Consider the following 57,671-nt stretch of genomic DNA (forward strand, 5'->3'; position numbering starts at 1 on the left):
GCTCCGGCCCCCGGAAGCCCAGCAACCAGGCGCCTAGCGTCGCCACCAGCGGCAAGCCGAGCATTTTTACCAGGCTGGCGCTGAGCGCCATGTTGCCACTCTTGCGCAGCGCTGCCAGCGACAAGGTGCCACCGATGCAGATCAACGCCAGCGGCAGGGTCATGTCCGCCAAATACCGGGCGCAAGACTCCAGCCAACCCGGCAGGCCGATCTTGAACATCGCAAACGGCGCGGCCGCAATCACGCTGATGATCAACGGGTTGGCCAGCACACTTTTGCAGATACTCCACGGGTCGGACTTGATCACCGGGCTATACACCGCCAGCACGATGGTCGACAGCGTGTTGTAGAACAGGATCACCAACGCCGCGAGGATAGCGCCCAGGGAAATGCCGTAGTCACCGTACATGCTGGCTGCCAGCGCCAGGCCGATGACCCCGTTATTGCCGCGAAACGCACCCTGGGTATAAATGCCCCGGTCTTCACGCGGGCAACGAACAATCGCCCAACCCCAGGCCAATGCAAAGCTGAGCAAGGTGGCAACGGCAAAGTAGATCAGCAAACCCGGCTTGAGCGCCGAATGCAGATCGGCATGCAGGATGCCCAGGAACAGCAGCGCCGGCATGGTGACGTTGAACACCAGGGACGAGGCAGTGTGGATAAAGTTGTCGTTGATCCAGTTGATGCGCTTGAGCAGCACACCAAGGAACAGCATGGCAAACACCGGCGCCGTGATGGTGAGGGTGGTGAAGAAAATAGCCAGCATGCCGGGGAGAACCTTGGTCGACGTCGTCAGGTAGCCAATGATAAGCCACCACAGGCCACCCCGTCCGGTTGTAGTGAGCGGGCTCGCCCCGCGCTGGGTGGCGCAGCCGCCCCAACGAGCCCTCCCAAGACGCTTCAGAAAGACCGAGGCGCCTGGGTTGAGGGCGAGGCACGCCCTAATACCAGCCAGTCAAGGCTTAACGCTGTCACTGTGGGAGGGGGCTTGCTCCCGATGGGCTGCGAAGCGGCCCTAATCCCAAGCGCTTCGGTCTTTCTGAAACACCGCGGCGATTGGGGCGGCTTTGCCGCCCAGCGCGGGGCAAGCCCGCTCACTACAAGGCAAGTTCAGGTGATAGGCGCAGGATTGAACAGGGTGATGTCGTTATGCAGCTTATGCCGTTCGGCCCACGTCTGCTTCTTGCCGCTGGCCACGTCCAGGTAGAAGTGAAACAACTCCCAGCCCAATTCCTCGATACTCGCGCGCCCTGTGGCAATGCGCCCGGCGTCGATATCGATGAGATCCGGCCAGCGCTGCGCCAACTCCGTGCGCGTCGACACTTTCACCACGGGCGCCATCGCCAGCCCATACGGCGTGCCACGCCCGGTGGTGAACACATGCAGGTTCATTCCCGCCGCCAGTTGCAAGGTGCCACACACAAAATCACTAGCCGGCGTGGCGCAAAAAATCAGACCCTTGCCCTTGAATCGCTCGCCGGGGCCAAGCACGCCGTTGATCGCACTGCTGCCGGATTTGACGATAGACCCCAAAGACTTCTCGACAATGTTCGACAACCCGCCCTTCTTATTGCCTGGCGTGGTATTGGCGCTGCGATCCGCCTCGCCCTTGGCCAGGTAACGGTCGTACCAGTCCATTTCCCTGACCAGCTCCCGAGCAACGTCCTCGCTCTGTGCGCGAGAAGTCAGCAGGTAGATGGCGTCTCGGACTTCAGTCACTTCGGAAAACATCACCGTCGCCCCGGCCCGCAACAGCAAGTCCGAGGCGTACCCCAGCGCCGGGTTGGCGGTGATGCCGGAAAACGCATCACTGCCCCCGCATTGCATCCCCAGGATCAGCTCAGAGGCCGGCACGGTTTCACGACGACGCTGGTCGAGCTTCTTCAAGCGGGTTTCGGCCAGCGCCATGATCTGCTCGATCATTTCAGTGAAGCCGTGGCTGGCGTCCTGCAGGCGGTACAACCACGGCTCGCTCAGGTCGACGGAACTGTCGTGCTCATGCATCACTTGCCCGGCCTGCAATTTCTCGCAACCCAGGCTGATCACCAGCGCTTCGCCCCCCAGGTTGGGGTTGCGTGCCAGGTTGCGCACCGTGCGGATCGGGATATAAGCATCCGTCGCGGTGATCGCCACGCCGCAGCCGTAGCTGTGGGTGAGCGCCACCACGTCGTCAACGTGCGGATACTTGGGCAGCAATTCGTCCTTGATGCGCTTGACCGCATGATCCAGCACGCCCGTGACGCACTGCACCGTGGTGGTGATACCGAGGATATTGCGCGTCCCCACGGTACCGTCGGCGTTGCGATACCCCTCGAACGTAAAGCCCTCCAACGGCGCCTGGGTTTGCGGGACCTCGGTGGACAGCGGCAAGCTGTCCAGCGGTGGCGCGGTGGGCATGCGCAGTTGATCTTCCTGCACCCAACTGCCACGTGGAATCGGCGCCAAGGCATACCCGATGGTCTGGCCATAACGAATGATCCGACCGCCTTCGGGAATATCTTCCAGGGTCACCTTGTGGCTCTGGGGAATAAACTCCACCGTCACCAGGCCGTCCGCAAACTCGGTCCCGGCCGGTACCCCCTGATCGTTGACCACGATCACCACGTTGTCGCGCTCGTGCAAACGAATCGAGCGCGGCGAATCGGCATGTTCAATCAATTGCATCACACGGCCCCTCAGGAATGCGCTTCGGACAGATGGGTCAGCTCAGGCCCCTTGCTTGGAGGCTCTTTGAGTACTACACGCTTGATCGGGCCAACGATGACCAGGTAGCTGAACACCGCCACCAGCGCGTTGGCGCCGACAAACACCAGGGCCCACTTGAACGAGCCGGTGGTGCTGATGATGTAACCGATGACGATCGGCGTGGTGATCGACGCGAGGTTACCGAAGGTATTGAACAAGCCGCCACTGAGGCCGGCGATCTGTTTCGGCGAGGTGTCGGACACCACCGCCCACCCCAGTGCGCCAACGCCCTTGCCGAAGAACGCCAGGGCCATGAAGCCCACCACCACCCATTCGATATCCACGTAGTTGCAGGCCACGATACTGCTGGAAATCAACAGCCCGCCAATGATCGGCGCCTTGCGCGCGAAGGTCAGCGAATGGCCCCTGCGCAGCAGGTAATCGGAAATCACCCCACCGAGCACGCCGCCGATAAACCCGCAGATCGCCGGCAACGACGCAATGAAGCCGGCCTTGAGGATGGTCATGCCACGGTCCTGCACCAGGTACACCGGGAACCAGGTGAGGAAGAAGTACGTGATGCCGTTTATGCAATATTGGCCCAGGTACACGCCGAGCATCATGCGGTTGGTCAGTAACTGGCGGATGTAATTCCACTTCGGGCCGTCGGTTTTCTTGCCTTTGCCTTTATCCTGATCCATATCGACCATCGCACCATTGGCCGCGATGTGATTGAACTCGGCTTCGTTGATCATCGGGTGCTGGCGCGGGCTGTGGATCACTTTGAGCCAGATCAGCGAAAACAGAATGCCGATCACGCCCATCACGATAAACACGTGCTGCCAGCCGAAGGTGAAGACGATCCAGCCCATCAGCGGCGCAAACAGCACGGTGGCGAAGTACTGCGCCGAGTTGAAGATCGCCGACGCCGTACCGCGCTCCGCCGTAGGAAACCACGCTGCGACAATACGCGCATTTCCGGGAAACGACGGTGCCTCAGCCAGGCCCACCAGAAAGCGCAGCATGAACAACGCGACCACTGCGGTGGAAACCCCGAACTCACCGACATAGCCTTGCAGCACGGTGAACAAAGACCAGGTGAAGATGCTCAAGGCATAGATTTTTTTTGAGCCGAACCGGTCCAGCAACCAGCCACCGGGAATTTGCCCAGCCACGTAGGCCCAACCGAATGCGGAGAAGATGTAACCGAGGGTGACCGCGTCGATACCGAGGTCTTTTTGCAGGCTGGAGCCTGCGATGGCGATAGTGGCCCGGTCGGCATAGTTGATCGTCGTCACCAGAAACAGCATGAGCAGGATCAAATAGCGGACGTGGGTCGGCTTGGTCGCTTGCATGAAGAAGTACTCCCACTAATTATTTTTTTTGCGGGTAATCATTTCTGTGTTGAAGGTAGGAGCCGGCAGGCAACCGGCTCCTACGACGGGCGCGTCCTACGACCCGATGTAGCTGGTTTTCACCACGGTGTAGAACTCTTGTGCATAACGACCTTGCTCACGCGAACCATAGGACGAGCCCTTACGGCCACCGAACGGCACGTGGTAATCCACACCCGCGGTCGGCAGGTTGACCATGACCATCCCGGCCAGGGAGTGGCGCTTGAAGTGGTTGGCGTATTTCAGCGACGTGGTGGCAATACCGGCCGACAGACCGAACTCGGTGTCATTGGCCATCGCCAATGCCGCCTCGTAGTCCGCCACGCGGACCACGTTGGCTACCGGACCGAAGATCTCCTCACGACTGATACGCATGGCGGCTTCGCTGTCGGCAAACAGCGTCGGCGCCAGGTAGTAGCCTTCGGTGTCACAGGTCACCAGGCCGCCGCCACTGACCAGCCGAGCGCCTTCGCTTTGGCCGATGTCGATGTATTTCAGATCCTGGTCCAACTGGGCCTGGGACACGACCGGGCCAATATCGGTGCCGCTTTTCAGCGCGTGACCGACAGTGATAGAGCGCATGCGCTCGGCCATGGCCGCGACGAACCGGTCGTGGATGCCGGCCGTGACAATCAAGCGACTGGATGCGGTGCAACGCTGGCCGGTGGAGTAGAAAGCACTTTGTACCGACAGCTCGACAGCCTGCTTGAGGTCGGCATCATCGAGGATGATCTGCGGGTTCTTGCCGCCCATTTCCAACTGCACTTTGGCCTGGCGCGACACACAGCTCACGGCGATCTGACGACCCACGCCCACCGAGCCGGTGAAGCTGATGCCATCGACTTTCGGGCTGTTGACCAACATATCGCCGACCACACGACCGCTGCCCATCACCAGATTGAACACACCGGCCGGGAAACCGGCGCGAGAAATGATTTCCGCCAGGGCCCAGGCACAGCCCGGCACCAGCTCGGCGGGCTTGATCACCACGCAGTTACCGTAGGCCAGGGCCGGGGCGATTTTCCAGGCGGGGATGGCAATCGGGAAGTTCCACGGTGTGATCAAGCCGACCACACCCAGGGCTTCGCGGGTCACTTCAACGTGGACGCCTGGGCGCACCGACGGCACATAGTCGCCGGACAGGCGCAGGCATTCACCGGCGAAAAACTTGAAGATATTACCTGCACGCGTCACTTCGCCAATGGCTTCGGGCAGGGTCTTGCCCTCTTCCCGGGCCAGCAGGGTGCCGAGCTCTTCACGGCGGGCGAGGATTTCGCTGCCGACTTTATCCAGCGCATCGTGGCGAGCCTGGATACCGGATGTCGACCAGGCCGGAAACGCAGCCCGGGCGGCATCGATAGCGGCATTGACCTGGGCGACGTCAGCCTTGGCATATTCGCCGATGACATCGGACAACTCCGACGGGTTGAGATTGACGCAGTAGTCGGTACCGGCCACCCACTCGCCGTTGATGTAGTTTTCAAAACGCTTGGCTTGGGACACAAATCTTCTCCTGACGCAAAAGGCCGCTGATTGCTCAGCGGCCTTGTTGATAAGTTACTGCGGACCTTGCTGGTCGATCAGTGCCGCCAGGGCTTCGTATTCTTCCGGCAGCAAGTCGGTCAGCGGGGTACGGACCGAGCCTGCGTCATAGCCGGCGATCTTGGCGCCGGCCTTGACGATGCTCACGGCATAACCCGCCTTGCGGTTACGGATGTCGAGGTAAGGCAGGAAGAAGTTGTCGATGATTTTGGCGACCGTGGCGTGATCGTCCTTGGCAATCGCGTGATAGAAGTCCATCGCGGTTTTCGGGATGAAGTTGAACACCGCCGAGGAGTACACCGGAACGCCCAGGGCCTTGTAGGCAGCGGCGTAAACCTCTGCAGTCGGCAGGCCGCCGAGGTAGCTGAATCGGTCACCTAGACGACGGCGGATCGACACCATCAACTCGATGTCACCCAAGCCGTCCTTGTAGCCGATCAGGTTCGGGCAACGTTCGGCCAAGCGCTCCAGCAATGGCGCAGTCAGGCGGCAGACGTTGCGGTTGTAGACCACCACGCCGATCTTGACCGATTTACACACCGCTTCAACGTGGGCGGCAACCCCGTCCTGGCTGGCTTCGGTGAGGTAGTGCGGCAGCAGCAACAAGCCTTTGGCGCCGAGGCGTTCGGCTTCCTGGGCGTACTCGATCGCCTGGCGGGTCGAACCGCCCACACCGGCGAGGATTGGCACGCTGCTGGCGCAGGTATCAACAGCGGTTTTCACCACTTGGGAATATTCGCTGGCGGCCAGGGAGAAAAACTCACCGGTACCGCCGGCGGCGAACAACGCCGTCGCACCGTAGGGGGCCAGCCATTCGAGGCGCTTGATGTAGCCCGCCTGGTGGAAGTCACCCTGGGCATTGAAATCGGTCACCGGAAAAGACAGCAGACCGTGGGAAAGGATGGACTTCAGTTCTTGTGGATTCATTATTCGAACACCCTGGGCAAAGACTTCATGTGAAAGGTATTGTTGGTTTTCGCGATGTCGTACGTCATCGTACAACTATAAATAAATTCGTCAACCGCAATTCATCAGGCTGCAGTGCGCGGGATGTCTGGAAGTGCCTTCTTGACGTAGGAAAAATTTCCTCTATCCTCAAATTAACTGTATATGCATACAGTTATCAAGGAAGATTCCTACGACATAGCAAGGAGCTAACATGTCAGATCTTGAACTCGCAGCACCCGAAAAAAGCCCGCCGACATTGCGCTTCGAAGGGGGTGAACACACCGCCATCGGCGACGACACCCTGTTGCGCTTCGTCAAAGGCGCTCCGGCAATTCCTGCCCACCAGGTCGAGTTGCACCTGCCCAACGGCCTCGCACTGACGTATGGCCAAGTGATCGCCCTGGGCGGCGACTTCTATGGCATCCCCGGCCAACCCATCAGCGATGGCGCGTCCCCTGCCGACCGTGTGCAACGCTTCACGGCAGCGTTTAACTCGCTGGCCGTGCTGCCGGCCTCGCGGGAAGAAGCCAAAAAAATTCTCGCGGTGATGCAAAAGGAGATCAACGCGGTCAACCAGGCCATCAAGGACGGCAAGCAACCCCATGAAGCCTATGACGCCCTGGGTGATACGTTGTCTGAAGAATGGAACCGGATCACCGGCGGCGGCAGTGCCGTTTCGGCGCTGATCCCACTGGGGCGCTACCTGAAACTGGCGGCAGACAATGCCGATCACTTCGGCGAATGGGCGCTTTCGGCCTATCTGGCGGGGCACACGGCGGCACTTCAACAAGCCGTCGTCGCCCATCAGACCGGTACCGACCAGGCATTGGAGCTGGCGTATGCCATGAACAGTTTCGCCGATCACTTTTTGACCGACCTGTTCTCCGCCGGCCATTTGCGCGTACCGCGCAAACAATTGGCGGCCGTGGTGACGCCGGGCGATCTAGGTTCACTGATCAGTCGTTTCATGCACGACGAAGACAGCAAATTCGGACTCAACGTACGCAATGCCATGGGCGATCAGTGGCACGCCTATGGGGACAAACGCTACTTCGATGCGATTGACGCGGCCAATCGCGTACAGGTCAAACGTGCGGTACAGGCTTCAGCGGATGAGATCTTCGACACGTTTATCAGCGGGGTCGCGCCCTCTCCGGCCAACTTCAAGGCACCGCTGTATGTGCCGGACCTGAATGCCGCGCAGAACCCGACGAATAACTTCTCGCCGCTGTTCAAGATGGAGGGAGACAAGGTGCTGCGCCGAAAGGACGTGAATGACCTGAACGACAAGCACTGGACGAATGATTGGTGGGGGTGGAGCACCTACCTGTTGCTCAAGGACTATAAGCCCAACCAGCCCGCCTGACCCTTAACCGCGCTGCGCCTGCGCCTCTTCATGGGCATGGCGCAGCCGTTCCCGGCTGTTGGTCAGATGCAGCCGCATGGCCGCCCGCGCCGCATCCGAATCCTGCCGCGCAATCGCTTCATAGATTTCTTCGTGCTCACGACTCAAGCGGCTCATGTAGTGCTGCTGGTCATCATGGGCCAGGCGCGCCGAATTCAACCGCGTGCGCGGAATGATGCTGGTGCCCAGGTGGGTCATGATGTCGGTGAAGTAACGGTTGCCGGTAGACAGCGCAATTTCCAGGTGGAATGCAAAGTCGGACGCCACCGCATCACCGGCATGAGCCGCGCTTTCATTCAAGGCGTCGAGGGCGGCGCGCATGGCTGCCAACTGCTCATCACTGCGACGTAGCGCCGCCAGGCCGGCAGACTCCACCTCCAGGCTGATGCGCAGCTCCAGGATCGCCAGCACATCACGCAAGGTCACGACCGTGGCCGGGTCAATCCGAAAGCCGCTGGGGCTTGGCGTGTCCAACACGAAAGTGCCGATACCGTGACGGGTTTCCACCTGCCCTGCGGCCTGCAATCGCGAGATCGCTTCGCGCACGACCGTGCGACTGACCCCGTGGGCATCCATGATCGCCGACTCGGTGGGCAATTTATCACCGCGCTTGAGCTGGCCGTCGCGGATCTGTTCGGACAACACCGTGACCAGTTCCTGGGCAAGGCTGCGGCGCTTGCGGGGAAGACGAGGGGCGGTGTGGGCGTTATCCATGATGAATCATCTTTTTCGGCGAACTTGAGCACGCATCATAGCCCATGGTGGTTGTACGATCACCGTCCTGTCGCGACTTTCATCTTTATCATCCGCGCAAAAAAATGCCCCGACCCAGGTCGAGGCATTTTCCAGGCAGACCTCAAGGGTCAACCCATTACTTCACCACTTTCAGACTCGGCCGGCCGCTAGGGCGCGGTGGCTCGGTATCCGGTGGTGGCACATCATCGCCATCTTCGCCTTCGATCGATTCGTCATCTGCGAGAGACGACTCCAGATCAAACACCATGCCTTGGCCATTTTCCCGGGCGTAAATCCCGAGGATGGCGCCAATAGGCACGTACAGCGTATGTGGCACGCCGCCGAAACGCCCTTCGAAGCTGACTGCCTCGTTGTCCATGTGCAGGTGGCGCACGGCGCTGGGTGATACGTTCAGGACGATCTGCCCGTCACTGGCAAAACCCTGCGGTACCTGAACCGCAGGAAATTCGGAATTGACCAGCATGTGCGGGGTGCAATCGTTGTCCACAATCCACTCATAGAGCGCGCGGACCAGGTAGGGTCGACTGGAGTTCATCAGCGGCTCCTTAAGCCTTAGCGCATATCGCGTTCGGTACCAGACAGACTCGCCTGGAAAGCCTCACGCGCAAACTGGCGCTCCATGTAATCAAGCAACGGCTTGGCCGGCCGCGGCAGTTCGATACCGAGAATCGGCAAGCGCCAGAGTATCGGTAATAGGCAGCAATCCACCAAGCTTTGTTCCTCACTGAGGAAAAAAGGTTTATCGGCGAACAACGGAGAAACACCGGTCAGGCTCTCGCGCAATTCCTTACGCGCCTGCACCCGAGCGGCTTCTTTGGTACGCGAATCCAGAATCAGATCCACCAACCCGCACCAGTCACGCTGGATCCGATGGATCAGCAGGCGGCTGTTGGCACGCGCCACCGGGTACACCGGCAGCAAAGGGGGATGCGGGTAACGCTCATCCAGGTATTCCATCACCACAGTCGACTCCCACAACGCCAAGTCACGATCGACCAGAGTGGGCAAGCTGCCGTAGGGGTTCACTTCGATCAGCTTCGGCGGCTGACGGCCCGCCTCCACACTGATGATCTCTGCGCTGACACCCTTCTCGGCGAGCACGATACGTACTCGGTGGGAATAGTGGTCGGCGGGGTCGGAGTAACAGGCCAACCGATTGGTCACGCCCATGGCGGTCCTCCTCGCTTGTTGAAATTATCGAAAGCTCAAAAACGAGCGCGCCCAGTGAGCATCTCCGTAACGTCCGGTTCAACCAGACTGCTACATGTTCAGAGATGCCGCTGGGCGCGCAAGATTAACAGCAATTGCTTACGGTTGGATCAATGCACATCCTTCCAGTATTCGCGCTTGAGCAGATAAGCGAATACAAAGAAGAAAGCCAGGTACAGCAATACATAGGTGCCGATACGTTGGTGCTGCAGTTTGACCGGGTTGGCCGAGTAGGCCAGGAAGGTCACCAGGTTCTTGACCTTCTCGTCGAACTGCTCTTCATTCAGCGTACCGGTCTTGGGCACAATGGTCAGTTGATCGCACGCTTCGTGGGTCAACGGCGTACCGGTCAACGGATCATATTGCTTCTTGCCATCTTCAACGACCTGAACCTGCTTGCATCCTACCACTTGCCGGCCCTGCAGGCTTACCAGAACGTTAGGCATGCCGACGTTCGGGAACACCTTGTTGTTCACCCCCCAAGGGCGCGCCGGATCTTCGTAGAAAGATCTCAGGTAGCCATACAGCCAGTCAGTCCCACGCACGCGGGCCACCAGGGTCAGATCGGGCGGTGCCGCACCGAACCAGGCCTTGGCGTCCGCCGGCTGCATGCCGATGTTCATATGGTCGCCAATCTTGGCGCCAGTGAATACCAGCTTGTCGAGCATCACCTCGTGAGGAATGCCCAGGTCGTCGGCGACGCGCTCGTACCGCTGGAACTTGGCGCTGTGGCAACCCATGCAGTAGTTGGCGAACGTGCGTGCACCGTCTTGCATGGCAGCCTTGTCGGACACGTCGATATCGACTTTTTCCAGCTCAGGACCATGTTCGGCCGCGAAGGACAGGAGCGGCAGCGCCGCAAGCATCAAAGCAACGAATAACTTTTTCATCAGCCAGTCACCCTTTCCGGAACCGGTTTGGTCTTCTCGAGCCGGGTGTAGAACGGCATCAGAATGAAGTAGGCGAAGTACAGGAAGGTGCAGATCTGCGACAGCAGCGTACGCTCGGGGGTTGGCGCCAATACGCCGAGTACGCCCAGGATCACGAACGCGATGCAGAATATCCACAGCCAGATTTTGCTCAGCCAGCCTTTGTAGCGCATGGACTTGACCGGGCTTCGGTCCAGCCAGGGCAGCACGAACAGCAGCGCGATCGAAGCCCCCATCGCCATGACGCCCATCAGTTTGTCGGGGATCGCCCGCAAGATGGCGTAGAACGGCGTGAAGTACCAGACCGGGGCAATATGCTCAGGCGTCTTGAAGGCGTTGGCCTGTTCGAAGTTGGGTTTCTCCAGGAAATAACCGCCCATCTCCGGGAAAAAGAACACGATCGAGCAGAAGATAAACAGGAAGACGACCACACCGACAATATCTTTTACCGTGTAGTACGGATGGAATGGAATGCCGTCCAGCGGTACGCCATTTTCGTCTTTGTGCTTCTTGATATCCACGCCATCGGGGTTGTTGGAGCCCACTTCGTGCAGCGCCAGGATGTGCAGTACTACCAGGCCGAGAATCACAATCGGCAAGGCTACGACGTGCAGAGCAAAGAAGCGGTTCAGGGTGATGCCGGAGATCAGGTAGTCACCACGAATCCACTGGGTCAGGTCGTTACCGATCACCGGGATCGCGCCGAACAACGAGATGATCACCTGGGCTCCCCAGTACGACATCTGGCCCCAAGGCAGCAAGTAACCCATGAAGGCTTCGGCCATCAGCGCCAGATAGATCAGCATGCCGAAGACCCAGACCAGTTCGCGGGGTTTCTGGTACGAACCGTAGAGCAGGCCACGGAACATGTGCAGGTAGACAACGATGAAGAACGCCGATGCGCCGGTGGAGTGCAGCAGGCGCAGGATCGAGCCGTACTCGACGTCGCGCATGATGTACTCGACGGAGGCGAACGCCTCTTCCGCCGACGGGGTGTAGCTCATCGTCAGCCAGACGCCGGTGACGATCTGGTTGACCAGCACCAGCAGCGCCAGGGAACCGAAGAAGTAGAAGAAGTTGAAGTTTTTTGGTGCGTAATATTTGCTGAGATGGTCTTCCCACATTTTAGTCGCGGGGAAGCGTGCATCCACCCAATCCATGAACTTGCTCATCAGGCTTTCTCCCCTTGGTCGACACCAATGACAATGACACTGTCAGTCTCGTAGTGATGGGGCGGAACCGGCAGGTTCAAGGGTGCGGGTTGTGCCTTGTAGACGCGACCGGCCAGGTCGTAGTGAGAGCCGTGGCAAGGGCAGAAGTAGCCACCTACCCAGTCTTTGCCAAGGTCGGCGGGAGCAACTTCAGGACGGAAAGTAGGCGAGCAGCCCAGGTGGGTGCAGATACCGATCAGCAGCAGGATTTCTGGCTTGATCGAACGGATTTCCTTATCGACGTAAGCGGGTTGGTCGGAATTCTTCGAGTCGGGGTCAGACAGTTGACCTTCGATTTTCTTCAGATTCCCCAGGATTTCCTCGGTACGACGAACGATGAATACTGGCTGACCGCGCCACTCAGCAATCATTTGCTGGCCTGGGTCGATCTTGCTGACATTCACCTTCACCGGTGCACCTGCGGCTTTCGCCTTGGCACTGGGAAACCATGACCCCACGAACGGGACCGCAGCCCCCACCGCTCCTGCAGCACCCACCACGGATGTGGCTGCTACCAAGAAGCGACGCCGGCCTGCATTCACGCCGTCATTGCTCATTCAGTCATCTCCCATCAGCTTTTTGGCCTGTTAAATCAGGCGTCTACTAAGTGTTGAATCTTTACTTATAAAAATTTTGACGGATGGTAATGAAAAGCCCCACGTATGACAAGGGAATTGCCCGGGGCTCCCTCTCCAAGCCTTGTAGTATAGGGGGTCTACGGATGTGGCAAGTTGTCACGGTAAAATTTCTGCATAAATCGCAGGCAATAAAAAACGCCCAGCTCCGTGAGGAGACTGGGCGTTTTTGTGGAACGTAAAGCGAATTAACGCTTCGAGTACTGCGGACGCTTACGCGCTTTACGCAGACCGACTTTCTTACGTTCAACTTCACGGGCATCGCGAGTAACGAAGCCAGCTTTGCGCAGAGCGCTACGCAGGGTTTCGTCGTAGCTCATCAGAGCGCGAGTGATGCCGTGGCGGATTGCGCCAGCTTGACCACTTACACCGCCACCGATAACGGTGACGTAGATGTCGAACTTTTCAACGGTCTCGGTCAGTTCCAGCGGCTGACGAACTACCATGCGGGCAGTTTCGCGGCCGAAGAAGTTGTCCAGGGAGCGGTTGTTGATCGAGATGTTACCAGTGCCCGGACGCAGGAAAACGCGTGCGGTTGCGGTTTTGCGACGGCCAGTGCCGTAATTTTGAGTCGCCGACATAATGAACTATTCCGTTAAAACTTCAGTTCTTGGGGCTGCTGAGCAGCATGAGGGTGAGCTGCGCCCGCATAGACTTTCAGCTTGCGAAACATATCGCGACCCAGTGGGCCCTTCGGCAGCATGCCTTTGACCGCGATTTCGATCGGGGCTTCAGGCTTCTTGGAAATCAGGCCTTCGAAGTTGGAAGACTTGATACCGCCTGGGAAACCGGAGTGACGGTAGTACATTTTGTCGCTTGCTTTGTTGCCGGTTACACGAACCTGCTCAGCGTTGATGATCACGATGTAGTCACCGGTATCAACGTGCGGGGTGTACTCAGGCTTGTGCTTGCCACGCAGACGGCTGGCGACTTCAGTGGCCAGACGACCCAGGGTCTGACCAGCGGCGTCGACGACAAACCAGTCGCGCTGAACTGTTTCCGGTTTTGCAGTAAAAGTTGTCATTCTTTAATAGCCTCAGGGGCCGCCTGTAAATTAGACGGCGGATCTTACTGAATAGTGCGTACTTTGACAAGGTCAAAGGCAGCCGGATACAGACGCTATCGGGGGCTCGGGTCGGCGCGTCCGTTCAACGGCAAGATTCTTCGGCAGGCGGCGCATCACTTCCACTGCAGAAAGAGGTGGGCAATTATGCAGATTGCGAAAAAAAATTCAACCTGCTTTTATGATTGTTTTCCCTGAAGGAGTACCCGATGGATTATCGACAGCTGGGCCGTACGGATCTGAACGTGAGCGCGATAGCCTTGGGCACCATGACCTGGGGCGAGCAGAACAGCGAGGCAGAGGCCTTTGCGCAGATCGAACGAGCCAAGGCCGCGGGGATCAACTTCCTCGATACGGCCGAGATGTACCCGGTGCCACCCAAGGCCGACACCTACGCCACCACCGAGCGTTACATCGGCAACTACTTCAAGAGTCGCGGCGACCGGGCTGACTGGATCCTGGCCAGCAAGATCGCCGGCCCCGGCAACACCATCGACTACATCCGCGACGGCTACCTGCGCCACAACCGCAAGCACATCGCCCTGGCGCTGGATGCCAGCCTCAAGCGCCTGCAGACCGACTGGATCGACCTCTACCAGTTGCACTGGCCGGAACGCAGCACCAATTTCTTCGGCCAACTTAGCTACAAGCACAAGGACGAAGACGACCTCACCCCACTTGAGGAAACCCTCGAGGCACTGGATGAACAGGTGAAGGCCGGCAAGATCCGCCACATCGGCCTGTCCAACGAAACCCCGTGGGGCACCATGAAGTTCCTGGCCCTGGCCGAAGCGCGCGGCTGGAGCCGTGCGGTGTCGATCCAGAACCCCTACAACCTGCTCAACCGCAGCTTCGAAGTGGGCTTGGCCGAAGTCGCCATTCGCGAACAGTGCGGCCTGCTGGCCTACTCGCCCCTGGCCTTCGGCATGCTCAGCGGCAAGTACGAAGGCGGGGCACGCCCGGCAAAGGCACGCCTGACCGAGTACAGCCGTTTCAGCCGCTACTTCAACCCGCAGTCGGAGGCGGCATGCAGCCGTTATGTGGCGCTGGCGCGCGAGCATGGCCTGGACCCGGCGCAGATGGCGCTGGCGTTCGTGACACAGCAGCCGTTCGTGACCAGCAACATCATCGGGGCTACGTCGCTGGAGCAACTGGACAGCAACATCGCCAGTGCTGACCTGAAGCTGTCCAAAGAGGTGCTGGAAGGGATTGAGGCGATTCAGAAGGATCATCCGAATCCTGCGCCTTGATTGACCTTTAGACTGCTATCGGGAGCAAGCCCCCTCCCCCATTTTGGTCTGTGAATACATTCAAATGTGGGAGGGGGCTTGCTCCCGATGGGGCCCTCAACGACGCCCCCCTCAAAGCGCCCGCGCAATGATTTCCTTCATGATCTCGTTGGTCCCCGCATAGATCCGCTGCACCCGCGCATCCGCCCAGGCCCGTGCAATCGGGTATTCCCACATGAAACCGTAACCGCCATGTAGCTGCACGCAGTCGTCGAGCACCTTGCATTGCAGGTCGGTCGCCCAGTACTTGGCCATCGCCGCCGTAGGCACATCAAGCTTGCCCTCCAGATGCAACGCCATGCACTTGTCGACGAATACACGGCCGATCTGAATCTCAGTCGCCATCTCTGCCAGTTTGAAGCGGGTGTTCTGGAAATCCGCAATGGCCTTGCCGAAGGCCTTGCGCTCACGGGTGTATTCCAAGGTCCATTCCAACGCGGCCTCGGCGGACGCCAGGGCGCCAATCGCCACGGTCAATCGCTCCTGGGGCAGCTCCTGCATCAAGTAAGCGAACCCCATGCCCGCCTGGCCCAGCAGGTTTTCCCTGGGCACGCGCACGTCCTGGAAAAACAGCTCCGACGTATCCTGGGCCTTCATGCCCACCTTCTCCAAACGCTTGCCCTTGTCAAAGCCAGGCGTATCGGCCTCCACCAGAAACAGGCTGGTGCCCTTGGCGCCGGCCTTGGGGTCGGTCTTGGCTACGACGATCACCAGCTCGGCCAGGAAGCCGTTGGTGATGAAGGTCTTGGAGCCATTGATCACGTACTCATCGCCGTCCAGAACCGCTGTGGTCTTGACCCCCTGCAGGTCGGAACCGGCACCCGGCTCGGTCATCGCAATGGCCGTGACCATCTCGCCCGAGATCAATTGGGGCAGGTATTTGTGCTTCAGCGCCTCGCTGCCGTAATGCAGGATGTAGGGCGCGACGATGTCCGAATGCAGAGAGAAACCGATGCCAGTCAACCCCAGGCGACTGATCTCCTCGATCACCACCGCACTGTAGAGAAAGTCCGCGCCCAGCCCGCCATACGTCTCCGGCAGATGGGAACACAGCATCCCCGCCTCCCCTGCCTTGCGCCACAAGCTGCGGTCGATATAGCCCTGCTTCTCCCATTGACTGTGGAATGGCGCCGCCTCTTTTTCGAGGAAGGTGCGCACGCTTTCGCGAAAGAGTTCGTGCTCGGGACTGAACAAGGTTCTGGGAATCATGGGTCACCTGCAAGAATTGTCGGACAAGGACGAGACCCCAGAGACTATGCCCCGATGGCGTCACGGGACACTGGACACATGCGACAAAAAATAAGACGATCCAGCCGTCTGGTGACCACTTTCCCCTATAAGAATAAATGAAATTATGTCTAACCAAATCTCCACGCCCTTGCGGCGCGTCAGCATTTTGGCCATTGATCGGGTATTTGCTTCTACCCTCATGCAAGCCAAGGATTTCTTCCACCTTGCCAGCCTGCGCTATGGCAAACAGCAGGGCCTGGGCCTGACCCCAGCGTTCGAAACGCGCCTGGTCAGCCCCGATGGGCAACCGGTGCGCAGCTTCAGCGATGTGATCATGCCGGTGGATGGCGGCCTGGAAAACGCCGACATCATTGTGCTGCCGGCTTTCTGGGATGATTTCGACGCCCTGTGCACCCGCTATCCGCAAGTGCTGCCCTGGCTACGCGAGCAACATGCCCGCGGCGCCGTGCTCTGCGGCGAAGCCACCGGGGTGTTCTGGCTCGCTGAGGCCGGCCTGCTCGATGGCAAGGAGGCGACCACCTACTGGCGTTTCTTCAACGCTTTCAGCGAGCGCTTCCCCAAGGTCCAACTCAATCAGGACAAACACCTCACCGACGCCGACAACCTCTATTGCGCCGGCGGCACCACCTCGGCGTGCGACCTCTACATCTACCTGATCGAACGCTTCTGCGGCGCCAACATCGCCCAAGCCGTGGCCCGCGATATCCTCTACGAAGTGCAGCGCAGCTACGCGCCGGGGCGCATCGGTTTTGGTGGGCAGAAGCTGCATCAGGACGTGATCATCCTGCAGATCCAGCATTGGCTCGAAGAGCACTTCGCCGACAAGTTCCGCTTTGAAGACGTCGCAAGGGAGCACGGCATGAGCATTCGCAACTTCATGCGCCGCTTCCAGACCGCCACCGGTGACAAGCCGCTGCATTACCTGCAACGCCTGCGAATCGAGACGGCCAAAGGCCTGCTCTCGGGCAGCCGCAAGAGCATCAAGACCATCAGTTACGAGGTGGGTTACGACGATGCGAGTTTCTTTGCGCGGTTGTTCAGGCAGCACACGGAGCTGTCGCCGAACCAATATCGCCAGCAGTTCCAGCAAGCGGCCTGAATCAAGGATACGCACAAGGCAAATGTGGGAGGGGGCTTGCTCCCGATAGCTGGGTGCCAGTCACTGTATAGGTTGACTGATACACCGCTATCGGGAGCAAGCCCCCTCCCACAGTTTGTGTGTGTATAGCGTTCTTAAGGTTTGTGTCCGCGCGACAGGAATTCGTGGGACTGCATTTCCAGCAGGCGGCTCAAGGTACGCTGGAATTCGAAGTTCAAGCGGCCACCGGTATACAGGTCCTTGAGCTCGACCTCAGCCGAGATGATCAGCTTGACGTTACGGTCGTAGAACTCGTCGACCATGTTGATAAAGCGCCGCGCGATGTCGTCGGTGGTGACGCTCATCTGCTCCACGCCACTCAAGATCACCGCATGGAAAATCTTGCCCAGCTCGATGTAGTCGTTCTGGCTGCGCGGGCCATCGCAGAGTGCGCGGAAGTCGAACCAGGCCACGTCATCGCACGTGCGCAGCGCGATGATTTCGCGGTTCTCGATCATCAGCTTGTCGTTTTCCACCGCCTGGGTGCATTCCGGCGTCAGCGCACGGAAGCTCTTTTTCAGGCTCTCGTGGGCCGCTTCGTTCAGCGGGAAGTGGTACAGCTCAGCTTGCTCAAGGTGACGCAGGCGGTAGTCGACGCCACTGTCAACGTTGACGATCTCGGTGTTCTGCTTGATCAGCGCGATGGCCGGCAGGAAGCGCGCACGTTGCAGGCCGTCCTTGTACAGGCCGTCGGGCACGATGTTCGAAGTGGCGACCAGGGTCACGCCGTTCTTGAACAACTCTTCCATCAGGGTGCCGAGGATCATGGCGTCGGTGATGTCGGAGACGAAGAACTCATCGAAGCAGATCACCCGCGCTTCTTCGGAGAAGCGCTTGGCGATGATGGTCAGCGGGTTCTTCTCGCCCGGCAGGGTCTTCATCTCTTCGTGCACGCGCTTCATGAAGCGGTGGAAGTGGGTACGGACCTTTTCCTTGAACGGCAGCGCTTCGAAGAAGGTGTCGACCAGGTAGGTCTTGCCCCGGCCGACGCCGCCCCAGAAGTACAGGCCCTTGACCGGCGTGCGGTCTTTTTTGCCAAACAGCTTGCTGAGCATCCCTGGCTTGCTTTGCGAGGCCGCGAGCAGGTCGTCGTACAGGCGCTGCAAATGACGCACCGCGGTTTCCTGGGCTGCGTCATGGAAGAATTCAGGGCGCTTCAGATCAGCTTGATATCGTTCTAGGGGCGTCATAATTTCGTTAGCAAGGCAACAAAAACGGGCCGTCACTGTAGCGACGGCCCCGGATAATGGCAATCAACCCTTGGTCGGGTTAATCCTCGAGAGGGGTCAGCGCGACGCGCAAGGCTGCGATGGCCGCATCGCGCGACTGTTCGTCGGCGAACTCGGCGCTGTCGGCCACCGCAGCGCCGTCCAGCCATACGCTGAAGCCCAGGGCTTCGGTGCGCACGTCCAGGGCGTCGCCACTTTGCAGTTGCTTGGTCACCGCGCCAGCGGCTTTACCGTCGGCAAAGTTGCGCGACAGCAGCAGTTGCTCGCCATCGGCGGCCAGCAGGCGGAAGCGGAAGTTACCATCATCTTCACGGAAGCTCACGAAGCGCGCGGCTTTCGCAGCCTTCTTCTTGGCCGCCACCGGCGCTGCCGCTTGATTGACGAACGAACGCAGGCCCACCGCTTCACGCAACTCAGCCAGGAATGGCGCCGCCACGGCACGGGCTTTCTTGGCGCCGATCAGCAGCAGGTCTTCCATGTCGGACGGGCGCGACATCAGTTGATGGTAACGCTCGCGGGCTTCGCCCAGTTGGCCGTCGAGCAGTTGGAACAGACGGTTCTTCGCCTCGCCCCAGCCCAGCCCTTGCAGCAATTCAGCGCGGAACTCTTCTTCCTGCGCCTTGCTGGCGAACGCCTGGTACAGGGTGAACAGGTGCGAGTTGTCCGGGTCTTTGGCTTCGCCGGGGGCACGGGAGTCGGTGACGATGCGCGAGATCGCATCCTTCATGTCCTTGGCGCTGGTGAACAACGGGATGGTGTTGTCGTAGCTCTTGGACATCTTGCGGCCATCCAGGCCCGGCAAGGTGGCGACGCTTTCTTCGATCAGCGCCTCGGGCATGGTGAAGAATTCTTTGCCGTTGCCGAACAGGTGGTTGAAGCGCTGGCCGATATCGCGGGCCATTTCCACGTGCTGGATCTGGTCGCGGCCGACCGGCACTTTGTGCGCGTTGAACATCAGGATGTCCGCCGCCATCAGTACCGGGTAGCTATACAGGCCCATGCTGATGCCCGCATCCGGGTCTTCGCCGGCTTCCACGTTCTTGTCCACCGAGGCCTTGTAGGCGTGGGCACGGTTGAGCAGGCCCTTGGCCGCGACGCAGGTGAGCAGCCAGGTCAGTTCGGGGATTTCAGGGATATCGGACTGGCGGTAGAACGTTACCCGGTTCACATCCAGGCCGCCGGCCAACCAGGTCGCGGCGATTTCCATACGCGAGCGCTGGATGCGTTGCGGGTCATCACATTTGATCAGGGCGTGGTAGTCGGCCAGGAAGTAGAAGGAATCGGCATTGGCGTCCTGGCTGGCGAGGATCGCCGGACGGATCGCGCCGGCGTAGTTGCCCAGGTGCGGCGTGCCGGTGGTGGTGATGCCGGTGAGGATACGGGTACGAGTCGTCATGGGTAATCGCTTATCAGACTGCTATCAATTCGAGAGGCGCGGCAGCACCAGATCCTTGAGATCGGTCAGCTTGCCATGAAAAAAGTGTCCGCATTCTGCCACTTTCAGCAGCTCATGGGGGCGTTTGAGGGCAGCGGACCAGTCATAGACGACCTGCGGGTCGACCACTTCGTCGGTTTCCGGCTGGATCAGGGTCAGCGGACAGCCCAGCGGCAGCAGGTCGGTATCGCGCAGGCGCATCACCGCAGCCGCCACCATGAACAAGTGCGCCAGCTTTTCGCCCTTGGCTTCCAGGCGCCCACCGAGGCTGGCGGCCACATAGCCGCCGAAGGAAAAACCGAGCAGCGTGATCGGCAAGTCCGGGTGTTTTTCCCGCAGCCAGGCAGCGGCCGCTTCGGCATCATCCACTTCACCGGTGCTCATGTCGTGGGTGCCCGCACTGGCACCGACACCCCGGTAGTTGAAACGCAAAGTAATCAAACCGGCATCGCGGGCAGTGCGTTGCAGGGTCGACACGACTTTATTGAGCATGGTCCCACCCTGCACCGGGTTGGGGTGACAGATCAGCGCCAGGCCACGTGGCTCGGGGTGATCCAGGTACAAGGCTTCCAATTGACCCACCGGGCCATCGATCAAAACGGGGGTTTCACGCATGAGCAAGGATGAACTCCGTGACCTCTCAAAGGGTCGACTCGTCTAGCTAAAAGTCTGTGCATGGCATCATTGCGAGCTTAATCGCGGTATACAGCGCAGGTCCGAGCCGTTAACGTAAAGCAAAGCCGTTTATAGAGGAAGGACTCGTGGAACACTCGCTCTTAGTTTGGTTGTTGCCGACTCTCGCCCTGGTTGCCGGTGTCGCCATTGGATTCCTGGTTGCTCGCCTGCTGCCGAATGCCGCGCCTAACCGCACGCAGCGTCAGTTGGATGACATTCAGGAACGTTTTGACAGTTATCAGAACGAGGTTGTTACCCACTTCAACAGCACCGCGACCCTGGTCAAGAAGCTCACCCAGAGCTACCAGGAAGTACAGGATCACCTCGCCGATGGCGCCAACCGCCTGGCCCTCGACGACATCACCCGTCAGCGTCTGCTGGCCGCGCTGCATTCCGATGCGCCGCAAGCCCCACGCGAGCGCCTGACCCCGCCACGGGAAAACCAGGAGCCGCCACGGGACTACGCGCCAAAATCGCCGAACGCTCCCGGCATGCTGGATGAGCATTATGGCTTGAAGAAGTAAGTCATTTTTCAAGCACACAAAAAGCCCGGCTGATCGCTGATCAGCCGGGCTTTTTGTTGGGTGCTCACTCTCAAGCACACCAGAGATCCACTGTGGGAGGGGGCTTGCCCCCGATAGAGGTCTATCAGTTACAGATGCTGTGACTGACCCACAGCCATCGGGGGCAAGCCCCCTCCCACACTGACCGAGTACGACCTTAAGCCGGTTGTTGTTCCCGCAGTTGCCCACCCTCAATCCGCACATGCCGCCCATGGAATCGCTTGAGGCTGCTGCGGTGGCCGACGCTGACGATGCTCAGGCCCGGCAGTTCATCGATCAGCGCTTGATAAAGTGTCGCTTCATCCTCTTCATCCATGGCCGAGGTCGCCTCGTCCATGTACAGCCATTGCGGTGCGAACAACAAGGCGCGGGCAAAGGCCAGGCGTTGCTGCTCACCGGGTGAAAGCATGCGCTGCCAGTGGTTGGCTTCATCAAGGCGGTCGACCAGATGCGGCAAGCGGCAGGTTTGCAGCACCTGTGCATAACGTTCTGGTGGGTAGACGCTGTCGTCCTGTGGGTAACTCAGTACGGCCTTGAGCGTGCCAATCGGCAGATAAGGCTTTTGCGGCAAGAACAAGTAACGCGCGGCCGGCAGGAGAATGCTGCCGTGGCCCGCCGGCCACAGGTGGCCCATGGCCCGCAACAACGTACTTTTGCCGCTGCCGGAACGCCCGCTGAGCATGACGCGCTGCCCGGGCTCCACGGTCATATCCGCATCAGTGAGCAGGTGACGGCCATCGGCCAGGTCCATGCCCAGGTTCTTCACCACCAAGCGTTCGCCTTCGGGGCGTACATCGATGGCGGGCGTACGTTGCTCGTTATCACTCATCGCCTGGTGGAAGCTCAGCAGACGGTCGCTGGTGGCGCGCCACGACGCCAGTTCCGAATACGCGCTGATAAACCAACTGAAGTTCTCTTGCACATTGCCGAACGCCGAGTTGATTTGCATCAGCTCGCCCAGCTCGATCTTGCCGGCGAAGTAGCGCGGTGCAGCGACAATAAACGGGAAGATGATTGCGATCTGGCTGTAACCGGCGGTGAAGAAGGTCAGGCGCTTGGACACTTTCATGATGTCCCAGAAGTTATGCCAGACTTTGCCGAAGCGCGCGCTCAAGCGTTGGTTTTCATTCGGCTCGCCGTTGTACAAAGCGATGCTCTCGGCATTCTCGCGCACGCGCACCATGGAGAAACGCAGGTCCGCTTCGAAGCGTTGTTGTTGGTTGCTCAAGCCGATCAGGCGACGGCCGATCAGATGCGTCAACCAGCTGCCGACGGCGGCGTACAGCAGCGCACACCAGAACATGTAGCCGGGGATGGTGACGCCGAACACTTCGATACTACCCGACACCCCCCACAGGATGATCGAGAACGACACCAGGCTGACCACGTTGCGCAGCAGGCCCAGGCCCAGGCTCAAGGTGCTGGAGGTGAAATTGTTGAGGTCTTCGGAAATCCGCTGGTCCGGGTTATCGGTGTAACCGCCCTGCTCCAGTTGGTAGTAGTTCTTGTCGGCGAGCCAACGTGCGAAGTGTTTTTCGGTCAGCCAGGCACGCCAGCGGATCGTCAGCATCTGAGTCAGGTACAGCCGATACACCGCGCCAAGAATCGCCACGGCGGCGATGCCGCCGAAATAGCCGATCAATTGCCAGAAGGCTGCCGTGTCCTTCTTCTCCAGAGCGTTATAGAAATCCTTGTACCAGTGGTTGATCCACACGGAGATGGCCACGCTGAACAGCGACAGGCCGATAACTGCAGCCAGCAACAGCCAGGCCTTGCCCTTCTCTTCACTGCGCCAATAGGGCGTGATCATCGCCCAGGTTCGGCGAAAAAAATGCCCACGCACCGCGTCGTTGACCGCGCAATACTCAGCGTTCTGGTTCATTGTTCAGGCTCGGTAGGAAAAAATGACAGGCGTTTGAACCGATCTTAGACGATCGGTTCAGGGCTCCGTGCAGCCTGAAGAAGATTGTTCAGACTTTGTTCAGCGCCGTACCGGGCGTTTCTGCAATTTGCGCTGCAGGGTCCGGCGATGCATGCCCAGGGCGCGGGCAGTGGCGGAAATATTGCCTTCGTGCTCAGTCAGCACACGTTGGATGTGCTCCCACTGCAAACGGTCCACCGACATCGGGTTTTCCGGCACCAGGGTGTCGAGGTCGGCGTGCTCGGAGAGCAAGGCCGCCAGCACGTCGTCGGCGTCCGCCGGTTTGCACAGGTAGTTGCAGGCGCCGCGCTTGATCGCCTCGACGGCGGTGGCGATGCTGGAATAACCGGTGAGGATCACCACACGCATTTCCGGGTCGAGTTCCAAAAGCTTGGGCAGCAGCACCAGGCCGGAATCGCCGTCCATTTTCAGGTCGAGCGCGGCGTAGTCCGGCAGGTCGGCCTGGGCAATGGTCAGGCCCTCCTCGGCGGAACCGGCGGTGCTCACGCGAAAACCGCGACGGCTCATGGCCCGCGCCATGACGCGGGTAAAGGTAGCGTCGTCATCTACCAGCAACAGGTGTGGCAGTTCTTCGCCTTCGACTTGGATCTCGTCACTCATCGATATCTCCTCGTGCGACACGCGGCAGGCGCAGCTCGGTAAGCGTGCCACCTTCCTCATGACTATAGAGCTTCACTGAGCCGCCCGCGCGGGTCACGCTGGCCTTGCTCAAAAACAGGCCCAGGCCGAAACCTTTGCCCTTGGTGGTAAAGAAGGGTTTGCCGATCTGCTCGGCAATGGCCAGCGGCACGCCCGCACCGTGGTCACGAATGTTGATGGTCACGTTTTCCGCATCCCAATCCAACTGTACGCCCAAGCCCTCGGGGCAGGCGTCGGCCGCATTGTTCAACAGATTGAGCAGCGCCTGGGTCAGGTCCGGCGGTGGCGCCAGGCGCGGTACGCTGCCCTGCCCCAGCAGATGAAAACGGTAACTGGCTTCGGGGCGCATCAAGTGCCAGCGGTTCAGGGCCTCGTCGAGCCACTGGGTCACATCCTGCATTTGCACCGCCATGCGACGATTGGCTTCGGCAGCGCGCACCAGTTGTTGCAAGGTCAGCTTGCACTGTTTGACCTGTTCGCGCAGCACACCGAGATCTTCTTGCAGTGCGGGGTCGTGGTGATCCTGGGTCATCTCGTTGAGCAGCACGCTCATCGTCGCCAGCGGCGTGCCCAGCTCATGAGCCGCACCGGCCGCCTGGGTGGCGACCGCCAGCAATTGCTGGTCACGCAGCCCCTCTTCACGACGAATGGCGCGCAGTTCTTCCTGGCGGCGCAGCTCCTCGGCCATGCGTGCCGCAAAGAAGGTGATGACCGCGGCGGACAATGCAAAGCTCAGCCACATGCCGTAGATCTGCAGGTTTTCCCGGGCGATGGGGAAGGTTTGCAACGGATAGAACTGTGCCAGCAACAAGGTGTAGAGCGTCAGCGCAATGCCCGACAGCACCACCGAGTAACGCCACGGCAACGTCACGGCGGCAATGGTCAGCGGCACCAGGTAATACGACACGAACGGGTTGGTGGACCCGCCGGAGAAATACAGCAACACACTGTGGATAAACAGGTCACAGGCCAGTTGCAGGGCGTATTCAAGCTCAGTCACAGGCCACGTGGTGCGCAACCGGATCGCGGTGAACGCACACAGCACCGTGGAGAAGCCGAGGGTCACGGCCAATTGCAGCCACGGCAACGGCAGCAGGTCGAACCAGTAGGCAAGCCCGACCGAGCCGGCCTGGGCGGCCAGCACCAAGGTACGAATGAACGTCAGGCGCCAGAGGTTCTGGCGGGTGGCGGAAGTCAGTTTTACGGCGGCGAGCATGAGCTCTCCCGATGAGCGCAGCAGGCGGATCGGCAGGAGTATAAACGAAGCGGACCGCCCGGCACGGCATCTGTGGCTCTTTGACGCAGGCCGGGCAAATGACCGTTCGTCGCCATTCCCCAACTTGTAGCGAATGTGTAAACCCGAAGAACCCGACGCCGCCGTCTACAGTCATACCGAACACGAGTATCCCAACACGACTCTCTCAAGGAATTTACATGTCACGTTTGACTCGCAGTGCAGCTGTTATCACCCTCGGTGTCGCCACCCTGGCCAGCCTTCCGGCCGTGGCCGCCGAAGGGCTGAACTACAACCAGATTTCCCTGCGCGCCGAGGCCAGCCAGGAGGTTGCCCGCGACAAGATGATCGTCACCCTCTACACCGAATCGCAAAACAGCGACCCCGCCAAACTCGCTGCCGAAATCACCACGACCCTGAACACCGCCCTGGGCCAGGCCCGCGAAGTCAAGGGTGTGACCCTGCGCCAGGGCAGCCGCAACAGCTACCCGATCTACGACAGCAAGAACCAGAAGATCACCGGCTGGCGTGAGCGCGCCGAACTGCGCCTGGAAAGCGCGGACTTCCCGGCATTGTCCAAACTCACCGGCGAACTGCTCAACACATTGAAAATGGAAAACATGGACTTCGCCATCGCCGATGCCACGCGCAAGGCCAGCGAAGACGCCCTGCTCAAAGACGCCGTGGCAGCCTTCAAGGCCCGTGCGCAACTGGCCACCGATGCCCTGGGTGGCAAGGGCTACAAGATCGTCAACCTGAACTTCAATACCAACGGTTACCCGCAACCGTACGCCCGCAATGGCGGGATGATGATGAAAGCAGCGATGATGGATTCGGCACCGACACCGGAAGTCGAAGCCGGCACCAGCCAGGTCACCATGAGCGCGGACGGGGTCATCGAAGTGCTTCAATAACCAACGTTTTCCGACAGCAAGAACGGCGCGGCCTCAGGTTCGCGCCGTTTTTTTTGGGCAAGGGGATACACCCGTTTCGTCATATCCTGCTGTACACCTGATGGAATCAAACCATCGGTTCTCGCGACACAGATACCGCCAAGGCTCGCAGGGAGCGCATTGCCGGCTTGTATTTCACTGACGAGAATCGAACCCATGCCAGTCTCCCTGAACACCCCTCACCTTGCTCTTATCCCCCCAATTTCCCGGCCCCCCACTGCGCAGGTCTCGGCTCAGCCGGCAGTAGCGCAAGCCCCAGCGTCGGTGCACCCCGACGAAACGGCAGTGCTTGCGGCCTACCTCGCCGCCGTTCAACGCAAGGTCCTCAAGCAAAAAGTCGGGTTGGTCACCGTTTCGCCTCAGAGCGCCCTGGGGCAATGGCTGAAGCACTATCGCAATCAATTGGAACACCCTGTCGTAAGCGGCTGGATGCGCGAACAGAACATCGACACCGCGAGCGTGTCGATCAACCCCGCAACCGGAGCCCTGTCCGCCGAAGTCGAGGGCGTTAGGAAAACCTTCCTGCCCCGCGATAACAGTGGCTGGGGCCAGGTTTCAGGCCCGCTGCTGGCGGCTGCGAAGGTTGTATCCCCCGTCCCTGGCAGCAGCCTGCAACCGACCTTTGACGGTGAAACCCTGCAAGTGAAAGTCAAGCTGGTGGCCGACTTCTACGGCGAGTACCTGCCTAAAAACGTTACCGAGGCCAGGACACAGATCAGGCGACTCGAGCACAACAAAGCCTTTGACGTGATTGCCCCCGACGACCCGCTGCGCCCGGCTGCCAGCCGCTCGGCACAGGCCCTGGGCGTGCATAAACAGCATGCCGCGCAGTACTACGCGAGCGCTCCCCAGGCTTTGGCTTTCAAGCGTTTGGCCGTTGATGTCGCCAATAACCTGCCCAATACACGGGCGCAAGCCAAGCTGTGGGCCGAAACGTTGATCTTCCAATTGACGGGCAAACAGGTGGATGCCGATACGATCTACCTGAACCGCTTCAAGACAGCGAACACCCCATTGAGCGCCGAGACAGCCACCGCCACAGGCTGGGAGCACCCAGGCGAAGAACCTTACTCATCGTTGCGCCTGCCGGATGCGCTGCTTGAAAACTTCTCCGAACACGACGGCGTGCCAGGCAGCCTGGATCAGGAGGCCGGTTTGTACCTGGCGGGCCCGGGGCAAAGTGCGAAGGGTGGATATGGCGCGCACAACCAATTTCCCCTGGCTCCCTCCGCACTCATGCACGCCAGTTGGAAGACCGACTTCCAGGCAGGGATGACGCAAAAGATCGACAACTTCTGGAGCGCCCACACCGGGGACTACGAGACGGCAATCAGAGGCGAGTTCGCCTACCAGGCCCGCAAACAGTTGAAGGCTGCGCAAACCTGGCCACCGGCTGAACGCACGCTGCAGGCGCCCGAACACCGTTTCACCCGGGAGGATTACCGCCTGGTAATGGGGGCCGTACCCAACCTGCCGAGTGATGAAAACGCACCGCTCAGCGTTGAACAGCTCAAGACGAAGGCTACCGCCAACGGCCGCGTTCAGGCACATGCGCTGAACATTCACGGGTTCATGTCCAGCGATATCCTGCGCTTCAGCGCCGACGGCGGTCGACAAGTCCTCTACATACCAGGGGCGCAGCCCGCCTTCCTCAGATTCGACTCTCTGGAAAAGCTGAACCAATGGGTGACCGAGCAAACCAGGGATCCCAAAAAACGCGAGGCCTTGGTCGCTCACTTTCCGCTGATCTATCGCCAGGACCATGCGGCAGGTTTCGCCGAGAAGGCGGCGACAACGCTGATGCCCATACTCTGGTTCTCCCATGTGGGCGACAAGAAAGAAGGCCTGGACACAATCTTCGAGAAAATGGCGACCGGCACGTTGAAGGGCCCGGCCATCAACAATGGTCATTCACCGATTGAAGGGGATGTGTTTTCCACACTCGCCACCGCCGCTAAAGAACGCATGACGGGCGACGCTGATGTGATGATCAAATCCAACAGTGAGGTCAATCGCGATACCTGGCTCAACGACATTACGGTGGCTGCCAGCTTACTGGCCAGGCTCGCCCCCATCGCCGCACCGGTGGCCGCCCTTGCCGCCGTCACGGGCCTGGCCGAAGGCGTGCTGGGAACGGAAAAAGCCCTCTCCGGCGACACTGAGGCCGAGCGTAACGACGGCGCGTCCAAAGCCTTCGATGGCTTGCTGAATGTGTTGTTTTCGGTCGGGGCCAGCGGTTCTGTGGAGGACCCGTTCCTGCCGCCGGAAGATCAACCGATCGCTCCCGCCCCGGGCGAAGCCCCTGTGGTTGAAAGCCTGCAACCGCGAGTTCCGGTCAACCGTCTGCAACCCAGCCAAGCCGGTAACATCAGCGAACACGCGGTCGCGAACGGTGAGCAGCTCATCGAAAACGCCACGCGCAATGCCAAGGGTATCTACCAGGTAAAAGATCAGGTTTCAGGCTTGGACCACTGGTTTATCCGGTATACCGACACAACGGGCGTCGGCCGGGTGTATGAGGTCAGAGGCGACTTCAAGCTGAGTCATGATTATGTGCAGATCATCAACCGCGAGACAGGCAAGCCGGTAATGACCGTGCATGCCACGGCGGACGGCGAATGGGCTCGTGGTCTTGGCCCAGGCGGCAAGTGGCCGTGGAACAAACCCTCTGCACCACCGGGAAAAGAGGCCAAGCCCCTGTCGAAAGTCTCTGACGCGTTTGTTGATCTGGAAGGCCGAAAGCTTGAAGGCGCCGAGCAGATCGATGAATACCTGAAAATGGACGACAACATGGCTTACGAATACTCCATTCGTAACGTTGAAGACAATGGCGTCATAAAATCCAAGATCGGTATTTCCTGGGACTTGGCTGAGGACGACTTTCAAATCTATGCGAGCGAGGCTGCCGGCCCGTCGGATTTCAGTTCAAGCGAGTATTCAGAACAGTTCACCAAAGACCTTGCGCGGTTCAATTACTCCGTGGTGGTCAAGAACGGCCTGACTGATACCCGCACGGTGCTTACGAGCACAGCGCAGGACGGCCTGGAAAATACCGCGGAAAAACTTCGCCAATTTGAAGCGCTGATTACCAACCCGAAGTTGCGGGCGCGCATTTCCGAAGTGGCTCACCAAGGCTCACTGGCGCCGTCTACAAAGTACTTGAACGACGAGGCCACCGGTCTGTACAGCGGCTTTTACCTGGGTGGGAAAGACACCGAGATCATCATCGAATATGACGCCGTGACCCGCCAAGCCAAGGTCAATTTCGTGGGCAAGAGCACTATCAGCCAACCGGAAACTGAACGCTATAAAATTCCGGAGGTTGAAATCATCACCAAACGTACCCTCACGATCACCGAAAGCAATGAGACCCAAGATGCCGCCAACGTCTACGTTATCGACAAAAAAGCGCCATCCAACATTGAGTTCACGCTTGTACTGAAGTGATCACCTAAACAGCCCCTATCTGACAAACGTCAACGGCGGTAACCTCGGTTGCGCCGTTTTCGTTTGGGCAGCTTATATATGCCTGCCATTTCAGGGGTCTCTATGCAAAGAATCGCCTTCAAACCGCTCCTCCTCGCCGCAGGCCTGCTGGCCTTTATGCCCATCGCCCAGGCGGCGAGCACCCTGGTTTACTGCTCCGAAGCCAGCCCCGCCGGTTTCGACCCCAGCCAATACACCAGCGGTACCGATTTCGATGCCTCTGCCGAAACCGTGTTCAACCGCCTCACGCAATTCAAGCGCGGCGGCACCGAAGTGGAACCCGGCCTGGCGACGAGTTGGGAGGTGTCCAAGGATGGCCTGACATATACCTTCCACCTGCGCGAGGGCGTCAAGTTCCACACCACCGATTTCTTCACGCCCACCCGCGACTTCAATGCGGACGATGTGTTGTTCACCTTCAATCGCCTGCTGGATGCCGAAAGCCCATTTCGCAAGGCGTATCCGTCAGAATCGCCCTACTTCACCGATATGGGTTTGAACACCACGATCAAGAGCGTCGAAAAACTCGACGAACACACCGTGCGTTTCAACCTGAACAACGTCGATGCGGCGTTCGTGCAGAACCTGGCCATGAGTTTCGCCTCGGTGCAATCGGCCGAGTATGCCGCCCAGCTATTAAAGGAAGGCACCGCCTCCGACATCAACCAGAAGCCGGTGGGCACTGGCCCGTTTGTATTCAAGCGCTATCAGAAAGACTCGCAGATCCGCTACGCGGCCAATAAGCAGTATTGGAAGCCCGAGGATGTGAAGCTCGACAACCTGATATTTGCCATCACCCCGGACGCCGCCGCACGCCTGCAGAAACTCAAGGCCGGCGAATGCCAGGTCAGCGGTTACCCGCGCCCCTCCGATATCGAAGTCATGAAGCAGGCCCCCAACCTGCGCGTGCTGCAACAAGCCGGTTTCAACCTGGGGTTTCTCGCTTACAACGTGACCCACCCGCCATTGGACCAACTCAAAGTGCGCCAGGCCCTGGATATGGCTATCGACAAGCCGGCCATCATCAAGGCGGTGTACCAGAGCGCCGGACAATTGGCGCAGAACGCCCTGCCTCCAGCGCAGTGGTCTTATGACCCGACCATCAAGGACGCCCCCTACGATCCGACCAAGGCTCGGGCGCTACTAAAAGAAGCAGGGGTTGCACCGGGTACCACCATCAATCTGTGGGCAATGACCGTCCAGCGCGCCTCCAACCCGAACGCGCGGATGTCCGCCCAGATGATCCAGCAGGATTGGGAAAAAATCGGCATCAAAGCCAATATCGTCAGCTATGAGTGGGGCGAATACATCAAGCGCGCCAAAAACGGCGAACACGACGCGATGATTTATGGCTGGACCGGCGACAACGGCGACCCGGATAACTGGCTTGGAGTGCTCTACAGTTGTGCCGCCGTCAAGGGCAGTAACTACGCCAAATGGTGTAACCCTGCCTACGACAAACTCGTGCAGCAGGCCAAGGTCAGCAACGACCGTGAGCAGCGTATAAAGTGGTATCAACAGGCTCAAAAAATTCTTAAGGAACAAGTACCTATAACGCCTATTGCAAACTCGACGGTTTTCCAACCGCTGCGCAAGGAGGTGCGGGACTTCAAGATCAGCCCCTTTGGCCTCACGCCTTTCTATGGTGTCAGCCTGGACAAGTAACAACTGCGCCCCAACCAAGTGCGCCAGACGCCTTGGTTGGGCATTTTTGGTGCACACCCTGCACCGAAAAAACCCTCTGAATGTACGCAATTATGTAGAAACTTTCAGATTTGCGACATTCCTGTACGTTCGTACCACACTTTCAGTCTCGCAACGGTTCTGCATCTTGCATTGGGTATGGCCCCTGCATAAGTATCCGCAGGCCGACTCACGAGGTCGCCCTCACCACCAAAAATGACAACAAATCATGAGGCCAACATGCTTAAACACGCAGTCATTCCGTTAATCGTGAGCGCTGGCCTTATGGCCGCAGCCCCGTTCGCCCAAGCGGCGACTAACCTGGTGTTCTGCTCCGAAGGCAGCCCCGCTGGTTTTGACCCGGGCCAGTACACCACCGGAACAGACTTCGATGCCTCGGCCGAAACCATGTTCAACCGCCTGACCCAGTTCGAGCGCGGCGGCACCGCTGTGATTCCTGGGTTGGCCACCAGTTGGGACGTGTCCCCGGATGGCCTGACGTACACCTTCCACCTGCGCGACGGCGTGAAGTTCCATACCACTTCGTACTTCAAACCTACTCGTACCTTCAATGCCGATGACGTGCTCTTCACGTTCAACCGCATGATCAACAAGGACGATCCGTTCCGCAAAGTCTACCCCACCGAGTTCCCGTACTTCACGGACATGGGGATGGACACCAACATCAAGAACATCGAGAAAGTCGATGACCACACCGTCAAGTTCACCCTTGGCAGCGTGGACGCCGCCTTCATCCAGAACCTGGCAATGAGCTACGCGTCGATCCAGTCCGCCGAATACGCCGCGCAGCTGTTGAAGGAAGGCAAGGCCTCCGACATCAACCAGAAGCCGATCGGCACTGGCCCGTTCGTGTTCAAGAGCTACCAGAAAGACTCCAACATCCGCTACACCGGCAACAAGGACTACTGGAAACCTGAAGACGTGAAGATCGACAACCTGATCTTCGCCATTACCACCGACCCGTCGGTGCGTATCCAGAAACTCAAGAAGAACGAGTGCCAGGTCACCCTGTTCCCGCGTCCGGCCGACCTCAAGGCGCTGGGCGAGGACAAGGATCTGAAACTGCCGCACCAGGCCGGTTTCAACCTGGGTTACATCGCTTACAACGTGATGCCGGTCCTCAAGGGCCAGACCGCTCCCAACCCGCTGTCCGACCTGCGGGTACGCGAAGCGCTGGACATGTCGGTGAACAAGCAGCAGATCATCGATTCCGTGTACCAGGGTGCGGGCCAACTGGCCGTCAACGCCATGCCACCGACCCAGTGGTCCTACGACAAAACGATCCAGGACGCGAAATACGATCCTGCCAAAGCCAAGGAACTGCTCAAGGAAGCCGGCGTTAAAGAAGGCACCGAGATCACCCTGTGGGCCATGCCGGTGCAACGTCCGTACAACCCGAACGCCAAGCTGATGGCCGAGATGCTGCAGAACGACTGGAAACAGATCGGCCTGAAGGTCAATATCGTCAGCTACGAGTGGGGCGAGTACATCAAGCGTTCCAAAGGCGGCGAGAACCAGGCCATGATCATTGGCTGGAGCGGCGACAATGGTGACCCGGACAACTGGCTGAACGTACTGTTCGGCTGCGACTCGCTGTCCGGTAACAACTTCTCCAAATGGTGCGACAAAAAGTTCGACGGCATCGTGAAAGAAGCCAAGGCCACATCGGACGTCGCCAAACGCACCGAGCTGTACAAGCAGGCGCAACATATCCTCAAAGATGCAGTCCCGATGACACCTATCGCGCACTCGACGGTGTATCAACCCATGCGCAACAACGTGCAGGACTTCAAGATCAGCCCGTTTGGCTTGAACTCCTTCTACGGCGTCAGCGTAAGCGACAAGTAAGGATCTGTGACGGCGACGCTTCAGGGCGTCGCCGTTATTGCATCCACCGAGACACTAGGAAACAGGCCACAGCGAACTCATTGCCGTCCTACAGCAATGAACTGCGAACCGTGGCTCCGTTACCTACAAGGTCAGTCAGATTTGACGCATTTACTGCAAGATCCGCGACCCATAACGTCGTAGGACAGCAGCAGCTTCATTCTGAGAAAGGTACTTGCTGCGTGTGGGATCAGTGAGGTTTCCCTTAGTCCCGGGAAATGGCTCGCTGGTTGATAACTACAAACAAGGATCGGGATCGTCATGCGCCATACCACCGTTCTATCCGCAATTTTTGGCACCAGCCTGCTGGCTGTGGCCACAATGGGCCAAGCCGCCGACAAGAAGAGCCTGGTGTTCTGCTCTGAAGGCAGCCCGGCAGGGTTTGACACCGCGCAATACACCACCGCCACCGACAACGATGCGGCCGAGCCGTTGTACAACCGCCTGGTTGAGTTCGAAAAGGGTGCGACCAATGTGGTGCCTGGGCTGGCAACCAAGTGGGATATTTCGCCAGACGGCCTGACATACACCTTTCACCTGCGCGAAGGGGTGAAGTTCCACAGCAACAAGGAGTTCAAGCCGACGCGCGACTTCAACGCCGACGACGTGCTGTTCACCTTCAACCGCATGCTTGACCCCGACCATCCCTTTCGCAAGGCCTACCCCACCGAGTTTCCGTACTTCAACGGGATGAGCCTGAACAAGAACATTGCCAAGGTCGAGAAAACCGACCCGCATACCGTGGTGATGACCCTGAACACGGTCGACGCCGCATTCGTGCAGAACATCGCCATGAGCTTTGCCGCGATCCTTTCGGCCGAATACGCCGAGCAGTTGCTCAAGGAAGGCAAGCCCAGCGATATCAATCAGAAGCCGATCGGTACCGGCCCGTTTGTGTTCCAGCGCTACCAGAAGGATTCACAGATCCGTTATGTGGCGAACAAACAGTATTGGGACCCGAGCCGGGTCAAGCTCGACCAACTGATCTTCGCCATCAACACCGACGCCTCGGTACGCGTGCAAAAACTCAAGGCCGGCGAATGCCAGGTGACCCTGCACCCGCGCCCGGCCGATGTCGACGCGCTCAAGGCTGACCCGAAACTGCAACTGCTGACCAAGCCCGGCTTCAACCTCGGCTACATCGCCTACAACGTGCGCCACAAACCTTTCGACCAGCTCGAAGTGCGCCAGGCGCTGGACATGGCGGTGAACAAGCAAAGCATCCTGAATGCTGTGTACCAAGGCGCCGGGCAACTGGCCGTCAACGCGATGCCGCCGACTCAGTGGTCCTACGACGACACGATCAAGGACGCCGCCTACAACCCGGAAAAAGCCAAGGAATTGCTCAAGGCTGCCGGCGTGAAGGAAGGCACCGAGATCACCCTGTGGGCCATGCCGGTACAACGGCCGTATAACCCCAATGCCAAGCTGATGGCCGAGATGCTGCAAAGCGACTGGGCCAAGATCGGCCTCAAGGTCAAGATCGTCAGCTACGAGTGGGGCGAGTACATCAAGCGCACCAAGAACGGTGAGCACGATATCAGCCTGATCGGTTGGACCGGCGACAACGGTGACCCGGACAACTGGCTGGGCACCCTCTACAGCTGCGACGCCATCGGCGGGAACAACTACTCCATGTGGTGTGACCCGGCGTACGACAAGCTGATCAAGCAAGCCAAGGTCGTCACCGACCGTGAACAAAGGACTGTTCTGTACAAACAGGCGCAGCAACTGCTTAAAGCGCAGGTGCCGATCACGCCAGTCGCCCACTCGACGGTCAACCAGCCGTTAAGCGCTAAAGTCGAAGGCTTCAAGGTAAGCCCCTTCGGCCGCAACGTGTTCTCGGGCGTCAGTCTCAACCCATAAAAATAAATAACCGGATTGCGCAGAGCGGGAACGGCTCTGCTGCAAACGCGCAGCCTTTTGTTGGGATTTTTCCTACGCCAAACGTTTGCAATAGCTTGAACGAGTTACACACCAATAGCCGGTTCACCTAAAAAGACCGGCATAAAAAGAGAACCAAAGGAGCTCCACCCATGAAATTGAGCAGCAAAGCGCTTCTGGCCCTGGCCATCAGCAGCATCACGGCAACCGCCTTCGCTGAAACCCAGAGCCAGGACTTCGTTCCAACCACATTGGCCGGCACCAGCGCCCAAAGCGAGGCCAAGGGCTTTATCGACGGAGCAAGCCTGGGCGGTACTACCCGGAACTGGTTTTCCAACGAAAACAAATTCCGTGGCGGTAAATTCTCCTATGAGAAACATGGTGAAACCCGTACTGACGCCTACCGCACCAACTGGGTACAGGGCACCATTCTCAACGGCACCTCGGGCTTTACCCAGGGCACCATCGGCGTGAGCACCGAAGTTGCCGTCTACAACGCTCTGGTTCTGGATCGCAGCAAGCGCGACATCAAGGGTGGTTCCAACCGCACGCTGGCCGACTCCAACGGCGACGCCGTTGACCAGTGGAGCAAACTGGGCCTGGCCAACGTCAAGTTCCGTGCTTCGAACACCACACTGACCGCCGGTCGCCAGAACTTCAGCAGCGGCATCGTCGACACCATCGGCAACCGTGCGCTGCCTTCGAGCTTTGAAGGTATTTCGATCGACAGCCAGGAATTCAGCAACCTGTCGTTCCAGGGCGGTGTTTTTGATCGCGTGTCGCCACGTACCGAACAAAGCCTGTCGAAGTTCCGTTCCGAGTACGGTAACGGCCAGACCACCGACAAGGTGAAAACCCTGGGCTTCAACTACCAGCCGTTCAAGAGCCTGAAAACCAGCGTATTCGCGGCTAACGTCGAGGACTTCTGGAACCAGTACTATGTCGGCGCGACTCACGAGCTGGGCGACAGCAGTGTCTTGGGCCTGACCACCGGCCTGAACTACTATAAAACCACCGATACCGGCAGCAAGAAGATGGGCAAGATCGACAACGACACCTACTCGTTGTCTCTGGGCCTGACTCACCAAGCCCACAGCCTGACCTTCGCCTACCAGGCCATCAACGGTGACGAATACTTCGACTACCTGCACGAAACCAACGGCATCTACCTGGCCAACTCCCTGACGTCCGACTTCAACGGACCGAACGAGAAGTCCTTCCAGATCGCCTATGGCCTCAACATGGCTGAATACGGCGTGCCGGGCCTGAAGTTCAACGTCTACTCGGCTCGCGGCTGGGGCATCGACGGTACTCACTACACCGGCACCGCTTACGGTGAATCGGGCGTACGTCGCAGTGACCTGCGCCTGATGGACGGCGAAACCCACCAGGAATATGGCGTGGGCGCGTCCTACGCGATCCAGAGCGGCTCACTCAAGGCCACCACCATTCGTGGCACCTACGTGACCCACCGCGCCAGTGAAAACCAGGCTGACGGCAACATCCGTGAATTCCGCCTGGTCACCACCATCCCGTTCAACATTCTTTAATTAGCGCCAGGTACACGGCGGGCTCAGGACGAGCCTGCCGTCTACGCTTGTCTGGCTCCATCGATTGCAGAGGGTTCTGAATGAAAATGCTCCCGTTACAAGCCGCCATGGCCGCCGCGCTGCTGAGCGTGGCGATCGGCGTTTCGGCCAAACCGCTGGTGGTCTGCACCGAAGCCAGCCCGGAAGGTTTTGACCCGGTGTTGTACACCACCGCCGTAACCCTCGACGCCGCTGCGGAAACTATGTTCAACCGCCTGGTGGACTTCAAGCCCGGCACCACCGAAGTGGTTCCTGCACTGGCCAAGGCCCTGCCGGAAATCAGTGCCGATGGCCTGACCTACACCTTTCACCTGCGTGACGACGTCAAGTTCCACACCACCGACTATTTCAAACCCACGCGCAACCTGAACGCCGACGACGTACTTTGGAGCTTCCAGCGCCAGCTGGACCCGAATCATCCTTGGCACAACAAGTCCGCTGTGGGCTACCCATACTTCGAAAGCATGGGCTTCAAGGAACTGCTCAAGAGCGTAGAGAAGACCGACGACCACACCGTTGTCTTTACCCTGACCCGTCCTGAGGCACCGTTCCTGTCCGACCTGGCCATGGGGTTTTCCTCGATTCACTCCGCCGAATATGCCGACCAGTTGCTCAAGTCCGGCAAGACCGATGACCTGAACGCCAAGCCGATCGGCACCGGGCCGTTCGTCTTCACGCGCTATGCCAAAGACGCCCAGGTGCGCTTCAAGGCCAACCCGGAGTACTTCCGTGGCAAGCCACCGGCCGATCCGCTGATTCTGGCAATCACCACCGACAACAACGTGCGCCTGCAGAAACTCAAGGCCAACGAATGCCAGGTCGCGCTGTATCCCAAGCCCGATGATATTCCGAGCATCAAGAAAGACCCGAACCTGAAAGTCGATGAACTGGCGGCGATGACCACCGCGTATACCGCCATGAACACCACGCACAAGTACATGAGCGATGCGCGGGTGCGCCACGCGATCAACATCGCGTTCGACAAGAAAGGCTACAACGAATCGCTGTACGGCAAAGGCAATGCCGTCGACGCCACCGGCCCGTATCCGCCGACCTTGCTGGGTTTCAACGATAAGTTGAAGAACCCGCCACGCGACCTCGACAAGGCCCGCGCCCTGCTCAAGGAAGCCGGCGTGCCGGAAGGTACCGAGTTCACCCTGTTCACCCGTAACGGCGGCGGCCCGACCAACCCTAACCCGCTGCTCGGCGCCCAGCGCATGCAAGCGGATCTGGCCCAGATCGGCCTGAAGGTCAATATCAAGGTCATGGAATGGGGCGAAATGCTCAAGCGCGCCAAAGCCGGCGAGCACGACATGGTGTCGGCCGGCTGGGCGGGGGATAACGGGGACCCGGATAACTTTCTCACCCCGAACCTGAGTTGCGACGCCGCCAAAAACGGCGAAAACTACGCGCGTTGGTGCAACAAAGAGTTCCAGGACTTGATCGACAAGGCCCGCGCCAATGCTGAACCGACCCAGCGCGCGGCACTCTATGAACAAGCACTGGACGTTTTCGGCAATGACCAACCGTGGATCCCCATGGCCTATCCGAAAATGTTCACCGCCATGCGCAAGAACGTCGAGGGTTATACCCAAAGCCCTCTGACGACCAATAACTTCGCCACTACCCAGGTGAAGTAATAAGAAAAACGCTCGGTGCCGTCGATATCGACGGCGCCGGACCTGCCTAACCGGCTGATTGAGGTACACACCAAGATGTTTAGTTTTATTGCCCGCCGACTGGGGTTATTGATCCCCACGTTTTTCGGCATCACGTTGCTGACATTTGCGTTGATTCGCATGATCCCTGGCGACCCCGTCGAAGTGATGATGGGCGAGCGGCGCGTCGACCCCGAGATGCATGCACAGGCAATGGAACGCCTCGGTCTTAACAAACCGTTGTATGCGCAATATTTTGACTATGTGGGCAAGCTTGCCCATGGCGACCTTGGCGAATCGCTGCGCACTCGCACCAGCGTGTGGACCGAGTTCACCTCCCTTTTCCCGGCGACCCTGGAACTGTCCATGGCCGCCCTGCTGTTCGCCGGTGTCCTGGGCCTGTTGGCCGGGGTGATCGCGGCCTTGAAGCGAGGCTCCCTGTTCGACCATGGGGTGATGGGCATCTCCCTGGCGGGATATTCGATGCCGATCTTCTGGTGGGGCCTGATCCTGATCATGTTCTTCTCGGTCAGCCTGGGCTGGACCCCGGTTTCCGGGCGTATCGACCTGCTCTACGACATCGAGCCGCGCACCGGCTTCATGCTGATCGACACCCTGCTGGCTGACGAGCCGGACGCCTTCTTCGACGCGCTGCACCACCTGATCCTGCCGGCCATCGTGCTCGGCACCATCCCGCTGGCGGTCATCGCGCGGATGACCCGCTCCTCCATGCTCGAAGTCTTGCGCGAGGACTATATCCGCACCGCCAAGGCCAAGGGCCTGTCGCCAACGCGCGTGGTCTTCGTGCACGGCCTGCGCAACGCGCTGATCCCGGTATTGACCGTGGTCGGCCTGCAAGTGGGCACGCTGCTGGCCGGTGCGGTATTGACCGAAACCATCTTCTCGTGGCCCGGCATCGGCAAATGGCTGATCGAAGCCATTGGCGCACGGGACTACCCGGTGGTGCAAAACGGCATCCTGTTGATCGCCTGTCTGGTGATCCTGGTGAACTTCGTGGTGGATATCCTCTACGGCTTCGCCAACCCACGCATCCGTCACCAGCGCTGAGATCATGACCATGACCACACCTACTCAAGTGTCAGCAGTCGATCAAAGCCTGCTGTACCCATCGCCGTACAAAGAATTCTGGCAAGCCTTCTCCAAGAACAAAGGCGCGGTTGCCGGCCTGCTGTTCATGTTGCTGATCGTGTTCTGCGCGATCTTCGCGCCGTGGGTGGCGCCGCATAACCCGAGCGAGCAATACCGCGACTTCCTGCTGACCCCGCCGGCCTGGCTGGAAGGCGGCCAGATGCAGTTCCTGCTCGGCACCGACGAACTGGGCCGTGACTTGCTCTCGCGCCTGATCCAGGGCTCGCGCCTGTCGCTGCTGATCGGCTTGTCGTCGGTGGTGATGTCGCTGATCCCGGGCATCCTGCTGGGTCTGTTCGCCGGGTTCTTCCCGCGCGTGCTCGGCCCGACCATCATGCGTCTGATGGACATCATGCTGGCCCTGCCATCGCTGCTGCTGGCCGTTGCCATTGTCGCGATCCTCGGCCCTGGCCTGATCAACACCGTGATCGCTATCGCCATCGTGTCGCTGCCGTCCTACGTGCGTCTGACCCGCGCAGCGGTGATGGGCGAACTGAACCGCGACTACGTGACCGCCGCCCGCCTGGCCGGTGCCGGCCTGCCACGCCTGATGTTCATCACGGTGCTGCCTAACTGCATGGCGCCGCTGATCGTACAGGCCACGCTGAGTTTCTCCTCCGCGATCCTCGATGCCGCAGCCCTGGGCTTCCTCGGCCTTGGCGTACAACCGCCAACTCCGGAGTGGGGCACCATGCTGGCCTCGGCGCGCGACTACATCGAACGTGCCTGGTGGGTCGTGAGCCTGCCGGGTTTGACCATTTTGCTCAGCGTGCTGGCAATCAACTTGATGGGCGACGGCCTGCGCGATGCGCTGGACCCGAAACTCAAGAACGCCGCCTGAGGAGATTCCCATGTCACTGTTAGAAATCAAGAATCTCAACGTCCGCTTCGGCGACAAGACCGCCGTACCGGTGGTCGATGGCCTCGACCTCAAGGTCGACAAAGGCGAAGTACTGGCGATCGTTGGCGAGTCGGGCTCGGGTAAATCCGTGACCATGATGGCGCTGATGGGGCTGATCGAGCACCCGGGCATCGTGACCGCCGACGCGCTGACCTTTGACGGCAAGGACATGCTCAAGCTGAGCAACCGTCAGCGTCGCCAGATCGTCGGCAAGGACCTGGCCATGGTCTTCCAGGACCCGATGACCGCGCTGAACCCCAGCTACACCGTGGGTTTCCAGATTGAAGAAGTGTTGCGCCTGCACCTGAAGATGTCCGGCAAGCAAGCGCGCAAACGGGCTATCGAGTTGCTGCAAAAAGTGGAAATTCCAGGCGCCGCCAGCCGCATGGATGCCTACCCGCACCAACTGTCCGGCGGCATGAGCCAGCGTGTGGCAATCGCCATGGCGATCGCCGGCGAACCCAAGCTGCTGATCGCCGACGAACCGACCACCGCACTGGATGTGACTATCCAGGCGCAGATCATGGACCTGCTGCTGGCCCTGCAAAAAGAGCAGAACATGGGCCTGGTGCTGATCACCCACGACTTGGCGGTGGTGGCTGAAACCGCCCAGCGCGTGTGCGTGATGTACGCCGGCCAAGCGGTCGAAGTCGGCCAGGTGCCGCAGTTGTTCGATATTCCGGCGCATCCCTACAGCGAAGCGCTGCTCAAGGCGATCCCCGAGCACAGCCTGGGCGCCACGCGCCTGGCCACGCTGCCGGGTATCGTGCCCGGCCGCTATGACCGCCCGCAGGGTTGCCTGCTGTCGCCGCGCTGCCCGTACGTGCAGGACTCCTGCCGTGCCCAGCGCCCAGGCCTTGACCCGAAAAGCCACAGCCTCGCCCGCTGCTTCTACCCGCTGAACCAGGAGGTGGCGTAATGGCCGTCGTTCTTACTGCCCGCGACCTGACCCGTCACTACGAAGTGTCCCGCGGCCTGTTCAAGGGCCACGCTACAGTGCGCGCCCTCAATGGCGTGTCCTTCGAGCTGGAAGCCGGCAAGACCCTCGCCGTGGTAGGCGAGTCGGGTTGCGGCAAATCCACCCTGGCGCGTGCGCTGACACTGATTGAAGAGCCGTCTTCAGGCTCGCTGAAAATCGCCGGCCAGGAAGTGGCGGGCGCCGACAAGGCCCAGCGCAAGCAACTGCGCAAAGACGTGCAGATGGTCTTCCAGAGCCCGTACGCCTCGTTGAACCCACGCCAGAAAGTCGGCGATCAACTGGCCGAGCCGTTGCTGATCAACACCAACCTGTCGGCCGCCGAGCGCCGTGAGAAAGTGCAGGCGATGATGAAGCAAGTGGGCCTGCGCCCTGAGCATTATCATCGCTACCCGCACATGTTCTCCGGTGGCCAGCGCCAGCGTATCGCCCTGGCCCGGGCAATGATGCTGCAACCCAAAGTGCTGGTGGCGGATGAACCGACTTCCGCACTGGACGTGTCGATCCAGGCGCAGGTGCTCAACCTGTTCATGGACCTGCAGCAGGAGTTCAACACCGCATACGTGTTCATCTCCCACAACCTGGCGGTGGTGCAGCACGTCGCCGACGACGTGATGGTGATGTACCTCGGCCGCCCGGTGGAAGTGGGCCCCAAGGCCGACATCTACGCGCGCCCACTGCACCCCTACACCCAGGCGCTGCTGTCGGCCACCCCGACCATCCACCCGGACCCGAACAAGCCGAAGATCAAGATCGTCGGCGAGCTGCCCAACCCGCTGAACCCGCCGCCTGGCTGCGCCTTCCACAAGCGCTGCCCGTATGCGACCGCACGTTGCAGCAGCGAGGAACCGCAGTTGCGCGCCTTGGATAACCGCCAGGTGGCGTGCCACTACGCGGAGCAGTTCGTCGCCTGACCACGTAATAAAAATGCCCTGGGCGATTTGGCCCAGGGCATTGCAGGCGTTCTACCGCCCCGCCCGTCAGATTGCGCATCAGTCTGGCAGGTGGGGCTTTTTTTTCAGATCGACTCAGGTATCGCTGTCACCGTCGCTGTCGTCGCTGTCATCGGGCGGGGCTTGCTGGTCGTCGTCATCCTTGGAGCCGCCCTGGTCTTCATCACCGGGTTCAGATTCACTCTTGGCCAGCTGCAAACCGCCGGTTTGCACCGTATTGGCCGCCACAAACCCCGGGACCTGGCTCTGCACAGCCGTATTGGCCCATGCAGACGAAATGCCCAGGGACAACATCACCAGCACTTTTAGCATCAGCACTAAACGTTGAAAGATAGTCATGGTCGATTTCCGTCCAGTCAGTGAATCATGTGCGCCAGCGTTCGGCCGGCGCTGTGGATCAAGCTAGTTGCGCTACAGGGTTCAAGCCACTTGTGCCTCAGGTATCGCCGTCATCGTAGGTTCCACTGTCCTCGCCTTCGTTGTAAGGGTTTTCCGCATCTTCCTTAGGCGCGGGTTGGGCCTGGGGCTGCCAACCACCGGAGTTGACCTCCTTCTGCTTTTTCTTGCTCACCGCCCCGGTGTCCTTCCACTGGGGGGTGCCTGCATCCGCCAGGGCCCAGGTGGCGCACAGCCCCAAGGCGCCCAGCAGCACCAGTTGAATGGCACGTTGAGTTATACGCACGGGCGTCTCCTGATCCGTCGGTGAGAGAATGAAATAGTTGAAACGCTAGACCGGATGTGGGCTTCTCGCCAATTCGACCGCCGAGTGGAGATCAAGCCGCCATCCACATCGGCTTTTGCAGCGGCCATGAAAAAGGGCGAAGCCATCACAGCTTCGCCCTTTCTCTACCGCTCAGACCTTAATGGTGTTCGCGGGTCGCACGGAATTTCACGTCCGGCCAGCGCTCTTCCATCAGCGCCAGATTGACCCGGGTCGGGGCCAGGTAGGTCAGGTGACCGCCGCCGTCCATCGCCAGGTTTTCCACAGCCTTGTTGGAGAACTCTTCCAACTTCTTCTTATCGCTGCAATCGATCCAGCGCGCGGAGTACACGGTGATCGGCTCGTAGGAGCATTCGACCTTGTATTCCTCTTTCAAGCGGCTGGCCACCACATCGAACTGCAGCACACCGACAGCGCCGAGAATGATGTCGTTGCTGCGCTCGGGGAAGAACACCTGGGTCGCGCCTTCTTCCGCCAATTGCTGCAAACCTTGGCGCAACTGCTTGGATTTCAGCGGATCGCGCAGGCGTACGCGGCGGAACAGCTCCGGGGCGAAGTGCGGGATACCGGTGAAGCCCAGCGCTTCGCCTTCGGTGAAGGTGTCGCCGATCTGGATGGTGCCGTGGTTGTGCAGGCCAATGATGTCGCCGGCGTAGGCTTCTTCGAGCTGTTCACGCTCGGAAGAGAAGAACGTCAGGGCGTCGCCGATGCGTACGTCCTTGCCGGTGCGCACATGGCGCATCTTCATGCCTTTTTCGTATTTGCCGGAGCAGATACGCATGAAGGCGATACGGTCACGGTGCTTGGGGTCCATGTTCGCCTGGATCTTGAACACGAAGCCCGAGAACTTCTCTTCAACCGGCTCCACGGTGCGCTCGTTGGCCACACGCGGCAGCGGGCGCGGGGCCCAGTCCACCACGGCGTCGAGCACGTGGTCGACGCCGAAGTTGCCCAGGGCGGTGCCGAAGAATACAGGCGTCAGCTGGCCGTCGAGGAATTCCTGCTGGTTGAATTCGTGGCAGGCGCCCTGCACCAGTTCCAGCTGGTCGACGAAACGGTCGTACTCGTCGCCCAGATGAGCGCGGGCTTCGTCCGAATCCAGCTTCTCGATGATCTTGGTTTCGGTACGTTCGTGACCGTGGCCGGCGGTGTAGACAATGATGTAGTCGTCGGCCAGGTGGTACACGCCCTTGAAGTCGCGGTAGCAACCGATCGGCCAGGTGATCGGCGCGGCCTTGATCTTCAGGACGGCTTCGATTTCATCGAGCAGTTCGATGGGGTCGCGGATATCACGGTCGAGCTTGTTGATGAAGCTGACGATAGGCGTGTCACGCAGCCGGCAGACATCCATCAGGGCGATGGTCCGTGGCTCGACACCTTTACCGCCGTCGAGGACCATCAGCGCCGAGTCCACAGCCGTCAGGGTGCGGTAGGTATCTTCTGAGAAGTCTTCGTGGCCGGGGGTATCGAGCAGGTTGACCATGTGGTCGCGATACGGGAACTGCATGACCGACGTGGTAATGGAAATACCCCGTTGTTTTTCCATTTCCATCCAGTCGGAGGTGGCATGGCGGTCGGATTTGCGGGATTTCACCGTGCCGGCCACCGCGATTGCCTTGCCCATCAGCAGGAGCTTCTCGGTGATGGTGGTTTTACCGGCATCGGGGTGGGAAATAATGGCGAAAGTGCGGCGTTTCGCGACTTCGGCGGCCTGGTGGGTCATGGGAAATCGCCTGGCAGGTGAGTCAAAAAAGGGCGGCGAGTATAGCGCAAACCCCGTGGCCCGGACCACCGTTCACCCGATGAGGGGTGGCTAAATACTGCCAAGTATGGAACCTTTAAAAAGGTAGAGACGTCCATTCCCCTGTTATCGCACTCGTAACAGGGGCTGAAAAATCAGCAAGTTAGCCTGACGAGGCTGCGCTCATGGCTCGATCGCATACCGCGTTGACGGTATCGGCGAGCTGCTTTTCGCGAACGCATTCGAAGACAGCCAGCAATGGCATTGCCGCCACGGAATGTGTTCGCCGACAGAAGAAAAAAAGGAGTCCGCCTGTGGCTATTCGCTATGGCAAAGGGCTGATAGGAGGCGTGGTTGTCGTCGCGCTCCTGGCCCTGCTGGTCCACTGGATCGGCATCAACACGATCGAACTGTACCGCGACGATTTGTTGTTTTACCTGCAAGCTCACCTGATCCTCGTTCTTGTCTCCATGCTGGCCGCCCTCGTTGTGGGCATCCCCGCCGGTATCCTGCTCAGTCGACCGAACATGGTCGGGCACGCAGAACGCTTCATGCAGATATTCAACATCGGCAACACCGTCCCTCCCCTGGCCGTACTGGCCATCGCTCTCGGCGTCCTCGGCATCGGTAGCGGCCCGGCCATCTTCGCGTTGTTCCTGGCCTCCCTCCTGCCCATCGTGCGCAACACCTACGAAGGCCTCAAAAACGTCCAGGGTTCCCTGAAAGAAGCCGCCACCGGCATCGGCATGACGCCGCGCCAGGTGTTGTTTCGTGTGGAATTGCCCAATGCCGTGCCGATCATCATCGGTGGCGTGCGCGTGGCCCTGGCGATCAACGTCGGCACCGCACCGCTGGCGTTCCTGATCGGCGCCAACAGCCTGGGCAGCCTGATCTTCCCCGGCATCGCCCTGAACAATCAGCCGCAACTGCTGCTCGGCGCCGCATGCACCGCGCTGCTGGCGTTGCTGCTTGACGGCCTGGTGACCCTGACCAGCCGCCTCTGGCTGGAACGCGGGCTGCGCGCGTCTTAAGGAACCGACATGAAAACACTGACCTTGATACTGAGTTGCGTCCTGCTGTGTGCAGGTTTCGCACAGGCGGCGGAAAAACCCGTCATTCGCATCGGCGCCCGGGTGTTCACCGAACAGACCCTGCTTGCCGAAATCACCTCCCAATACCTGCGCACCAAAGGCTATGACACTCGCGTGACTGGCGGCCTGGGCAGCAACCTGGCGCGCAGCGCCCAGGAAAGCGGGCAACTGGACCTGATCTGGGAATACACCGGCGTGTCACTGGTGGCCTACAACCACATCGACGAGAAACTCGACAGCGAACAATCCTACGCGCGTGTGAAAGAACTCGACGCGAAAAAAGGCCTGGTCTGGCTGGCACCGTCGCGTTTCAGCAATACCTACGCCCTGGCGCTGCCGGAGAAGGTTGCCGAGGAACACCCTCAAATCAACAGCATCAGCGACCTGACCCAAGCCTTGGCACAAGACGCCAAGGAAAACCGCCTGGTGGCCCTAGACACCGAGTTCGCCAACCGCTCCGACGGCCTGGCCGGCATGGTCAAGCTGTATGACATGAACCTGACGCGCAAAAACACTCGGCAGATGGACGCGGGCCTGGTCTACACCGCGCTGCGCAATGGCCAGGTGTTCGCCGGGTTGGTCTACACCACCGACGGGCGCCTGAACGCCTTCAAATTGAAGCTGCTGGAAGACGACAAGCACTATTTCCCGGACTACACCGCAGCCCCGGTGGTTCGTCAGGTTTATCTCGACGCCCATCCGCAATTGGCGGCGGAACTCAAGCCGCTGGCCGCCCTGTTCGACGATGAAACCATGCGCCAACTGAATGCGCGGGTCGACGTCGACCATGAGAGCCCATCCGCCGTGGCCGCCGATTTTCTGCGCCAACATCCAATCAACTAAATAGGAGAAGACATGGAATTCCTGAACGCCTTTTCCCATCTTGATTGGGCCCAAGTCCTGCACCTGACCTGGCAGCACATCACCCTTGTTGGCATTGCCGTGATCCTCGCGATCCTCATCGGCGTGCCGCTGGGCATCCTGATGACGCGCTTCCCGTCCCTCGCCGGCCCGTTGCAGGCCAGCGCCACGGTGCTGCTGACCGTGCCGTCCATCGCCCTGTTCGGCCTGCTGCTGCCGTTCTACTCCAAGTTCGGCCAGGGCCTGGGGCCAATGCCGGCAATCACGGCAGTGTTCCTCTATTCCCTGTTGCCGATCATGCGTAACACCTACCTGGCCCTCACCGGCGTCGAGCCGGGCATTCGTGAGGCCGCACGCGGCATCGGCATGACCTTCGGCCAGCGCCTGCGCATGGTCGAATTGCCCATCGCCGTACCGGTGATCCTCGCCGGTGTACGCACCGCCGTGGTGATGAACATCGGTGTGATGACCATCGCCGCCACCATCGGCGCCGGCGGCCTGGGTGTACTGATTCTGGCTTCCATCAGCCGCAGCGATATGTCGATGCTGATTGTCGGCGCCGTACTGGTCAGCCTCCTGGCCATTTTCGCCGACCTGCTTCTGCAATGGCTGCAACGCTCGCTGACTCCAAAAGGATTGCTCAAATGATCGAACTCCAAAACCTGTCCAAGTCCTTCCAAAGCAACGGCAAGACCATCACTGCCGTCAACGATGTCAGCCTGACCGTCAATGAAGGCGAAATCTGCGTATTCCTCGGCCCGTCGGGTTGCGGCAAGAGCACCACGTTGAAGATGATCAACCGCCTGATCAAACCGACTTCGGGCAGGATTCTGATCAACGGCGAAGACACCACCGACCTCGACGAAGTGACCCTGCGTCGCAACATCGGCTATGTGATCCAGCAGATCGGTTTGTTCCCCAACATGACCATCGAGGAAAACATCGTGGTGGTGCCCAGGCTGCTCGGCTGGGACAAGCAGAAATGCCACGACCGCGCCCGCGAGCTGATGAGCATGATCAAGCTGGAACCCAAGCAGTACCTGCACCGCTACCCGCGTGAATTGTCCGGCGGCCAGCAACAGCGGATCGGTGTGATCCGCGCCTTGGCGGCCGATGCGCCGTTGCTGCTGATGGATGAGCCGTTCGGCGCGGTCGACCCGATCAACCGCGAGATGATCCAGAACGAGTTCTTCGAGATGCAACGGGCGTTGAACAAGACGGTGATCATGGTCAGTCACGACATCGACGAGGCGATAAAGCTGGGTGACAAGATCGCGATCTTCCGCGCCGGCAAGCTCCTGCAGATCGACCATCCGGACACCCTGCTGGCCCACCCGGCCGACGAGTTCGTCAGCAATTTCGTAGGCCAGGACAGCACCCTCAAGCGCCTGCTGCTGGTGAAGGCCGAGGACGCGGCGGACAACGCCCCATCGGTGAGCCCGGAGACTCCGGTGGCCGATGCGCTGGAACTGATGGATGAGCATGACCGTCGTTACGTGGTGGTCACCTGCGCCGAGAACAAGGCGCTGGGGTATGTACGACGTCGCGACCTGCACCGTCAGACCGGCACCTGCGGCCAATACCTGCGCGAGTTCAACGCCACTGCCGCGTATGACGAGCATTTGCGCATCCTGCTGTCGCGCATGTACGAATTCAACCGCTCGTGGTTGCCGGTCATGGATGCAGAGCGGGTGTTCCTCGGTGAAGTGACCCAGGAGTCGATTGCCGAGTACCTGAGTTCCGGTAAGTCGCGTGGGGGCAAGACCAGCATCGTCTCCCCTGCCGAGGCCGCACTGGCTTGACCTGACACAACGCGGTTAAAACTGTGGGAGGGGGCTTGCTCCCGATGGCGGTGTGACAGCTACCGATAAGCTGACTGACACACTGCTATCGGGAGCAAGCCCCCTCCCACACTGATCGTTCCCACGCTCTGCGTGGGAATGCCGCCCGTGACGCTCTGCGTCCCGCCGCTCCTGACGCAGAGCGTCATCGGATGCGTTCCCACGCAGAGCGTGGGGACGATCATTCTTGGCCCATCCGGGGAACATCAATCCGTCATACCGGTCGGTTACATAAGTAGCTGCACGGGGTGCCGCGACGAACGCGTGCAAAAACGCGACATTTTTAGTTGATCTATAGCCCCTCACGTCCTAAAGTTCGCGCCGAACGTCCATGCTGGAAACGATCCATCCGGCTCAAGTACTGACGACGAGACAGCAAGGCCAAGGGAAGCGGTTGATCCCATGGCCTTTTTGCTTTCGGCGACATGCCTTGGGAAGTAGGCGAACCAAAGTGGGGATACGGAGGACGTTCATTTGCACCCATTGCTAATTTCAGTTTGCCCTTAGGAGTTCCCAGCATGTCGATCCAGGTCGAAGATTATTTCGCGCGCGCCACTTTTGACAAAATGAAGGCGTTCGCCGACAAGCAAGAAACCCCGTTCGTGGTGATCGACACCGCGATGATCAGCCAGGCCTACGATGACCTGCGCGCCGGTTTCGAATTCGCCAAGGTCTATTACGCGGTCAAGGCCAACCCAGCCGTCGAAATCATCGACCTGTTGAAAGACAAAGGGTCGAGCTTCGACATCGCCTCGATCTACGAGCTGGACAAGGTACTGGGCCGCGGCGTCAGCCCGGACCGTATCAGCTACGGCAACACCATCAAGAAATCCAAGGACATCCGCTACTTCTTTGAAAAGGGTGTGCGCCTGTTCTCCACCGACTCCGAAGCCGACCTGCGCAACATCGCCAAGGCTGCGCCGGGTTCGAAAGTGTATGTCCGTATCCTCACCGAAGGCTCGACCACCGCCGACTGGCCTCTGTCGCGTAAATTCGGCTGCCAGACCGACATGGCCATGGACCTGCTGATCCTCGCCCGCGACCTGGGCCTGGTGCCGTACGGCATCTCGTTCCACGTGGGTTCGCAGCAGCGCGACATCAGCGTCTGGGACGCAGCGATTGCCAAGGTCAAAGTGATCTTCGAGCGTCTGAAAGAAGAAGACGGCATCCACCTCAAGCTGATCAACATGGGCGGCGGCTTCCCGGCCAACTACATCACCCGCACCAACAGCCTGGAAACCTACGCGGAAGAAATCATCCGCTTCCTCAAGGAAGACTTCGGCGACGACCTGCCGGAAATTATCCTGGAGCCAGGGCGCTCGTTGATTGCCAACGCCGGTATCCTGGTCAGCGAAGTGGTGCTGGTGGCGCGTAAATCCCGTACTGCCGTCGAGCGTTGGGTGTACACCGACGTGGGCAAGTTCTCCGGCCTGATCGAAACCATGGACGAAGCCATCAAGTTCCCGATCTGGACCGAGAAGAAAGGCGAGATGGAAGAAGTGGTCATCGCCGGTCCTACCTGCGACAGCGCCGATATCATGTACGAAAACTACAAATATGGCCTGCCGCTGAACCTGGCGATCGGTGATCGCCTGTACTGGCTGTCGACCGGTGCGTACACCACCAGCTACAGCGCGGTTGAATTCAACGGCTTCCCACCGTTGAAGTCTTACTACGTGTAAGCCCGCCGCACACAAAAAACCCATGACAGGTCATGGGTTTTTTTATGCCTCAAGACAAGCTGGCGGCGCGTTGCCGGTAGGCGTGCGCCATTGCGCGGACCTGCGGATCATTGGCCGCCGCCAAAGCCTTGTGCGCCGTCAGCAGAAACTTGCGATTGCCGCCCGCCAATGCTTTGCGCAGCCAACCCAACGCTTCATCGATTTGCGCTCTATCAGCCAGCACCGCCGCGTAACTGAATTGCCCGCGAAAATCACCGCCCTCGGCGGAGCGGCGGTACCACTCGACAGCGGCCTCCAGATCCCTTGGGCAACACTGCCCGTCTTCCAGATAACGGCCCACCAGATTCATGGATTTGGCATGGCCCTGCTCTGCCGCCAGGCGATAAAGACTCAACGCTTGCCGTCGGTCTTCAGCGACACCTCGCCCGGTCGCCAGCAGATTGGCATAGTTGTACTGGCCCCAATCCAACCCAGCCTGCGCCGCCAGGCGATATTCCCGCGCAGCTGCCGCCTCGTCGATGGCACAGCCCCAACCATGCTCCAGGCAACGCCCGGCCATGTTGCGCGCCATTAAATGGCCGCGCTTGGCTGCAATCTGAAACCAGCGCAATGCCAGCGCTTCATCCCGCGCAATGCCGCGTCCTTCCAGCAGGATCTGCCCCAGCAACGCCTGTGCGTCAGTCACACCTTCCTTCGCCGCCATCAGGATCGCCTGGGCCGCGCGAACCGGGGAGTCGTCGAGCATGCTTTGCAGTTGCTCGACGTTGAGCACCTCCTCGCGGCGCAATAAAAAACTCATGTCAGACCTCGACCCAGCGACGCAACAGGTTGTGGTAGGTGCCGGTCAGTTGGATCAGGGCCGGGTGGTCGGGGACGTCGCGGGTCAGTTGCTGGATGGCACCGTCCATCTCGAACAGCAAGGTGCGCTGACTGTCTTCACGCACCAGGCTCTGGGTCCAGAAGAACGAGGCATAACGCGCACCGCGGGTCACGGCGTTGACTTTATGCAGGCTGGAGCCGGGGTACAGCACCATGTCACCGGCCGGCAACTTGACCCGTTGCAGGCCGAAGGTGTCCTGGATTTCCAATTCGCCGCCGTCGTACTCATCCGGGTCGCTGAAAAACAGGGTAGACGACAGGTCGGTGCGCACCCGCTCGTGACTGCCCCGCGCCTGGCGCACGGCGTTGTCGATATGGAAGTCGAAACTGCCGCCGGCGGTGTAACAGTTAAGCAACGGCGGGAAGACCTTGTGCGGCAACGCGGCGGACATGAACAGCGGGTTTTTCCACAACCGCTCCAGCATTGCGGCGCCAATTTCCTTGGCCAGCGGGTGGCCTTCGGGCAATTGCAGGTTGTGCTTGGCTTTGGCGGACTGGTGCCCGGCAGTGATCTTGCCGTCGGCCCATTCTGTGGTTTCCAGGGCCTGGCGAATGCGCTGCACTTCCTCACGAGAGAACAGGCCGGGTATGTGCAGCAGCATGGGGCAGCCCCTGAATACGGAAAGGCGCTAATGGTATTGATTCTTATCCTCCATGTAAAACACCCAGACGAATGAGTGCGTGGAAACCGTAAGGCAAAAGTGTAAAGAATGTAAATTCAATGCGAATAGCAATGTATCGCAATTGATAGAAAGTCTTGTTGAGCCTATATTCCGCGGCCTCACATCCTTGGGGAAGGACACGTCATGTCGCGCACCACTACAAAAACACCGGCCAGTTCACCACGCATACTGGCGTCGGCCATCGGCGTCGCCCTCACTGCCGGCTCTGTCGCCCACCTGGCGCAAGCGGCTGAAGCCACTGAACCCAAAGGCGAGCGCAACAGCATCTCCCTGGGTGCCACCAGCATCACCGGCCAGGAACAGGACAACACGTCCTACCAGGTGGAAAAGGCCTCCTCGCAGAAGTACACCGCCCCACTGGTGGACACCCCGCGATCGGTCACTGTAGTGCCGCAACAAGTCCTGAAAGACACCGCCGCCACGTCGCTGCAAGATGCCCTGCGCACCGTACCGGGGATTACCTTCGGTGCCGGTGAAGGCGGCAACCCTCAAGGCGACCGTCCCTTCATCCGTGGTTTTGACGCCCAGGGCGACACCTATCTGGACGGCGTGCGCGACACCGGCGGCCAGAGCCGCGAGATCTTCGACATCGAGTCGATTGAAGTCAGCAAAGGTCCGAACTCGTCCTTCGGCGGTCGCGGCTCGGCCGGCGGCAGCCTCAACCTGGTCAGCAAGACGCCCCAGGCACGGGACTTCACCAACGGTGGCTTCACCTACGGCTCCGACCAGACCCGCCGCTACGTACTCGACGTGAACCGCCAGTTCCTCGACAACGCCGCGTTCCGCCTGAACCTGATGAGCCACGAGCAGAATGTGGCCGGCCGCGATGCGATCAATTACGACCGTTGGGGTGTAGCGCCGTCGCTGACTTTCGGCCTGGGCACACCGACCCGCGTCAACCTCAGCTACTACCACATGGAAAGCGATGATCTGCCGGATTCGGGCATGCCCTATGGCTACAGCAACAGCGGCGCCAAAGCCGTCCATGTACACGACAAACCCACCGACGGCGGCAACAGCAGCAACTTCTACGGCTTGAAAGACCGCGACTTCCGCAAAACCCGCGCCGACATCAGCACGTTCTCCGTCGAGCACGACTTGAACGACAACATGACGCTGAAAAACACCCTGCGCCACGGCAGCACCGGCCAGGATTACATCCTCACCCAGCCCGACGACAGCCAGCACAACGTCAACCAGTTCGGCACCGTGTGGCGTCGCGCGAACACTCGCGTTTCCACCACCGAAACCACCACCAACCAGACCGACCTGTTTGGTAATTTCCAACTGGCGGGCATGAAGCACTCCTACTCCACCGGCCTGGAATTCACCGGGGAAGAAACCCGCGTCAGCGGCTACACCGTGTCACCCAACGCCAACCCGAGCGGCGGCTGCAAACCCGGCCTGGTCGGCAGCAGCGGCGGGAGTTGCACCTCCCTGGGCAACCCCAACCCGGACGACGCCTGGACCGGTAGCGCCACACGCAACTACATGGGCACCAATACCAAAGCCACCAGCCGCGCGGCGTACGTATTCGATACCATCGAACTCGACCCGAAATGGTTGCTGAACATGGGCCTGCGTTACGATACCTTCGACACCGTGGCCAACAGCAATGCCACCAACGGCCGCAGCAAAATCAAGAACGACAGCCAGTTCTTCAACTGGCAGGCGGGCCTGGTCTGGAAGCCGATGGAGAACGGCAGCATTTACACCTCTTACGCCACCTCGGCATCGCCAGCCGGCGGCCTGGTGGGTGAAGGTGCCGATGGCAACCCACTGTCGGCCGGTGCCGCCACCAGCGACCTGAAGCCAGAAGAAACCGTCAACTACGAGCTGGGTACCAAGTGGGACCTGTTCCACAACCGCCTGTCCCTGACCGCGGCGGTATTTCGCACCGAGAAGAAAAACACGCGAATCCTGGTGGATTCGATGACCTACCAGAACGCCGGTGAGTCCCGTGTTGACGGCCTGGAGCTGTCCGCCAGCGGCAAGCTCACCGACCAATGGCAAGTGTTCGCGGGCTACAGCTACCTGAAAAGCGAGCTGGTCGACGCAGGTCTCAACGGCCGCAACGGTGTCGTCAGCACCGGCTCGAACAAAGGCAATGAAATGCCCAACACGCCGAAGAACACCTTCAGCCTGTGGACCACCTACGACATCACCCCAAAACTGACCATCGGCGGCGGTGCGTTCTACGTCGATCAGGTTTACGGCGATGCGGCCAACACCGTGTACGTACCGTCCTACACCCGCTACGACGCCATGGCCAGTTACAAGCTGACCAAGAACATCGACCTGCAATTGAACGTGCAAAACCTGACCGACAAGACCTATTACGACAAAGCCTACGCGGCGCACTTCGCCAACCAGGCAGCCGGTCGTACGGCGCTGTTGACCACCAGCTTCCACTTCTAAAAGCGGTCAACGCCCCGCCAAAAGCCCCACGTATCGGATGCGTGGGGCTTTTGCATGTAAAAAAGAATGTTTCTCGACAACTCACGGCATAATGCGCGCCGTGACGAACAAATCCAGATGAGCGAGGCAGTCAGACGTGTTGAAGAAAACCCTGTTTCAGTTGCACTGGTTCTTCGGCATTACGGCCGGGCTGGTGCTGGCGTTGATGGGGATCACTGGGGCTGCGGTTTCGTTTCAGGATGAAATCCTGAGGGCGCTCAACCCCAGGGTACTGACCGTGGAAAAACGCGAGGCCGGCGTGCTGCCTCCCGCCGAGCTGGTGCGCAAGCTCGAAGCCCGTGAGGGCAAGAGCGTGTCGATGCTGTGGGTGGAAACCGAAAGCGGCAATGCCGCCCGCGTGTACTTCACCGCTCCACCGGGTGAGCGGCGTGGCCAGATGCGCTACTTCGACCCGTACACCGGCGATAACAGGAGCGATGCCGTCGGCCAGGATGTGCTCGGCTTCACTCTGCAACTGCACCGTTTCCTCGCCATGGGCGAAACCGGGCGCAACATCACCGGCGCCTGCACGCTGATCCTGGTGTTCTTCTGCCTCTCCGGCCTGTACCTGCGCTGGCCACGCCAAGTGGCGAACTGGCGTGCCTGGCTGACCTTGGACTGGCGCAAAAAGGGTCGCAGTTTCAACTGGGACCTGCACTCGGTGTTCGGCACCTGGTGCCTGTTGTTCTACCTGTTTTCGGCGCTGACCGGCCTGTATTGGTCCTACGACTGGTACAGGCAGGGCCTCACCAGCCTGCTGTCCGACGCCCCGCATAACGAGCGCGTGCGCAAGCGCGGCCCGGCGCCTCAAGGTCCGGCCCCGGAGGCCAACTACGACGCCATCTGGAGCAGCATCTACGCGAATGCCGGCCCCGACTTGAGCGCCTACAACATTCGTATGCCGGCCGTCGCCGGGCAGCCGGCCACCGTCTACTACCTGCTTAGCTCATCGCCGCATGACCGGGCGTTGAACCAGATCGATCTGGACCCGGTCACCGGCGAGGTCCAATCCCACGACCAGTACGCGGCCCAATCCCTCAAGTCCCAGTGGCTCACCAGCATCTATGCGCTGCACACCGGCAGCTACTTTGGCCTGACCGGCAGGATCATCCTCACCGTCGCTTCGTTGTTGATGCCGCTGTTCTTTATCACGGGCTGGCTGCTGTACCTCGACCGGCGCCGCAAAAAACGCCAGGTGCGCGATGCGCGCAAGGGCCTGGGCGCCAACCCGGGCAACGCCCCAGCCTGGTTGATCGGTTTTGCCAGCCAGAGCGGCTTTGCCGAGCAGCTGGCCTGGCAAACGGCCGGGCAATTGCAGGCCGCCGGGGTGCCAGTGAAGGTGCAACCTTTGGGTAGCGTCAGCCAAAGCGACTTGAGCCAGTCGGAAAATGCACTGTTCGTAGTCAGCACCTTCGGTGATGGTGAAGCGCCAGACAGCGCCCGTGGTTTTGAGCGCAACGTGCTCGGCCAGGACCTGTCCCTCAAAGGCCTGAACTACTCGGTACTGGCCCTGGGCGATCGTCAATATGAACACTTCTGCGGCTTTGCCCGACGCCTGCATTTCTGGCTGACCCATCAGGGCGGCAATGCCTTATTTGCCCCGGTGGAAGTCGACAGCGGCGATACCGCAGCCCTGTCGACCTGGCAACAGCAACTGGGCCAACTCACCGGCCACGCGCCTGCAGCGGCCTGGCAGGCCGCACCGTATGAAAACTGGACCCTCAGCCAACGCACCCTGCTCAATCGCGACAGCGTCGGCGCCAGCATCTACCTGCTGGGCCTGACACCGCCGTCGCCGCAAACCTGGCTGGCGGGCGACCTGGTGGAAGTGCTGCCGCGCAACAGCCTGGGGGCCGTTGAACACTTCCTTGAGGGCATGGGCCTGGCCGGTGACGACAGCGTGGTTATCGATGGCTTGGCGCAACCCCTCGAACAGGCTCTGGCCACCCGCCAATTACCGACCCACCGTGCGCACCTGGTCGGCCTGCACGCCCAGGCGCTGGTGAACGCGCTGGTGCCCCTGGGCATGCGCGAATACTCCATCGCCTCGATTGCCAGCGACGGCGTGCTGGAACTGATCGTGCGCCAGGAACGTCATCCCGACGGCAGCCTGGGGCTCGGCTCGGGCTGGTTGACCGAGCACGCAGCAATCGGCTCGGGCATCAGCCTGTGCTTGCGGCGTAACAGCGGCTTTCACTTGCCACAAACCCCGGTGCCGCTGATTCTGCTGGGCAACGGCACCGGCCTCGCGGGCCTGCGCAGCTTGCTCAAGGCGCGTATTGCCGATGGCCAGCAGCGCAACTGGCTGCTGTTCGGCGAACGCAATATCAAGCACGATTTCCTCTGCCGGGACGAGTTGCATGGCTGGCTGGCCAGCGGCGATCTGGCCCTGCTCGACCTGGCGTTTTCCCGCGATCAGGCAGAGAAAATCTATGTACAGGACCGACTGCGTGAGTCGGCAGACGTACTGCGCAAATGGCTGACCGATGGCGCAGCCATTTATGTGTGCGGCAGTTTGCAGGGGATGGCAGCGGGCGTGGACCAAGTGCTGCATGACGTGCTCGGCCGTGAAGCGGTGGAACGCTTGATTGAGCAAGGCCGCTACCGTCGAGATGTCTACTGACCCTCGAAAGCCGATGGAGATGCGGGGGCTTGTAGTGAGCGGGCTTGCCCTGCGCTGGGTGGCGCAGCCGCCCCAACAAAGACGCCGCAGTATTTCAGAAGGACCGAGGTGCCTGGGTTTGGGGCGGCTGCGCCACCCAGCGCGGGGCAAGCCCGCTCACTACAGACCCACCAACAAGTCAGGCGGGTTGGAGTTTTTGCTGGAATACGGGCACGCCATCCAGGTCGCGCAAAGTCACCGTCAGTTCCGCCGTCTGCCCATCAATCTGCACTTCGCCAAAAAACTGGAACCCGGCAAACGGCGAGCTGTTCTGCGCAGCTGGAGCCTTTTGGAAAACCACCTCGGGGCCAAACGTCTTATCCAGTGGGTTTGGCCCGAAACTGCCCGCGTTCAATGGCCCGGCGACAAACTCCCAGAACGGCTCGAAATCCTGGAACGCCGCGCGATCCGGGTGATAGTGATGCGCCGCGCAGTAATGCACATCAGCCGTCAGCCACACGTGGTTGCGAACCTGCTGCGCCCTTAAAAAGCCCAACAACTCGGCCACTTCCAGCTCGCGGCCTTGCGGTGCGCCCGGGTCATTGTTGGCGATGGCTTCCCAGCGCGGTACGCCTGGGCTGACCTCACCATCCGGCACGCCGAGACCGATGGGCATGTCGGCGGCGATGACTTTCCATTGCGCCTGGGACGCCTTGAGCTCACGTTTGAGCCAGTCCAGTTGTTCACGCCCCATAAAGGGTTTTTCGCCGCCCAGGTTGTCGTCGTTAGGCCCGCGATAAC

General features: G+C 59.9%; 49 protein-coding genes (2 of these 49 only partly in view). 22 read left to right on the forward strand and 27 right to left on the reverse strand.

Annotation, left to right across the window (positions count from 1 at the left end):
- The 5 genes from DK870_RS06430 to kdgD all read right to left on the reverse strand — a co-directional run.
- A protein-coding gene (locus tag DK870_RS06430) for an AEC family transporter (RefSeq protein WP_060754926.1) crosses the window boundary here: on the reverse strand, nucleotides 1-766 show its 5' portion. It extends 176 nt beyond the left edge of the window; only the first 766 of its 942 coding nucleotides appear in the window; its start codon is at nucleotides 764-766; its stop codon lies off the left edge, out of view.
- Between the two features lie 344 nt (nucleotides 767-1,110).
- A complete protein-coding gene (gene garD, locus DK870_RS06435) occupies nucleotides 1,111-2,664 on the reverse strand; it encodes a galactarate dehydratase (RefSeq protein WP_161548265.1) in 1,554 nt (517 codons plus the stop codon).
- An 11-nt stretch (nucleotides 2,665-2,675) separates the two neighbouring features.
- Nucleotides 2,676-4,040 (reverse strand): MFS transporter, encoded by a 1,365-nt coding sequence (locus tag DK870_RS06440; protein WP_161548266.1) that lies wholly within the window; start codon nucleotides 4,038-4,040, stop codon nucleotides 2,676-2,678.
- 96 nt (nucleotides 4,041-4,136) lie between these two features.
- The gene (locus DK870_RS06445; RefSeq protein ID WP_161548267.1) at nucleotides 4,137-5,582 is read right to left on the reverse strand and encodes an aldehyde dehydrogenase family protein; all 1,446 of its coding nucleotides are present in this window, start codon (nucleotides 5,580-5,582) and stop codon (nucleotides 4,137-4,139) included.
- A 54-nt stretch (nucleotides 5,583-5,636) separates the two neighbouring features.
- Nucleotides 5,637-6,548 (reverse strand): 5-dehydro-4-deoxyglucarate dehydratase, encoded by a 912-nt coding sequence (kdgD, locus tag DK870_RS06450; protein WP_161548268.1) that lies wholly within the window; start codon nucleotides 6,546-6,548, stop codon nucleotides 5,637-5,639.
- 232 nt (nucleotides 6,549-6,780) lie between these two features.
- Between kdgD and DK870_RS06455 the strand changes: the two genes are divergently transcribed.
- The gene (locus tag DK870_RS06455; protein ID WP_161548269.1) at nucleotides 6,781-7,935 is read left to right on the forward strand and encodes a phospholipase; all 1,155 of its coding nucleotides are present in this window, start codon (nucleotides 6,781-6,783) and stop codon (nucleotides 7,933-7,935) included.
- Between the two features lie 3 nt (nucleotides 7,936-7,938).
- Here the strand turns inward: DK870_RS06455 and DK870_RS06460 are convergent, their stop codons facing one another.
- The 8 genes from DK870_RS06460 to rplM all read right to left on the reverse strand — a co-directional run bounded on the left by DK870_RS06460 (nucleotide 7,939) and on the right by rplM (nucleotide 13,738).
- Nucleotides 7,939-8,688: a FadR/GntR family transcriptional regulator gene (locus DK870_RS06460; RefSeq protein WP_060754920.1), complete on the reverse strand. Its 750-nt coding sequence runs from the start codon at nucleotides 8,686-8,688 to the stop codon at nucleotides 7,939-7,941.
- Nucleotides 8,689-8,845: 157 nt separating this feature from the next.
- A complete protein-coding gene (locus tag DK870_RS06465) occupies nucleotides 8,846-9,265 on the reverse strand; it encodes a ClpXP protease specificity-enhancing factor (RefSeq protein WP_060754919.1) in 420 nt (139 codons plus the stop codon).
- A 17-nt stretch (nucleotides 9,266-9,282) separates the two neighbouring features.
- Nucleotides 9,283-9,900, reverse strand: a complete 618-nt coding sequence (locus tag DK870_RS06470; protein ID WP_161548270.1) for a glutathione S-transferase N-terminal domain-containing protein — start codon at nucleotides 9,898-9,900, stop codon at nucleotides 9,283-9,285.
- Between the two features lie 149 nt (nucleotides 9,901-10,049).
- The gene (locus DK870_RS06475; protein WP_060754917.1) at nucleotides 10,050-10,829 is read right to left on the reverse strand and encodes a cytochrome c1; all 780 of its coding nucleotides are present in this window, start codon (nucleotides 10,827-10,829) and stop codon (nucleotides 10,050-10,052) included.
- Nucleotides 10,829-12,040, reverse strand: a complete 1,212-nt coding sequence (locus DK870_RS06480) for a cytochrome bc complex cytochrome b subunit (RefSeq protein WP_060754916.1) — start codon at nucleotides 12,038-12,040, stop codon at nucleotides 10,829-10,831. Before DK870_RS06480 ends, DK870_RS06475 begins: the two co-directional genes overlap by 1 nt.
- A complete protein-coding gene (gene petA / locus DK870_RS06485; RefSeq protein ID WP_060754915.1) occupies nucleotides 12,040-12,636 on the reverse strand; it encodes a ubiquinol-cytochrome c reductase iron-sulfur subunit in 597 nt (198 codons plus the stop codon). The genes DK870_RS06480 and petA overlap by 1 nt, the downstream gene beginning before the upstream one ends.
- 266 nt (nucleotides 12,637-12,902) lie before the next feature.
- A complete protein-coding gene (rpsI, locus tag DK870_RS06490; RefSeq protein ID WP_016971570.1) occupies nucleotides 12,903-13,295 on the reverse strand; it encodes a 30S ribosomal protein S9 in 393 nt (130 codons plus the stop codon).
- 14 nt (nucleotides 13,296-13,309) lie between these two features.
- Nucleotides 13,310-13,738: a 50S ribosomal protein L13 gene (gene rplM / locus DK870_RS06495; protein ID WP_060754914.1), complete on the reverse strand. Its 429-nt coding sequence runs from the start codon at nucleotides 13,736-13,738 to the stop codon at nucleotides 13,310-13,312.
- A 248-nt stretch (nucleotides 13,739-13,986) separates the two neighbouring features.
- Between rplM and DK870_RS06500 the strand changes: the two genes are divergently transcribed.
- Nucleotides 13,987-15,027: an NADP(H)-dependent aldo-keto reductase gene (locus DK870_RS06500; RefSeq protein WP_060754913.1), complete on the forward strand. Its 1,041-nt coding sequence runs from the start codon at nucleotides 13,987-13,989 to the stop codon at nucleotides 15,025-15,027.
- Nucleotides 15,028-15,138: 111 nt separating this feature from the next.
- Here the strand turns inward: DK870_RS06500 and DK870_RS06505 are convergent, their stop codons facing one another.
- Nucleotides 15,139-16,275, reverse strand: a complete 1,137-nt coding sequence (locus DK870_RS06505) for an acyl-CoA dehydrogenase family protein (RefSeq protein WP_161548271.1) — start codon at nucleotides 16,273-16,275, stop codon at nucleotides 15,139-15,141.
- Between the two features lie 220 nt (nucleotides 16,276-16,495).
- Between DK870_RS06505 and DK870_RS06510 the strand changes: the two genes are divergently transcribed.
- Nucleotides 16,496-17,416 carry a GlxA family transcriptional regulator gene (locus DK870_RS06510; protein WP_174554048.1) on the forward strand — a complete coding sequence of 307 codons (921 nt, stop codon included), beginning with the start codon at nucleotides 16,496-16,498 and terminating at the stop codon, nucleotides 17,414-17,416.
- A 134-nt stretch (nucleotides 17,417-17,550) separates the two neighbouring features.
- Here DK870_RS06510 and zapE read toward each other — a convergent pair whose 3' ends face one another.
- The 3 genes from zapE to DK870_RS06525 form a co-directional block, all read right to left on the reverse strand.
- Nucleotides 17,551-18,645, reverse strand: coding sequence for a cell division protein ZapE (gene zapE, locus DK870_RS06515; protein ID WP_060754910.1), 1,095 nt, complete (start codon nucleotides 18,643-18,645; stop codon nucleotides 17,551-17,553).
- Nucleotides 18,646-18,724: 79 nt separating this feature from the next.
- Nucleotides 18,725-20,080 carry a tryptophan--tRNA ligase gene (locus DK870_RS06520; protein WP_161548272.1) on the reverse strand — a complete coding sequence of 452 codons (1,356 nt, stop codon included), beginning with the start codon at nucleotides 20,078-20,080 and terminating at the stop codon, nucleotides 18,725-18,727.
- A 24-nt stretch (nucleotides 20,081-20,104) separates the two neighbouring features.
- Complete coding sequence (locus tag DK870_RS06525) at nucleotides 20,105-20,734, reverse strand: alpha/beta hydrolase (protein ID WP_161548273.1); 630 nt, start codon at nucleotides 20,732-20,734, stop codon at nucleotides 20,105-20,107.
- 146 nt (nucleotides 20,735-20,880) lie between these two features.
- Between DK870_RS06525 and DK870_RS06530 the strand changes: the two genes are divergently transcribed.
- A complete protein-coding gene (locus tag DK870_RS06530) occupies nucleotides 20,881-21,318 on the forward strand; it encodes a YhcB family protein (RefSeq protein ID WP_060754907.1) in 438 nt (145 codons plus the stop codon).
- A gap of 196 nt (nucleotides 21,319-21,514) precedes the next feature.
- Here DK870_RS06530 and DK870_RS06535 read toward each other — a convergent pair whose 3' ends face one another.
- The 3 genes from DK870_RS06535 to DK870_RS06545 form a co-directional block, all read right to left on the reverse strand.
- The gene (locus DK870_RS06535; protein WP_090366783.1) at nucleotides 21,515-23,239 is read right to left on the reverse strand and encodes an ABC transporter ATP-binding protein/permease; all 1,725 of its coding nucleotides are present in this window, start codon (nucleotides 23,237-23,239) and stop codon (nucleotides 21,515-21,517) included.
- A 99-nt stretch (nucleotides 23,240-23,338) separates the two neighbouring features.
- A complete protein-coding gene (locus DK870_RS06540; protein WP_003171731.1) occupies nucleotides 23,339-23,899 on the reverse strand; it encodes a response regulator transcription factor in 561 nt (186 codons plus the stop codon).
- A complete protein-coding gene (locus tag DK870_RS06545) occupies nucleotides 23,892-25,154 on the reverse strand; it encodes an ATP-binding protein (RefSeq protein WP_161548274.1) in 1,263 nt (420 codons plus the stop codon). The genes DK870_RS06540 and DK870_RS06545 overlap by 8 nt, the downstream gene beginning before the upstream one ends.
- 218 nt (nucleotides 25,155-25,372) lie before the next feature.
- Between DK870_RS06545 and DK870_RS06550 the strand changes: the two genes are divergently transcribed.
- On the forward strand, nucleotides 25,373-26,086 hold the full coding sequence (locus tag DK870_RS06550) for an SIMPL domain-containing protein (protein WP_060754904.1): 714 nt from the start codon (nucleotides 25,373-25,375) through the stop codon (nucleotides 26,084-26,086).
- Here DK870_RS06550 and DK870_RS06555 read toward each other — a convergent pair.
- Nucleotides 26,080-26,283 carry a hypothetical protein gene (locus DK870_RS06555; protein WP_161548275.1) on the reverse strand — a complete coding sequence of 68 codons (204 nt, stop codon included), beginning with the start codon at nucleotides 26,281-26,283 and terminating at the stop codon, nucleotides 26,080-26,082. The two genes, DK870_RS06550 and DK870_RS06555, sit on opposite strands and share 7 nt — an antisense overlap.
- Nucleotides 26,284-26,410: 127 nt before the next feature.
- Here DK870_RS06555 and DK870_RS06560 point away from each other — a divergent pair, with 127 nt between their 5' ends.
- The 10 genes from DK870_RS06560 to DK870_RS06605 all read left to right on the forward strand — a co-directional run bounded on the left by DK870_RS06560 (nucleotide 26,411) and on the right by DK870_RS06605 (nucleotide 42,273).
- Nucleotides 26,411-29,572 carry a dermonecrotic toxin domain-containing protein gene (locus tag DK870_RS06560; protein WP_161548276.1) on the forward strand — a complete coding sequence of 1,054 codons (3,162 nt, stop codon included), beginning with the start codon at nucleotides 26,411-26,413 and terminating at the stop codon, nucleotides 29,570-29,572.
- Nucleotides 29,573-29,674: 102 nt separating this feature from the next.
- Entirely contained in the window at nucleotides 29,675-31,276 is a 1,602-nt protein-coding gene (locus DK870_RS06565) for an ABC transporter substrate-binding protein (protein WP_161548277.1), read from the forward strand.
- Nucleotides 31,277-31,534: 258 nt separating this feature from the next.
- On the forward strand, nucleotides 31,535-33,163 hold the full coding sequence (locus DK870_RS06570) for an ABC transporter substrate-binding protein (protein ID WP_161548278.1): 1,629 nt from the start codon (nucleotides 31,535-31,537) through the stop codon (nucleotides 33,161-33,163).
- 360 nt (nucleotides 33,164-33,523) lie between these two features.
- Nucleotides 33,524-35,068, forward strand: a complete 1,545-nt coding sequence (locus DK870_RS06575; RefSeq protein ID WP_372241663.1) for an ABC transporter substrate-binding protein — start codon at nucleotides 33,524-33,526, stop codon at nucleotides 35,066-35,068.
- 170 nt (nucleotides 35,069-35,238) lie between these two features.
- Nucleotides 35,239-36,636 carry an OprD family outer membrane porin gene (locus DK870_RS06580; protein ID WP_060754899.1) on the forward strand — a complete coding sequence of 466 codons (1,398 nt, stop codon included), beginning with the start codon at nucleotides 35,239-35,241 and terminating at the stop codon, nucleotides 36,634-36,636.
- 80 nt (nucleotides 36,637-36,716) lie between these two features.
- The gene (locus DK870_RS06585) at nucleotides 36,717-38,315 is read left to right on the forward strand and encodes an ABC transporter substrate-binding protein (RefSeq protein ID WP_161548280.1); all 1,599 of its coding nucleotides are present in this window, start codon (nucleotides 36,717-36,719) and stop codon (nucleotides 38,313-38,315) included.
- A 75-nt stretch (nucleotides 38,316-38,390) separates the two neighbouring features.
- Nucleotides 38,391-39,401 carry an ABC transporter permease subunit gene (locus DK870_RS06590; RefSeq protein WP_104995505.1) on the forward strand — a complete coding sequence of 337 codons (1,011 nt, stop codon included), beginning with the start codon at nucleotides 38,391-38,393 and terminating at the stop codon, nucleotides 39,399-39,401.
- A 10-nt stretch (nucleotides 39,402-39,411) separates the two neighbouring features.
- On the forward strand, nucleotides 39,412-40,323 hold the full coding sequence (locus tag DK870_RS06595) for an ABC transporter permease subunit (protein ID WP_060754896.1): 912 nt from the start codon (nucleotides 39,412-39,414) through the stop codon (nucleotides 40,321-40,323).
- Nucleotides 40,324-40,333: 10 nt separating this feature from the next.
- Nucleotides 40,334-41,302 carry an ABC transporter ATP-binding protein gene (locus DK870_RS06600; protein ID WP_060754895.1) on the forward strand — a complete coding sequence of 323 codons (969 nt, stop codon included), beginning with the start codon at nucleotides 40,334-40,336 and terminating at the stop codon, nucleotides 41,300-41,302.
- Nucleotides 41,302-42,273 carry a peptide ABC transporter ATP-binding protein gene (locus tag DK870_RS06605; RefSeq protein ID WP_060754894.1) on the forward strand — a complete coding sequence of 324 codons (972 nt, stop codon included), beginning with the start codon at nucleotides 41,302-41,304 and terminating at the stop codon, nucleotides 42,271-42,273. Before DK870_RS06600 ends, DK870_RS06605 begins: the two co-directional genes overlap by 1 nt.
- Nucleotides 42,274-42,387: 114 nt before the next feature.
- On the opposite strand, the gene DK870_RS06610 is transcribed toward DK870_RS06605, so the two are convergent.
- The 3 genes from DK870_RS06610 to DK870_RS06620 form a co-directional block, all read right to left on the reverse strand.
- Nucleotides 42,388-42,651: a hypothetical protein gene (locus DK870_RS06610; RefSeq protein ID WP_060754893.1), complete on the reverse strand. Its 264-nt coding sequence runs from the start codon at nucleotides 42,649-42,651 to the stop codon at nucleotides 42,388-42,390.
- 97 nt (nucleotides 42,652-42,748) lie between these two features.
- Nucleotides 42,749-42,994: a hypothetical protein gene (locus DK870_RS06615; RefSeq protein WP_060754892.1), complete on the reverse strand. Its 246-nt coding sequence runs from the start codon at nucleotides 42,992-42,994 to the stop codon at nucleotides 42,749-42,751.
- Nucleotides 42,995-43,172: 178 nt separating this feature from the next.
- Complete coding sequence (locus DK870_RS06620; RefSeq protein ID WP_060754891.1) at nucleotides 43,173-44,756, reverse strand: peptide chain release factor 3; 1,584 nt, start codon at nucleotides 44,754-44,756, stop codon at nucleotides 43,173-43,175.
- Nucleotides 44,757-45,088: 332 nt separating this feature from the next.
- Between DK870_RS06620 and DK870_RS06625 the strand changes: the two genes are divergently transcribed.
- The 5 genes from DK870_RS06625 to DK870_RS06645 all read left to right on the forward strand — a co-directional run bounded on the left by DK870_RS06625 (nucleotide 45,089) and on the right by DK870_RS06645 (nucleotide 50,249).
- Nucleotides 45,089-45,805 carry an ABC transporter permease gene (locus DK870_RS06625; RefSeq protein ID WP_161548281.1) on the forward strand — a complete coding sequence of 239 codons (717 nt, stop codon included), beginning with the start codon at nucleotides 45,089-45,091 and terminating at the stop codon, nucleotides 45,803-45,805.
- Nucleotides 45,806-45,814: 9 nt separating this feature from the next.
- Nucleotides 45,815-46,708, forward strand: coding sequence for a glycine betaine ABC transporter substrate-binding protein (locus DK870_RS06630; RefSeq protein WP_161548282.1), 894 nt, complete (start codon nucleotides 45,815-45,817; stop codon nucleotides 46,706-46,708).
- A 12-nt stretch (nucleotides 46,709-46,720) separates the two neighbouring features.
- On the forward strand, nucleotides 46,721-47,374 hold the full coding sequence (locus tag DK870_RS06635) for an ABC transporter permease (protein ID WP_060754889.1): 654 nt from the start codon (nucleotides 46,721-46,723) through the stop codon (nucleotides 47,372-47,374).
- Nucleotides 47,371-48,528: a betaine/proline/choline family ABC transporter ATP-binding protein gene (locus DK870_RS06640; RefSeq protein WP_161548283.1), complete on the forward strand. Its 1,158-nt coding sequence runs from the start codon at nucleotides 47,371-47,373 to the stop codon at nucleotides 48,526-48,528. Before DK870_RS06635 ends, DK870_RS06640 begins: the two co-directional genes overlap by 4 nt.
- Nucleotides 48,529-49,085: 557 nt before the next feature.
- On the forward strand, nucleotides 49,086-50,249 hold the full coding sequence (locus DK870_RS06645) for a type III PLP-dependent enzyme (protein ID WP_060754887.1): 1,164 nt from the start codon (nucleotides 49,086-49,088) through the stop codon (nucleotides 50,247-50,249).
- 49 nt (nucleotides 50,250-50,298) lie between these two features.
- Here the strand turns inward: DK870_RS06645 and DK870_RS06650 are convergent, their stop codons facing one another.
- Together DK870_RS06650 and DK870_RS06655 are read right to left on the reverse strand one after the other, a co-directional pair.
- A complete protein-coding gene (locus DK870_RS06650) occupies nucleotides 50,299-51,048 on the reverse strand; it encodes a tetratricopeptide repeat protein (RefSeq protein ID WP_161548284.1) in 750 nt (249 codons plus the stop codon).
- A 1-nt stretch (nucleotide 51,049) separates the two neighbouring features.
- Complete coding sequence (locus DK870_RS06655) at nucleotides 51,050-51,730, reverse strand: Fe2+-dependent dioxygenase (protein ID WP_025856255.1); 681 nt, start codon at nucleotides 51,728-51,730, stop codon at nucleotides 51,050-51,052.
- Nucleotides 51,731-51,934: 204 nt separating this feature from the next.
- Here DK870_RS06655 and DK870_RS06660 point away from each other — a divergent pair, with 204 nt between their 5' ends.
- Both DK870_RS06660 and DK870_RS06665 read left to right on the forward strand, forming a co-directional pair.
- Nucleotides 51,935-54,229, forward strand: a complete 2,295-nt coding sequence (locus DK870_RS06660; protein WP_161548285.1) for a TonB-dependent siderophore receptor — start codon at nucleotides 51,935-51,937, stop codon at nucleotides 54,227-54,229.
- A gap of 136 nt (nucleotides 54,230-54,365) precedes the next feature.
- A complete protein-coding gene (locus DK870_RS06665; protein WP_161548286.1) occupies nucleotides 54,366-56,891 on the forward strand; it encodes a sulfite reductase flavoprotein subunit alpha in 2,526 nt (841 codons plus the stop codon).
- A 178-nt stretch (nucleotides 56,892-57,069) separates the two neighbouring features.
- Here the strand turns inward: DK870_RS06665 and DK870_RS06670 are convergent, their stop codons facing one another.
- Nucleotides 57,070-57,671: the final stretch of an alkaline phosphatase gene (locus DK870_RS06670; RefSeq protein ID WP_161548287.1), read on the reverse strand. 940 nt of this gene lie beyond the right edge of the window; only the last 602 of its 1,542 coding nucleotides appear in the window; its start codon lies beyond the right edge, outside the window; its stop codon occupies nucleotides 57,070-57,072.

It is taken from the genome of Pseudomonas sp. Q1 (assembly GCF_009935975.1).
Taxonomy (GTDB): Bacteria; Pseudomonadota; Gammaproteobacteria; order Pseudomonadales; family Pseudomonadaceae; genus Aquipseudomonas; species Aquipseudomonas palleroniana.

What these genes read in the sequence shown, in the direction of transcription:
- DK870_RS06660 (WP_161548285.1), top strand. Translation starts at nt 51,935, where the DNA reads ATGTCGCGCACCACTACAAAAACACCGGCCAGTTCACCACGCATACTG.
- DK870_RS06655 (WP_025856255.1), bottom strand. Translation starts at nt 51,730, where the DNA reads ATGCTGCTGCACATACCCGGCCTGTTCTCTCGTGAGGAAGTGCAGCGC.
- DK870_RS06575 (WP_372241663.1), top strand. Translation starts at nt 33,524, where the DNA reads ATGGGCCAAGCCGCCGACAAGAAGAGCCTGGTGTTCTGCTCTGAAGGC.
- DK870_RS06470 (WP_161548270.1), bottom strand. Translation starts at nt 9,900, where the DNA reads ATGGGCGTGACCAATCGGTTGGCCTGTTACTCCGACCCCGCCGACCAC.
- DK870_RS06455 (WP_161548269.1), top strand. Translation starts at nt 6,781, where the DNA reads ATGTCAGATCTTGAACTCGCAGCACCCGAAAAAAGCCCGCCGACATTG.
- DK870_RS06645 (WP_060754887.1), top strand. Translation starts at nt 49,086, where the DNA reads ATGTCGATCCAGGTCGAAGATTATTTCGCGCGCGCCACTTTTGACAAA.
- DK870_RS06440 (WP_161548266.1), bottom strand. Translation starts at nt 4,040, where the DNA reads ATGCAAGCGACCAAGCCGACCCACGTCCGCTATTTGATCCTGCTCATG.
- DK870_RS06640 (WP_161548283.1), top strand. Translation starts at nt 47,371, where the DNA reads ATGATCGAACTCCAAAACCTGTCCAAGTCCTTCCAAAGCAACGGCAAG.
- zapE (WP_060754910.1), bottom strand. Translation starts at nt 18,645, where the DNA reads ATGACGCCCCTAGAACGATATCAAGCTGATCTGAAGCGCCCTGAATTC.
- DK870_RS06510 (WP_174554048.1), top strand. Translation starts at nt 16,496, where the DNA reads ATGCAAGCCAAGGATTTCTTCCACCTTGCCAGCCTGCGCTATGGCAAA.
- DK870_RS06520 (WP_161548272.1), bottom strand. Translation starts at nt 20,080, where the DNA reads ATGACGACTCGTACCCGTATCCTCACCGGCATCACCACCACCGGCACG.
- kdgD (WP_161548268.1), bottom strand. Translation starts at nt 6,548, where the DNA reads ATGAATCCACAAGAACTGAAGTCCATCCTTTCCCACGGTCTGCTGTCT.
- DK870_RS06600 (WP_060754895.1), top strand. Translation starts at nt 40,334, where the DNA reads ATGTCACTGTTAGAAATCAAGAATCTCAACGTCCGCTTCGGCGACAAG.
- rplM (WP_060754914.1), bottom strand. Translation starts at nt 13,738, where the DNA reads ATGACAACTTTTACTGCAAAACCGGAAACAGTTCAGCGCGACTGGTTT.
- DK870_RS06590 (WP_104995505.1), top strand. Translation starts at nt 38,391, where the DNA reads ATGTTTAGTTTTATTGCCCGCCGACTGGGGTTATTGATCCCCACGTTT.
- DK870_RS06475 (WP_060754917.1), bottom strand. Translation starts at nt 10,829, where the DNA reads ATGAAAAAGTTATTCGTTGCTTTGATGCTTGCGGCGCTGCCGCTCCTG.
- DK870_RS06480 (WP_060754916.1), bottom strand. Translation starts at nt 12,040, where the DNA reads ATGAGCAAGTTCATGGATTGGGTGGATGCACGCTTCCCCGCGACTAAA.
- DK870_RS06465 (WP_060754919.1), bottom strand. Translation starts at nt 9,265, where the DNA reads ATGAACTCCAGTCGACCCTACCTGGTCCGCGCGCTCTATGAGTGGATT.
- DK870_RS06565 (WP_161548277.1), top strand. Translation starts at nt 29,675, where the DNA reads ATGCAAAGAATCGCCTTCAAACCGCTCCTCCTCGCCGCAGGCCTGCTG.
- DK870_RS06595 (WP_060754896.1), top strand. Translation starts at nt 39,412, where the DNA reads ATGACCACACCTACTCAAGTGTCAGCAGTCGATCAAAGCCTGCTGTAC.
- DK870_RS06585 (WP_161548280.1), top strand. Translation starts at nt 36,717, where the DNA reads ATGAAAATGCTCCCGTTACAAGCCGCCATGGCCGCCGCGCTGCTGAGC.
- DK870_RS06555 (WP_161548275.1), bottom strand. Translation starts at nt 26,283, where the DNA reads ATGGGTTCGATTCTCGTCAGTGAAATACAAGCCGGCAATGCGCTCCCT.
- DK870_RS06620 (WP_060754891.1), bottom strand. Translation starts at nt 44,756, where the DNA reads ATGACCCACCAGGCCGCCGAAGTCGCGAAACGCCGCACTTTCGCCATT.
- DK870_RS06580 (WP_060754899.1), top strand. Translation starts at nt 35,239, where the DNA reads ATGAAATTGAGCAGCAAAGCGCTTCTGGCCCTGGCCATCAGCAGCATC.
- DK870_RS06630 (WP_161548282.1), top strand. Translation starts at nt 45,815, where the DNA reads ATGAAAACACTGACCTTGATACTGAGTTGCGTCCTGCTGTGTGCAGGT.
- DK870_RS06605 (WP_060754894.1), top strand. Translation starts at nt 41,302, where the DNA reads ATGGCCGTCGTTCTTACTGCCCGCGACCTGACCCGTCACTACGAAGTG.
- DK870_RS06550 (WP_060754904.1), top strand. Translation starts at nt 25,373, where the DNA reads ATGTCACGTTTGACTCGCAGTGCAGCTGTTATCACCCTCGGTGTCGCC.
- DK870_RS06610 (WP_060754893.1), bottom strand. Translation starts at nt 42,651, where the DNA reads ATGACTATCTTTCAACGTTTAGTGCTGATGCTAAAAGTGCTGGTGATG.
- DK870_RS06540 (WP_003171731.1), bottom strand. Translation starts at nt 23,899, where the DNA reads ATGAGTGACGAGATCCAAGTCGAAGGCGAAGAACTGCCACACCTGTTG.
- DK870_RS06635 (WP_060754889.1), top strand. Translation starts at nt 46,721, where the DNA reads ATGGAATTCCTGAACGCCTTTTCCCATCTTGATTGGGCCCAAGTCCTG.
- DK870_RS06500 (WP_060754913.1), top strand. Translation starts at nt 13,987, where the DNA reads ATGGATTATCGACAGCTGGGCCGTACGGATCTGAACGTGAGCGCGATA.
- DK870_RS06460 (WP_060754920.1), bottom strand. Translation starts at nt 8,688, where the DNA reads ATGGATAACGCCCACACCGCCCCTCGTCTTCCCCGCAAGCGCCGCAGC.
- DK870_RS06545 (WP_161548274.1), bottom strand. Translation starts at nt 25,154, where the DNA reads ATGCTCGCCGCCGTAAAACTGACTTCCGCCACCCGCCAGAACCTCTGG.
- DK870_RS06650 (WP_161548284.1), bottom strand. Translation starts at nt 51,048, where the DNA reads ATGAGTTTTTTATTGCGCCGCGAGGAGGTGCTCAACGTCGAGCAACTG.
- DK870_RS06535 (WP_090366783.1), bottom strand. Translation starts at nt 23,239, where the DNA reads ATGAACCAGAACGCTGAGTATTGCGCGGTCAACGACGCGGTGCGTGGG.
- DK870_RS06570 (WP_161548278.1), top strand. Translation starts at nt 31,535, where the DNA reads ATGCTTAAACACGCAGTCATTCCGTTAATCGTGAGCGCTGGCCTTATG.
- petA (WP_060754915.1), bottom strand. Translation starts at nt 12,636, where the DNA reads ATGAGCAATGACGGCGTGAATGCAGGCCGGCGTCGCTTCTTGGTAGCA.
- garD (WP_161548265.1), bottom strand. Translation starts at nt 2,664, where the DNA reads ATGCAATTGATTGAACATGCCGATTCGCCGCGCTCGATTCGTTTGCAC.
- DK870_RS06525 (WP_161548273.1), bottom strand. Translation starts at nt 20,734, where the DNA reads ATGCGTGAAACCCCCGTTTTGATCGATGGCCCGGTGGGTCAATTGGAA.
- rpsI (WP_016971570.1), bottom strand. Translation starts at nt 13,295, where the DNA reads ATGTCGGCGACTCAAAATTACGGCACTGGCCGTCGCAAAACCGCAACC.
- DK870_RS06505 (WP_161548271.1), bottom strand. Translation starts at nt 16,275, where the DNA reads ATGATTCCCAGAACCTTGTTCAGTCCCGAGCACGAACTCTTTCGCGAA.